This is a genomic window from Moritella viscosa (assembly GCF_900120065.1).
In the GTDB taxonomy this organism is placed as follows: Bacteria; Pseudomonadota; Gammaproteobacteria; order Enterobacterales; family Moritellaceae; genus Moritella; species Moritella viscosa.
The window spans coordinates 173,015-230,685 of the sequence record NZ_FPLG01000114.1 but is presented as its reverse complement, the minus strand read 5'-3'; the positions used below and the strand labels follow the sequence as shown (position 1 = coordinate 230,685).

Annotated in this window: 58 protein-coding genes and 1 other annotated feature (2 of these 59 running past the window's edge); of the genes, 26 read left to right on the top strand and 32 right to left on the bottom strand. The window is 37.9% G+C overall.

Annotation, left to right across the window (positions count from 1 at the left end; translation table 11 throughout):
* The 5 genes from rnd to yoaA form a co-directional block, all read right to left on the bottom strand.
* A protein-coding gene (gene rnd, locus BT797_RS19230) for a ribonuclease D (protein WP_045110467.1) crosses the window boundary here: on the bottom strand, positions 1-189 show its beginning. Its footprint begins 942 nt before the window's first position; only the first 189 of its 1,131 coding nucleotides appear in the window; its start codon is at positions 187-189; its stop codon lies beyond the left edge, outside the window.
* Between the two features lie 108 nt (positions 190-297).
* A complete protein-coding gene (fadD, locus tag BT797_RS19225; protein WP_045110468.1) occupies positions 298-1,956 on the bottom strand; it encodes a long-chain-fatty-acid--CoA ligase FadD in 1,659 nt (552 codons plus the stop codon).
* A 223-nt stretch (positions 1,957-2,179) separates the two neighbouring features.
* Positions 2,180-3,049, bottom strand: coding sequence for an alpha/beta fold hydrolase (locus BT797_RS19220; RefSeq protein ID WP_075473192.1), 870 nt, complete (start codon positions 3,047-3,049; stop codon positions 2,180-2,182).
* Positions 3,050-3,055: 6 nt separating this feature from the next.
* A complete protein-coding gene (gene tsaB, locus BT797_RS19215; protein ID WP_075473191.1) occupies positions 3,056-3,760 on the bottom strand; it encodes a tRNA (adenosine(37)-N6)-threonylcarbamoyltransferase complex dimerization subunit type 1 TsaB in 705 nt (234 codons plus the stop codon).
* A gap of 12 nt (positions 3,761-3,772) precedes the next feature.
* On the bottom strand, positions 3,773-5,683 hold the full coding sequence (gene yoaA, locus BT797_RS19210; RefSeq protein WP_075473190.1) for a DNA repair helicase YoaA: 1,911 nt from the start codon (positions 5,681-5,683) through the stop codon (positions 3,773-3,775).
* A 342-nt stretch (positions 5,684-6,025) separates the two neighbouring features.
* On the opposite strand from yoaA, the gene BT797_RS19205 reads away from it, so the two are divergent.
* The 4 genes from BT797_RS19205 to BT797_RS19190 all read left to right on the top strand — a co-directional run bounded on the left by BT797_RS19205 (position 6,026) and on the right by BT797_RS19190 (position 11,278).
* A complete protein-coding gene (locus BT797_RS19205) occupies positions 6,026-7,129 on the top strand; it encodes a phosphoribosylaminoimidazolesuccinocarboxamide synthase (protein ID WP_075473189.1) in 1,104 nt (367 codons plus the stop codon).
* Positions 7,130-7,460: 331 nt separating this feature from the next.
* Entirely contained in the window at positions 7,461-8,129 is a 669-nt protein-coding gene (hypB, locus tag BT797_RS19200; RefSeq protein ID WP_045110473.1) for a hydrogenase nickel incorporation protein HypB, read from the top strand.
* 30 nt (positions 8,130-8,159) lie between these two features.
* A complete protein-coding gene (locus BT797_RS19195) occupies positions 8,160-10,850 on the top strand; it encodes an FAD-dependent oxidoreductase (RefSeq protein WP_075473188.1) in 2,691 nt (896 codons plus the stop codon).
* A gap of 86 nt (positions 10,851-10,936) precedes the next feature.
* Positions 10,937-11,278, top strand: coding sequence for a hydrogenase maturation nickel metallochaperone HypA/HybF (locus BT797_RS19190; protein ID WP_045110475.1), 342 nt, complete (start codon positions 10,937-10,939; stop codon positions 11,276-11,278).
* A 126-nt stretch (positions 11,279-11,404) separates the two neighbouring features.
* Here BT797_RS19190 and BT797_RS19185 read toward each other — a convergent pair whose 3' ends face one another.
* On the bottom strand, positions 11,405-13,021 hold the full coding sequence (locus tag BT797_RS19185; RefSeq protein WP_045110476.1) for an NAD(P)/FAD-dependent oxidoreductase: 1,617 nt from the start codon (positions 13,019-13,021) through the stop codon (positions 11,405-11,407).
* 223 nt (positions 13,022-13,244) lie between these two features.
* Here BT797_RS19185 and fdxA point away from each other — a divergent pair, with 223 nt between their 5' ends.
* The gene (gene fdxA, locus BT797_RS19180; protein WP_045110477.1) at positions 13,245-13,568 is read left to right on the top strand and encodes a ferredoxin FdxA; all 324 of its coding nucleotides are present in this window, start codon (positions 13,245-13,247) and stop codon (positions 13,566-13,568) included.
* Between the two features lie 214 nt (positions 13,569-13,782).
* A complete protein-coding gene (locus BT797_RS19175; protein WP_075473187.1) occupies positions 13,783-14,226 on the top strand; it encodes a hypothetical protein in 444 nt (147 codons plus the stop codon).
* A 52-nt stretch (positions 14,227-14,278) separates the two neighbouring features.
* Here the strand turns inward: BT797_RS19175 and BT797_RS19170 are convergent, their stop codons facing one another.
* The 10 genes from BT797_RS19170 to BT797_RS19125 form a co-directional block, all read right to left on the bottom strand.
* Positions 14,279-14,692 (bottom strand): GNAT family N-acetyltransferase, encoded by a 414-nt coding sequence (locus BT797_RS19170; protein WP_075473186.1) that lies wholly within the window; start codon positions 14,690-14,692, stop codon positions 14,279-14,281.
* Between the two features lie 96 nt (positions 14,693-14,788).
* On the bottom strand, positions 14,789-15,268 hold the full coding sequence (locus tag BT797_RS24610) for a type II secretion system protein (protein WP_052678319.1): 480 nt from the start codon (positions 15,266-15,268) through the stop codon (positions 14,789-14,791).
* A 48-nt stretch (positions 15,269-15,316) separates the two neighbouring features.
* Positions 15,317-16,087: an alpha/beta fold hydrolase gene (locus tag BT797_RS19160; protein WP_075473185.1), complete on the bottom strand. Its 771-nt coding sequence runs from the start codon at positions 16,085-16,087 to the stop codon at positions 15,317-15,319.
* Positions 16,088-16,380: 293 nt separating this feature from the next.
* On the bottom strand, positions 16,381-16,911 hold the full coding sequence (locus tag BT797_RS19155) for a GNAT family N-acetyltransferase (protein ID WP_075473184.1): 531 nt from the start codon (positions 16,909-16,911) through the stop codon (positions 16,381-16,383).
* Between the two features lie 135 nt (positions 16,912-17,046).
* Entirely contained in the window at positions 17,047-17,994 is a 948-nt protein-coding gene (locus BT797_RS19150) for an alpha/beta fold hydrolase (protein WP_082293737.1), read from the bottom strand.
* Between the two features lie 103 nt (positions 17,995-18,097).
* Complete coding sequence (locus BT797_RS19145; RefSeq protein ID WP_045110483.1) at positions 18,098-18,406, bottom strand: DUF1272 domain-containing protein; 309 nt, start codon at positions 18,404-18,406, stop codon at positions 18,098-18,100.
* A 122-nt stretch (positions 18,407-18,528) separates the two neighbouring features.
* Positions 18,529-18,921 carry a hypothetical protein gene (locus BT797_RS19140; RefSeq protein WP_139291709.1) on the bottom strand — a complete coding sequence of 131 codons (393 nt, stop codon included), beginning with the start codon at positions 18,919-18,921 and terminating at the stop codon, positions 18,529-18,531.
* A gap of 45 nt (positions 18,922-18,966) precedes the next feature.
* Positions 18,967-19,485 carry a ClbS/DfsB family four-helix bundle protein gene (locus BT797_RS19135; RefSeq protein ID WP_045110485.1) on the bottom strand — a complete coding sequence of 173 codons (519 nt, stop codon included), beginning with the start codon at positions 19,483-19,485 and terminating at the stop codon, positions 18,967-18,969.
* An 87-nt stretch (positions 19,486-19,572) separates the two neighbouring features.
* Positions 19,573-19,899: a DUF3781 domain-containing protein gene (locus BT797_RS19130; protein WP_244534246.1), complete on the bottom strand. Its 327-nt coding sequence runs from the start codon at positions 19,897-19,899 to the stop codon at positions 19,573-19,575.
* A 334-nt stretch (positions 19,900-20,233) separates the two neighbouring features.
* Entirely contained in the window at positions 20,234-20,449 is a 216-nt protein-coding gene (locus BT797_RS19125) for a hypothetical protein (RefSeq protein WP_139291708.1), read from the bottom strand.
* Positions 20,450-20,972: 523 nt separating this feature from the next.
* Positions 20,973-21,092, top strand: a sequence feature (His leader region).
* A 37-nt stretch (positions 21,093-21,129) separates the two neighbouring features.
* On the opposite strand from BT797_RS19125, the gene hisG reads away from it, so the two are divergent.
* From hisG to hisIE, 7 genes are read left to right on the top strand one after another with little or no spacing between them, the layout of a single operon-like run.
* Positions 21,130-22,041: an ATP phosphoribosyltransferase gene (hisG, locus tag BT797_RS19120; protein WP_045110487.1), complete on the top strand. Its 912-nt coding sequence runs from the start codon at positions 21,130-21,132 to the stop codon at positions 22,039-22,041.
* A gap of 39 nt (positions 22,042-22,080) precedes the next feature.
* Positions 22,081-23,376 (top strand): histidinol dehydrogenase, encoded by a 1,296-nt coding sequence (gene hisD, locus BT797_RS19115; RefSeq protein WP_045110488.1) that lies wholly within the window; start codon positions 22,081-22,083, stop codon positions 23,374-23,376.
* The gene (hisC, locus tag BT797_RS19110; RefSeq protein ID WP_045110489.1) at positions 23,373-24,440 is read left to right on the top strand and encodes a histidinol-phosphate transaminase; all 1,068 of its coding nucleotides are present in this window, start codon (positions 23,373-23,375) and stop codon (positions 24,438-24,440) included. Before hisD ends, hisC begins: the two co-directional genes overlap by 4 nt.
* Before the next feature lie 40 nt (positions 24,441-24,480).
* The gene (hisB, locus tag BT797_RS19105) at positions 24,481-25,554 is read left to right on the top strand and encodes a bifunctional histidinol-phosphatase/imidazoleglycerol-phosphate dehydratase HisB (protein WP_045110490.1); all 1,074 of its coding nucleotides are present in this window, start codon (positions 24,481-24,483) and stop codon (positions 25,552-25,554) included.
* Positions 25,554-26,174 carry an imidazole glycerol phosphate synthase subunit HisH gene (gene hisH / locus BT797_RS19100; protein WP_045110491.1) on the top strand — a complete coding sequence of 207 codons (621 nt, stop codon included), beginning with the start codon at positions 25,554-25,556 and terminating at the stop codon, positions 26,172-26,174. The genes hisB and hisH overlap by 1 nt, the downstream gene beginning before the upstream one ends.
* Before the next feature lies 1 nt (position 26,175).
* Positions 26,176-26,949 carry an imidazole glycerol phosphate synthase subunit HisF gene (hisF, locus tag BT797_RS19095; protein WP_045110492.1) on the top strand — a complete coding sequence of 258 codons (774 nt, stop codon included), beginning with the start codon at positions 26,176-26,178 and terminating at the stop codon, positions 26,947-26,949.
* Complete coding sequence (gene hisIE, locus BT797_RS19090) at positions 26,946-27,560, top strand: bifunctional phosphoribosyl-AMP cyclohydrolase/phosphoribosyl-ATP diphosphatase HisIE (protein WP_075473182.1); 615 nt, start codon at positions 26,946-26,948, stop codon at positions 27,558-27,560. Before hisF ends, hisIE begins: the two co-directional genes overlap by 4 nt.
* Before the next feature lie 148 nt (positions 27,561-27,708).
* Here hisIE and BT797_RS19085 read toward each other — a convergent pair whose 3' ends face one another.
* Both BT797_RS19085 and BT797_RS19080 read right to left on the bottom strand, forming a co-directional pair.
* The gene (locus BT797_RS19085; RefSeq protein WP_075473181.1) at positions 27,709-28,182 is read right to left on the bottom strand and encodes an Rsd/AlgQ family anti-sigma factor; all 474 of its coding nucleotides are present in this window, start codon (positions 28,180-28,182) and stop codon (positions 27,709-27,711) included.
* A 279-nt stretch (positions 28,183-28,461) separates the two neighbouring features.
* Positions 28,462-29,100 carry a lysophospholipid acyltransferase family protein gene (locus BT797_RS19080; RefSeq protein WP_052678320.1) on the bottom strand — a complete coding sequence of 213 codons (639 nt, stop codon included), beginning with the start codon at positions 29,098-29,100 and terminating at the stop codon, positions 28,462-28,464.
* Between the two features lie 350 nt (positions 29,101-29,450).
* Between BT797_RS19080 and BT797_RS19075 the strand changes: the two genes are divergently transcribed.
* From BT797_RS19075 to cydC, 6 genes are all read left to right on the top strand, one after another.
* Positions 29,451-30,014: a GbsR/MarR family transcriptional regulator gene (locus BT797_RS19075; protein WP_045110495.1), complete on the top strand. Its 564-nt coding sequence runs from the start codon at positions 29,451-29,453 to the stop codon at positions 30,012-30,014.
* A 20-nt stretch (positions 30,015-30,034) separates the two neighbouring features.
* Positions 30,035-31,624, top strand: a complete 1,590-nt coding sequence (locus BT797_RS19070) for a cytochrome ubiquinol oxidase subunit I (RefSeq protein WP_075473180.1) — start codon at positions 30,035-30,037, stop codon at positions 31,622-31,624.
* Between the two features lie 11 nt (positions 31,625-31,635).
* Positions 31,636-32,775 (top strand): cytochrome d ubiquinol oxidase subunit II, encoded by a 1,140-nt coding sequence (cydB, locus tag BT797_RS19065; RefSeq protein ID WP_075473179.1) that lies wholly within the window; start codon positions 31,636-31,638, stop codon positions 32,773-32,775.
* A gap of 10 nt (positions 32,776-32,785) precedes the next feature.
* Positions 32,786-32,914, top strand: coding sequence for a cytochrome bd-I oxidase subunit CydX (gene cydX / locus BT797_RS19060; protein WP_075473178.1), 129 nt, complete (start codon positions 32,786-32,788; stop codon positions 32,912-32,914).
* Positions 32,915-33,022: 108 nt separating this feature from the next.
* Entirely contained in the window at positions 33,023-34,774 is a 1,752-nt protein-coding gene (gene cydD, locus BT797_RS19055; RefSeq protein WP_075473177.1) for a thiol reductant ABC exporter subunit CydD, read from the top strand.
* Positions 34,771-36,534: a thiol reductant ABC exporter subunit CydC gene (gene cydC / locus BT797_RS19050; protein WP_075473176.1), complete on the top strand. Its 1,764-nt coding sequence runs from the start codon at positions 34,771-34,773 to the stop codon at positions 36,532-36,534. The genes cydD and cydC overlap by 4 nt, the downstream gene beginning before the upstream one ends.
* Positions 36,535-36,615: 81 nt before the next feature.
* Here the strand turns inward: cydC and BT797_RS19045 are convergent, their stop codons facing one another.
* The 5 genes from BT797_RS19045 to BT797_RS19025 all read right to left on the bottom strand — a co-directional run bounded on the left by BT797_RS19045 (position 36,616) and on the right by BT797_RS19025 (position 42,691).
* Positions 36,616-37,101, bottom strand: a complete 486-nt coding sequence (locus tag BT797_RS19045) for a DUF1499 domain-containing protein (protein ID WP_075473175.1) — start codon at positions 37,099-37,101, stop codon at positions 36,616-36,618.
* A gap of 119 nt (positions 37,102-37,220) precedes the next feature.
* Positions 37,221-39,518, bottom strand: a complete 2,298-nt coding sequence (locus BT797_RS19040; RefSeq protein ID WP_075473174.1) for a GumC family protein — start codon at positions 39,516-39,518, stop codon at positions 37,221-37,223.
* Entirely contained in the window at positions 39,518-40,033 is a 516-nt protein-coding gene (locus BT797_RS19035) for a polysaccharide biosynthesis/export family protein (protein ID WP_139291707.1), read from the bottom strand. The genes BT797_RS19040 and BT797_RS19035 overlap by 1 nt, the downstream gene beginning before the upstream one ends.
* Before the next feature lie 11 nt (positions 40,034-40,044).
* On the bottom strand, positions 40,045-41,235 hold the full coding sequence (locus BT797_RS19030) for an outer membrane beta-barrel protein (RefSeq protein ID WP_075473173.1): 1,191 nt from the start codon (positions 41,233-41,235) through the stop codon (positions 40,045-40,047).
* Between the two features lie 61 nt (positions 41,236-41,296).
* Positions 41,297-42,691 (bottom strand): undecaprenyl-phosphate glucose phosphotransferase, encoded by a 1,395-nt coding sequence (locus BT797_RS19025; RefSeq protein WP_045110505.1) that lies wholly within the window; start codon positions 42,689-42,691, stop codon positions 41,297-41,299.
* Between the two features lie 346 nt (positions 42,692-43,037).
* Between BT797_RS19025 and BT797_RS19020 the strand changes: the two genes are divergently transcribed.
* Positions 43,038-44,054 carry an acyltransferase family protein gene (locus tag BT797_RS19020; RefSeq protein ID WP_075473172.1) on the top strand — a complete coding sequence of 339 codons (1,017 nt, stop codon included), beginning with the start codon at positions 43,038-43,040 and terminating at the stop codon, positions 44,052-44,054.
* A gap of 20 nt (positions 44,055-44,074) precedes the next feature.
* Here the strand turns inward: BT797_RS19020 and BT797_RS19015 are convergent, their stop codons facing one another.
* On the bottom strand, positions 44,075-45,511 hold the full coding sequence (locus BT797_RS19015) for an oligosaccharide flippase family protein (protein WP_075473171.1): 1,437 nt from the start codon (positions 45,509-45,511) through the stop codon (positions 44,075-44,077).
* A gap of 34 nt (positions 45,512-45,545) precedes the next feature.
* Positions 45,546-46,805: an O-antigen ligase family protein gene (locus BT797_RS19010; protein WP_075473170.1), complete on the bottom strand. Its 1,260-nt coding sequence runs from the start codon at positions 46,803-46,805 to the stop codon at positions 45,546-45,548.
* A gap of 186 nt (positions 46,806-46,991) precedes the next feature.
* Here BT797_RS19010 and BT797_RS19005 point away from each other — a divergent pair, with 186 nt between their 5' ends.
* Positions 46,992-48,089: a right-handed parallel beta-helix repeat-containing protein gene (locus BT797_RS19005; protein ID WP_075473169.1), complete on the top strand. Its 1,098-nt coding sequence runs from the start codon at positions 46,992-46,994 to the stop codon at positions 48,087-48,089.
* 60 nt (positions 48,090-48,149) lie between these two features.
* Here the strand turns inward: BT797_RS19005 and mepK are convergent, their stop codons facing one another.
* Positions 48,150-48,698 (bottom strand): peptidoglycan L,D-endopeptidase MepK, encoded by a 549-nt coding sequence (gene mepK / locus BT797_RS19000; RefSeq protein ID WP_075473168.1) that lies wholly within the window; start codon positions 48,696-48,698, stop codon positions 48,150-48,152.
* 70 nt (positions 48,699-48,768) lie between these two features.
* The gene (locus tag BT797_RS18995; protein ID WP_082293736.1) at positions 48,769-50,082 is read right to left on the bottom strand and encodes a L,D-transpeptidase family protein; all 1,314 of its coding nucleotides are present in this window, start codon (positions 50,080-50,082) and stop codon (positions 48,769-48,771) included.
* A gap of 124 nt (positions 50,083-50,206) precedes the next feature.
* Between BT797_RS18995 and BT797_RS18990 the strand changes: the two genes are divergently transcribed.
* From BT797_RS18990 to BT797_RS18980, 3 genes are all read left to right on the top strand, one after another.
* Positions 50,207-50,662: a YaiI/YqxD family protein gene (locus tag BT797_RS18990; protein WP_170860794.1), complete on the top strand. Its 456-nt coding sequence runs from the start codon at positions 50,207-50,209 to the stop codon at positions 50,660-50,662.
* Positions 50,663-50,694: 32 nt separating this feature from the next.
* On the top strand, positions 50,695-51,168 hold the full coding sequence (locus BT797_RS18985; protein ID WP_075473166.1) for a LabA-like NYN domain-containing protein: 474 nt from the start codon (positions 50,695-50,697) through the stop codon (positions 51,166-51,168).
* Positions 51,169-51,393: 225 nt separating this feature from the next.
* Entirely contained in the window at positions 51,394-52,302 is a 909-nt protein-coding gene (locus BT797_RS18980) for a TIGR01777 family oxidoreductase (RefSeq protein WP_075473165.1), read from the top strand.
* 21 nt (positions 52,303-52,323) lie between these two features.
* Here the strand turns inward: BT797_RS18980 and BT797_RS18975 are convergent, their stop codons facing one another.
* Both BT797_RS18975 and BT797_RS18970 read right to left on the bottom strand, forming a co-directional pair.
* Positions 52,324-52,668 carry a hypothetical protein gene (locus tag BT797_RS18975; RefSeq protein ID WP_075473164.1) on the bottom strand — a complete coding sequence of 115 codons (345 nt, stop codon included), beginning with the start codon at positions 52,666-52,668 and terminating at the stop codon, positions 52,324-52,326.
* A gap of 8 nt (positions 52,669-52,676) precedes the next feature.
* Entirely contained in the window at positions 52,677-54,260 is a 1,584-nt protein-coding gene (locus tag BT797_RS18970; protein ID WP_244534245.1) for a ComEC/Rec2 family competence protein, read from the bottom strand.
* Positions 54,261-54,287: 27 nt separating this feature from the next.
* On the opposite strand from BT797_RS18970, the gene BT797_RS18965 reads away from it, so the two are divergent.
* Positions 54,288-54,806, top strand: coding sequence for a DUF2062 domain-containing protein (locus BT797_RS18965; RefSeq protein WP_045110518.1), 519 nt, complete (start codon positions 54,288-54,290; stop codon positions 54,804-54,806).
* A 385-nt stretch (positions 54,807-55,191) separates the two neighbouring features.
* Entirely contained in the window at positions 55,192-55,371 is a 180-nt protein-coding gene (locus tag BT797_RS18960; RefSeq protein WP_075473162.1) for a hypothetical protein, read from the top strand.
* A gap of 133 nt (positions 55,372-55,504) precedes the next feature.
* Here the strand turns inward: BT797_RS18960 and lolE are convergent, their stop codons facing one another.
* The 3 genes in view from lolE to BT797_RS18945 are tightly spaced (each overlapping or abutting the next) and all read right to left on the bottom strand, a layout consistent with a single transcriptional unit that may run on beyond the window.
* Complete coding sequence (lolE, locus tag BT797_RS18955; protein WP_045110520.1) at positions 55,505-56,752, bottom strand: lipoprotein-releasing ABC transporter permease subunit LolE; 1,248 nt, start codon at positions 56,750-56,752, stop codon at positions 55,505-55,507.
* Positions 56,752-57,471 carry a lipoprotein-releasing ABC transporter ATP-binding protein LolD gene (gene lolD, locus BT797_RS18950; RefSeq protein ID WP_045110521.1) on the bottom strand — a complete coding sequence of 240 codons (720 nt, stop codon included), beginning with the start codon at positions 57,469-57,471 and terminating at the stop codon, positions 56,752-56,754. Before lolD ends, lolE begins: the two co-directional genes overlap by 1 nt.
* On the bottom strand, positions 57,464-57,671 hold the end of the coding sequence (locus tag BT797_RS18945; protein WP_075473161.1) for a lipoprotein-releasing ABC transporter permease subunit. It continues 1,019 nt past the right edge of the window; only the last 208 of its 1,227 coding nucleotides appear in the window; its start codon lies beyond the right edge, outside the window — the gene reads right to left on this strand; its stop codon occupies positions 57,464-57,466. The genes lolD and BT797_RS18945 overlap by 8 nt, the downstream gene beginning before the upstream one ends.

Here is a 57,671-nt window from a genome sequence, read left to right as displayed (position 1 = left end):
TAGATCATCAATCGCGAGTGGATCGACTAAATAGGTTTCAGTACCGTTATATAACTGAAACAATCCTAAAATTGGGTAATAAGTACGCTGTCTGATAAACTCAGTGTCGATAGCTAAAATTTCAACTTCCGCACATTGAGCTATCATCTTCTGCAATGTTATTTGATCTTCAACTAAAATATATTCCACTTATAACCTCAAAAAAAAACCACTTTCTTACAATTTAGAAAGTGGCTTAATTTTAGCGAAATATATTACTAATTATAAGTGTTTTATTACTTTAAATTAGATCTAGTACTAATCGCGTAATTCACGGCGTAAAATCTTACCTACGTTACTCTTAGGTAATTCATCACGGAATTCAATGATACGAGGAATTTTATACGCAGTAAGGTGCTCACGACAATGCGCAATAATCTCTTCTTTCGAAATTTCACCTTTCTTAACAACAAAGATCTTCACAGTTTCGCCTGATGACTCATGAGGAACACCAATAGCGGCGGCTTCAAGGATGTTGTCATTTAGCGTTAGTACGTCTTCGATTTCGTTAGGGAATACGTTAAAGCCTGACACAAGGATCATATCTTTTTTACGGTCAACGATGTAGAAGAAACCATCTTCATCCATACGAGCTATATCACCTGTGTTTAACCAGCCATCAGCAGTCATCACTTCAGCTGTGTCTTGTGGACGCTGCCAATAACCCTGCATAACTTGAGGACCACGAACTTGCATTTCACCAACTGCGCCAGGTTTTGTTAAAACGCCACCATCTTCATCAATGATACGAACATCCGTCGATGATACAGGTAAACCGATTGAACCATTGTATTCATGTAGATCGTAAGGATTTACAGTTACAAGCGGTGAACATTCAGTTAAACCATAACCTTCAAGTAAATGATTACCTGTGATTTTTTTCCACTTTTCTGCTACAGAACGTTGAACAGCCATACCGCCACCAACTGAAAGCTTTAATCCAGAAAAATTAATCTTTGCGAATGTGTCATCATTCACAAGTGCATTGAACAAGGTATTTACACCTGTAATTGCAGTTGGTTTATGCTCGTCAATTTCCTTGATTAACGCAGGAAGATCGCGAGGATTAGTAATAAGAATATTCTTACCACCACTCAAGAAGAACAACAAGCCATTCACTGTTAATGCAAATACATGATACAGCGGTAATGCCGTAATAACGGTTTCAGTACCACGGTCAATAATACTACCGTATGCACCTTCTGCCTGTAATACGTTAGCAAGCATATTTTTGTGTGTTAATACTGCACCTTTAGATACACCAGTAGTACCACCTGTATATTGAAGGAAGGCAATATCATCAAAACCAGTTTCAACTTTAGCAAAATTCATTGAACGACCTTTATTCAACACACGGTTGAATGAGATCGCATTTGGTAAACTAAACTTAGGTACCATTTTCTTCACGTACTTAACAACTAAGTTTGTGATAACAGCTTTAACTGGAGAGAACAGGTCGCCTAACTGCGTCAAAATCACATGTTCAACAGGTGTATCTTTAATCACCTTTTCTAACACACTTGCAAAGTTTGAGATGATGACAATTGCTTTAGCACCGGAATCATTTAACTGATGTTTTAATTCACGCGGTGTATATAAAGGATTTACATTAACAATTACTAAACCCGCACGTAATACACCAAATAAGGCAATTGGGTATTGAAGTAAGTTTGGCATCATTAACGCGACACGGTCGCCTTTATTTAATTTAAGCTCGTTTTGAAGGTAAGCTGCAAAAGCACGAGATTTTTCTTCGATTTCACCATAAGTTAATGAGCAACCCATATTTACATATGCAGGGTTACTACTAAAATTTTGAACTGTTTGATCGAATATATCGTTCAAAGAACGAAATGAACCAAAATCAATTTCTGCGGGAACATTTTCCGGGTATCTATTTAACCAAACCTTTTCCACCTTACCACTCCTTTTTATTTAACTTTTTAATTTAACAAAACGACTAATTTTTATTAATCCATTTATAACCATTAGCCGCTATTGATGAAATTATTATTGTGAATCGATCTTAATTGATTAACACTCAATTAACAAATGAAATATCTATAATACACGTTTATTTAAATCTCCATTATTTAGAATTAGGTAATATAAACTCTATCTTTATCGATTAAATAAACTATTATTTTAATTTATCAACAAATTTAATGATTGTACTTGCAGTTTCAACAGAATTATCCATGTGAACATGATGCCCACCTGCAAGAGTCAAAATATCAAAATGTTCTTTATTGAATATACTTAATTTTAATTTTTCAGTAATTAAAGGATAACCTTTATCACCAACGATAATAAGGCTCCTCGTTGATATAGAAGATAAAATATCTAAAACCTGTAACTCACTGAGCCGGACTAAAGAACGCGCCTTTAATTTAGGATCTGATCGCCAGATTATATCATTGTCCCTAATAATTAAATTTCTTCTACATATCAATACAGCATTTTTCTCCGTCAAATCAGAAACAAAACAACGTGCTTTAACGACCTTTTCCAATGTCAAAGTATTAGAATAATACCTACCACTTTGATGGTAATTACAGCGACTTTCTATCCCTTTACGCAATTGGCTTACTGCTTGTTCAGCTTCTGCTGAAATTGCGCCCAACCCTTCAATTAATATTAAACGATTAACAAGCTCTGGAAATGTCGCTGCAAAAATAGAACTGATCATTGCGCCCATTGAGTGCCCGACTATACTGACTGGTCCCCAATGCTGTGTTTTAATTATTTGATAAAGGTCTTCTACCCATTCAATAAAATTGTAATGGCCTACCTTATGATCAGAATAACCATGACCGGGTAAGTCTATAGCAATGAATTGATATGGTAATGAACCATCATCTAAATTACGTTTTAATTCTTCAACAAGAGGGATAAAGCTTGCAGCATTATCTAACCACCCATGAACAGCCAGTAAAATAGGTTTAGACTTATTACCATAGCGTAAACCCGCAATAGTTTTACCGTTGACCTCTATACTAAAGCTATTCATTAGAATTTACTCTCTACCCGGTAGTTTTTTCCAGGTTACTGTATCGCGAACGTAAACAGGCATAGCATCTTCGACTGCAACCGCGTGACCCAGTTCAAACTCAGCCGCTGCAATAGCCAGCATATCCAATGCACTTGGGAACTGTATACCTTCACATACTGTTAGTTGAGCAACCTTTAAATCAGCAAGTTGTTCAGCATAAGTCGACCAACCCGTACCGAGCGTATGGAATGCAGTTTCTGATTTATTAAAATCAGCTAATAGTTGATCAGGCGTAATTACAATTTCCTTATCAACTAATGTCATTACGCCCACTTCATTGAGCTTGTAATGAGCAAAATATATTTCGCCCATACGTGCATCAATTGCCGGTAATACGTCAGTTACATTGTGTAACCGATGAGCACCTTGCGCCATCGCTGCCAGGGTTGAAATTGGTAGCATTGGTAAATCAGCACCAAATGCTAAACCTTGCGCAATTCCCGTACCAATACGAACACCGGTAAAACTACCTGGGCCACGACCAAATGCCAGTGCATCTAAATCGTTTAATTTAATTCCAGCTTCAGTCAATAAGCTATCGACCATAGGCAATATACGCTTAGTGTGCTCGCGTGGACTTTCTAGCTCTCTCACTAATACCTGACCGTTAATGCTCAATGCGGCAGAACAATTTTCTGTTGATGTATCTAGTGCTAAAATATTACTCATAAAATTCACTTTCTAATTGTTAGTTTTCTTAATAAAAGATAAAACGCTATTTATATCTCTGGTTCGTGGCATATCAGGTAAGCTATTGATAAACGTAGCCCCATATCCACGAGAAACGATACGTGTATCACAAATAATAACACACCCTGTGTCTTTGACATCACGGATTAAACGCCCCACCCCTTGCTTTAAATTAATGACAGCCTTTGGTATTTGCAATGCAGAGAAAGGATCTTCACCTTTACGCTGGCAATCTTCGATACGCGCTTGTAAAAGAGGGTCATCGGGTGATGCAAAAGGCAATTTATCAATGATAACACAGCTTAAAGTTTGCCCACGTACATCGATACCTTCCCAGAACGAGTATGTCCCAATAAGTAACGCATTACCGTGTTCAATAAATTGGTCGAGTAAGACTTGTTTATTATCTTGTCCCTGAACAAAAATCGGCATACTTAGCTGTTGTTGCAATAAACTCGCTACTTGTCTAATCATGTAATGACTTGTACATAAGAAAAAACAGCGACCTTTGTTGGCTATAATAATGGGTGCTAATTTTTCAACCAGTATACGGGCTATATTTGGATCATTTGGCTCAGGTATATTACGCGGTACACACAACATTGCCTGGCTTTGATAATCAAATGGGCTTGCCAGAATTAACTCTTCAGCATCTGCTAATCCCATTTGTTGGCGATAATGTGAGAAACAATTATCGACCGCTAATGTCGCAGAAGTAAAAATCCAAGCTGATTTACTTTTTTCTTGTTCAGCGCTAAACCGTTCTGCAATATTAAGTGGCGTTATATTTAAAGTAAAGTTTCGCTTCGTGCATTCGTACCAATAGCTCTCGCCAGTATTATTAACCGCCATTATTTGTTGAAATATTGCTTTAATTTCCACAACACGATCAAAGCATTGATCGACAAGTTCTGTTCGACCAAGATTAAGCTTGATCACTTCATATATGAAATCAAGTTGATCTTGAAAACGTATGATTGTTTTCATTACCGCTTGTTGAGTGAATAAATGCCGCCAATTGCCACGTCCAGATTCCATCGAAAAACTCAATCTTAAATCTTGCGTAGCATTCGCTAAACCATTCGCGGCTTTAGTTACTTGTATTGAGTCCTTAAGATCTGTTCGCCCCAAATACTGCACGTCTTTACATAGCGCTTGTATCTGCTTACTGGTGATACTTTTACCAAAATATTCTGAAGCAATGTCTGGTACTTGATGAGCTTCATCAAAAACAATCACATCAGCGTCTGGTAATAGTCGACCAAACCCTGAGTCTTTAACATTCAAATCAGCAAAGTATAAATGGTGGTTAACAACCACGACATCCGCTTCAAGCGCCTTACGGCGAGCTTTTACTAAAAAACAATCTTCATAATCAGGACAATCTCGCCCTAAGCAATTATCATTGGTGGATGTGACTAAGGGTAAGATCTCTGCATCGTCTTTAAGACCGGGTACTGAGCTCATATCACCACTAATGGTGATATTGGACCAACCCTTTACTTTGACATAATCACTTAATATCGTTTGATTTTGATATTGAGTTTCTCGCCCTAACCGCGTTAATCGTTCCGTACATAGGTAGTTATTTCGACCTTTAAGTAACGCCGTTTTTGCCTTACTGTTTAATGCATCAATAATAAAGGGTAAATCGCGATTGAATAATTGTTCTTGAAGATTTTTACTACCAGTACTGATAATTGTTGTTTTATCATTAATCAATGCTGGTATTAGGTAGGCAAACGTTTTACCGGTCCCCGTTTCAGCTTCAACAATTAAATTACCCTTGTTTGTGATCACTAAATTAATGGCTTTTGCCATATCTATTTGTGGTTGACGAGCGGTATAGCCATCGATGACCTTGGCTAAAGCGCCACCCGATAAAAAATATTGCTCTATCACAAACAAGTTTCCATATAATTTTATAAGACAGCATTTAATATCATCACTGGTCGTAATAATCAAATTGATGTTTTATAAAACCGAATTTATGGTTGTTTTTCGACCCTATTTGAGAAACTAACCTCTTTATAGTTTGTTCTTTTTAACAAAATTAATCAGTAATAGTGGCATCACTCTCCACATCTGGTAAAATCGCCGTCAAATCGACAGCAACACCTCGAATCTAGCTAAATTAGTCCAAAGTAACTTGGAAGAGCCTTCAGGGATATTGAAAGAAACTCTTCCAAGTTATTTAGGTGTAAGTTTTATTTAAACGATTAAACTCAATAAGGATAGTTAACAATGAGTCTTGCTGATAAAGTATTAGCTGTAAACAATGATTTACCGATCCGTACAGATAAGCCTGTTCATAGCGGTAAAGTGCGTTCTGTTTATTGGTTAACTGAAGCTGACAGTCGTCGCCTAATCGAAGAAAAAGGTTACGATGTAGCGGCGGATGCACCTCTTGCAATTATGGTTATTAGTGACCGTATTTCTGCATTTGAATGCATTTGGCACGGTGAAGGAGGCATGCGCGGTGTACCTGGGAAAGGTGCTGCGTTAAACGCAATTTCAAACCATTGGTTTAAGTCTTTCCGTGAAAACGGTTTAGCTGATAGTCATATTCTTGATATCCCTCACCCATTCATTTGGATCGTTCAAAAAGCAAGACCAGTAATGATTGAAGCAATTTGCCGCCAATACATCACTGGTTCTATGTGGCGCGCTTATAGCCAAGGCGAACGTAATTTCTGTGGTATTGAACTACCTGAAGGTCTAACTAAAGACCAAAAATTACCAGAGCTACTCATTACACCGTCGACTAAAGGTATTTTAGAAGACATACCAGGTGTTCCAGCTGTCGATGATGTTAACATTACTCGCAAAAACATTTCAGATAACTACAAAGCATTTAACTTTAAATCTCCTGATGACATTACTTACTACGAAAAGTTACTAAAAGAAGGCTTTAACGTAATCAGTAATGCATTAGCGGATGTTGATCAAGTATTTGTCGATACTAAATTCGAATTTGGCTATGTGACAGACAGTAAAGGTCAAGACAAGCTTATCTATATGGATGAAGTTGGTACACCAGATTCATCGCGTATTTGGGATGCTGCAGCTTTCCGTGAAGGTGATGTGATTGAAAACTCAAAAGAAGGTTTCCGTCAGTTATTACTTAACCACTTCCCTGAACCGGATATTTTACTCAATAAAAACAGAATGGATGAACGTTTAGCGCTTGCTGAACATAATGTATTACCGACATCAGTATTAATGTCTGTTTCTGAAACGTATCTAAATATTGCAGAAAAGATCACTGGCGAAAAGATTATTTTATCTGATAATCCAAAAGCTGAAATTATTGAAATATTACGTAACGATTATAATCTTATCGACTAATATTATTCATACAAAAATGTATAGTATTAAACGAAAAGCAATAATATAACTCATTCTAGAGCCGTTCACCAAAAGTGCACGGCTTTTTATTTTCGCATTCCAGTGCCATTATCCCCCCGCCCGTTTTAATATCGAAATCTCTGGCATTAACTTTCGAATCCATACTTCATTATTGATTAAATATGATCAACATCTAACATTAGAGTTATTACTCAACATTATACAAGTACCCACTAGTGGGTGCTGGCAAGTGAGCGTAGAATGGCCTCAATTAATTTAATTATTGTTGAGGCACACTTCAATCAGCCCCACTCTACATGCAGGTGAAATTATGGATAGCTTTAAAATTATAGAAATAAAAGAAGGCATTTTTGCCAACAATAGCAAACAAGCAGATTCTTTACGAATTGAATTAAAACAGAAAAATAATTTACTAATAAACTTAATGTCATCTCCGGGATCAGGCAAAACAACAACCTTAGTTGCTACGATTAATAAACTTAAAAGTGAAATTAATATTGGTGTTATGGAAGCAGATATTGATTCAGATGTTGATGCTCAAACGATTGCTAAAACTGGCGTCAAAGTGATCCAGTTACACACTGGTGGAATGTGCCATCTCGATGCAGAAATGACGATGCAAGGGATACAAGAACTCGATGCGGAAGGGCTTGATTTAACGATTCTAGAAAATGTCGGTAATTTAGTTTGCCCTGCCGAATTTGACACTGGCGCGGCCAAAAATGTAATGATTCTAAGTGTCCCGGAAGGTGACGATAAACCACTTAAGTACCCTCTCATGTTCTCTATCTGCGACGTACTCCTTATTAATAAAATAGATGCTATGGGTTTCTTTGATTTTGACTTAGAAGCGGCAATTGAACGTGTGAAAAAATTAAATCCAAATATTAAAGTATTTCCAATTTCAGCTAAAACTGGCGACGGTATTGAAGACTGGACTAGCTGGCTTCGCAATGAAGTAAACGATTGGAAAAAATAAAAATAATATTTTAGCCTTGGAGACAATGTGATGGGAAAAGACAAAGTTTTAGATCTTGCCAACAAGATCAGTCGTGTTAAACGTGGTTCAAGAGCAGGTATTACGTTTGACGATCCAGAATATAAGATTTATAGCCCTTGGATGTCTGAAGATGTAGCTGAAGTTACTCTTTGCTTAAAATTACGTGAAAAAATGAGCGCATCCGACGTTGCAGCCGCTTGTGGTCGACCCGTAGAAGAAGTGGCGATACTACTTTGGGAATCTGCAGTTGGTGGGGCTGCATTTATAAATAATGTCGATGGTGTGGACATGTACTGGGTTGATATCTGGGTACCTGGCCACATGGAAATGGTTGTTAATAATAAGGAACTTATTAAAAAGTATCCAGAACTTGGTGCCGCGTTTGATGCTTTCGGTAAGAAAAAAGGTCCTTTAGCAGCGGGGAATATTCCCGTTGGATCCGGTCCAATGCGCGTAATTCCAATCGAAACCTCGATTGACGGAGAAACAAGAAATGCCTCTTATGAAGAAGTGTCTAAATACTTAAATAATAATGACGTATTTTCACTTTCTGATTGCGCATGCCGTACATCTAGAGAAGCGATGAATGAAGGTTGCGGACACCTTAAAGAAGATATCTGTATCCAAATGGGTCATGCCGCAGAATATTACATCCGTACAGGTCGCGGACGAGAAATTTCACGTGATGATGCCATCGAAGTAATCAAAAAAGCTGAAGACAATGGCTTGATGCACAGCATCCCCAATTTAGATGGTTCAGGTAAGACACACGCGATTTGTAATTGCTGTGGTTGCGGTTGTTTTGCAATGAGACTTGCCGAGCAGTGGCAAAATCCAGATATGGTGAGATCTAACTATACGGTGAAAATTGATAAAGAAAAATGTGTTGCTTGTGGTGAATGCGTTGAAGTATGCCCTACAAATGCGGTCAAACTTGGCCAGAAACTGTGTTCTCTCAACCCGACGTCAGAAAAAGAACGAGAGCTTCCACACAACACAGAATGGGGTGAAGATAAATTTAACCCTGATTATCGAGAAAACAAACAAATGGTTGATGAAGGCGGTACTGCACCTTGTAAGGCAGGCTGTCCGGCACACATTGGTGTACAAGGTTACATCAAACTCGCATCACAGGGCCAATATACTGAAGCCTTAAAATTGATTAAAATGGAAAATCCATTCCCAGCCGTATGCGGCCGTATCTGCCCAAAATTCTGTGAAGATGATTGTACACGGTGTGATATTGATGGCGCTGTTGCGGTCGATGATATTAAAAAATTCATAGCACAACAGGATATGGATGCAGAAAAACGTTATATCCCTGAAAGTAAGAATGATTACGATAAAAAAATTGCGGTTATTGGCGGCGGTCCTGCAGGCCTATCTTGTGCTTATTACCTCACAATCGAAGGCTACAAGGTCACTGTGTTTGAAAAACAACACGCGTTAGGTGGCATGTTAACACTGGGGATCCCGTCTTATCGTTTAGAAAAAGACGTGATCAATGCCGAAATTGATGTGCTAAAAGAAATGGGTGTTGAATTTAAAACAGGTGTAGAGATAGGTAAAGACATCTCACTTGCTGAGTTGAGAAAACAAGATTACAACGCATTCTACATCGCAATTGGAGCTCAAGCAGGTCGTTCACTTGGTCTTGATGGCGAAAATGCAGAAGGTGTAAGTACTGGTGTTGAATTCTTACGCCACGTTAATCTGGGTGAAAGTACCGACGTTAAAGGCAATGTGATTGTCATCGGTGGTGGTAACGTTGCTATCGACGTCGCCAGAACTGCAACGCGCGTTGGCGCAGCTCAAGTGGATATGTTCTGCCTTGAAAGCCGTGAAAACATGCCAGCTCATGCAGAAGAAGTACAAGAAGCCTTGGATGAAGATATTAACGTGAACAACTCTTGGGGTCCAAAGCGTATTGTAACGGAAAACAATTGTGTTGTTGGCGTTGAATTCAGAGAATGTATTTCTGTTTTAGATGAAAACGGTCGATTTAATCCACGTTATGACGAAAATAACACAAAAATTGTTAATGCAGACCACGTACTACTTTCAGTTGGTCAAGCAATGGATTGGGGCAACATTCTTGAAAACAGTAATATTGCATTAAACCCAAATCAAACAATTCCTGCGGATGCAACGACCTATCAAACTGACGAACCCGATGTATTTGCTGGCGGTGACGTGGTGACAGGTCCCCGCTTTGCAATTGATGCTATCGCACATGGTAAAGAAGGTGCTATTTCCATTCACCGTTACGTTCAAAATGGCCAAAGTTTAGTACTCGGTCGAATTAGACGTGATTATCGTGCTTTTGATAAAACAAACCTTAATCTAGACGGATTTGATGCATCACCAAGACAAAGTATTGCCCACGTGGACGGACAGAAGTCAAAAACAACCTTCCATGACCTACGCGAAACATTCACCGAGGATCAGGTCAAGTTAGAAACAGAGCGTTGCCTTGGTTGTGGTTTGGCAGTAGCAGATGAATTTATGTGTGTTGGTTGTGGTGCATGTACCACAAAATGTCGATTTGATGCAATCTCACTTGTTAGAACGAATAATGCCGAAGGTGTTGATCTAAAAGATGCCAAGAAAATTATTATTAAACATGCATTAAAACGTAAGGTACGTGTCGCTGTAAACAAACCGGTTAAAAAAATCAAAGCGTTATTCGCAAAGTATTAAAGGAATATAAACAACCTATACGATAGCTAATGGCGGTGAGCGTGTAACTAATCCGCCATTTAAACAAAACTTAAAAGGAGGTTATTTTGCATGAATTAGGCGTTGTCTTTGAGGTTGTAAAAACAGTAAAAAACGCAGTGAAAATCAATGGGCTAACGAAGGTCGATACAATAGTGCTACAAATTGGCGAGCTTTCGTCAATGATCCCAAAATACGTTGAAGCTTGTTATCCCGCGGCCATCGACGGTACACAGTTTGAAAAAACAAAATTGAAAATAGAAATAATACCAGCTAATGCTATTTGCAATGCTTGTAATCATGTTTTTAATATTATTAAAAACCATTCTGAATGTCCGAAATGTGAAAGCAAAGAATGGGGCCTATTAACCGGTAAAGAGTTTACAATAAAAGAAATTGTTGCTTGCTAAAGATGAATCAAGTGTAAATTTAATACGATAACCAGAACTTATGATGCAGACCCTGTTAAATTTAAAGAACTAAAATCAATAAAAAAAGGCGGTTAGTTCAAACTAACCGCCTATCACTAACAATAATTAAGCATCTTTCTCAAGCATTGATAATGCCATTGCTTCAGCTACTTTGATACCGTCAATCCCAGCAGATAAAATGCCACCAGCATAACCTGCACCTTCACCTGCAGGGTATAAACCTTTCGTGCTAATACTTTGGAAATCACGACCACGTTTAATACTTACAGGCGATGATGTACGTGTTTCAACACCCGTTAGTGTTGCGTCTTTCGCAGAGAAACCTTTAATTTTCTTTTCAAAAGCAGGAATAGCTTCACGAATAGCTGCAACAGCAAACGGAGGAAGTGTTTTGCTTAAGTCTGTAAATTTAAGACCTGGTTTGTATGAAGGAACCACATCACCAAACTCACCTTCGCCACGACCAGTAAGGAAGTCACCTACAGTTTGTCCAGGAGCATCGTAGTTGCTACCACCGATAACGAATGCATTTTTTTCCCACTTACGCTGTAAGTCTATACCAGCCAATGGGTTACCTGGGTAATCTTCTGGTGTGATGCCAACAACGATAGCGCTGTTAGCATTCATTTCATTTCGTGAATATTGGCTCATGCCATTGGTAACAACGTGACCCTCTTCTGACGTTGCAGCAACAACAGTGCCGCCTGGACACATGCAGAAGCTATAAACTGAACGGCCATTCTTACAATGATGAACAAGTTTATAATCAGCTGAACCGAGTAATGGGTTACCGGCATTTTTACCAAAACGTGCGTCATCAATGGCTGATTGTTTGTGTTCAATTCGGAAACCGATTGAGAAAGGCTTCGCTTCGAGGTAAACACCACGGTTTTGTAACATTTCGAATGTATCACGCGCACTGTGGCCAATCGCCAGAGAAACATGGTTTGTTTCAATAATTTCACCACCAGCAAGTTCAACGCCTGTAACTTGATCATTTTCAATTAAAATATCATCCACACGTGCACTAAAACGAATTTCACCGCCTAACGCAATGATATCTTTTCGCATGCGCTCAATCATAGTAACCAGTTTAAAAGTACCAATGTGCGGCTTACTTAAGTACATGATCTCTTCAGGTGCGCCAGCTTTAACAAATTCAGTTAAAATCTTACGCGCATGAAATTTAGGATCTTTAACTTGGCTATACAATTTACCGTCTGAAAATGTGCCCGCCCCGCCTTCACCAAACTGAACATTTGATTCAGGATTTAATTCACGCTTACGCCAAAATCCGAATGTATCCTTCGTTCTTTCACGAACTTCTTTACCTCGTTCAAGTACAATTGGTTTTAATCCCATTTGAGCAAGAATTAATGCAGTAAATAAACCACATGGGCCAAAGCCTATCACAACAGGACGCTGCTCTAGCTCTTCTGTTTTTTCAGCAACAAATTTATACTCCATATCAGGAGTAATACGAACATGTTGATCTTTTTCAAACTTAGCCAGAAGTGTTTGCTCATCTACGCTATCAGCCAACGTAATATCTAATGTGTACATTAAGATAATCACATCACGTTTACGTGCATCATAACCTCGACGAAAAACAGTATATTCAATCAATTGCTCAGGTTGAAGTGACAATCTCTGTAAAATATATTCATTAATAGCTTGATCATCATGATCTAGCGGAAGTTTTACATCGGTTAAACGTAACATAGAAAATTATCCAAATATCAAAGTGCATTGCGCTGTTAGAGCACTAGCCAGAAAACTAAAATCTTAGGGCGGGCATTTTACGTTATTATTAAGAAATATGCATTTTATTATTTGAAACTAGGTTGTTTTTCAAACCTCTTTTACTGTCTTTATAGGATGTTAATTGCTTTTAAGTCGTGCTTACGTATAATGCCAGCACTTTGAAAATTGAGGAACAAGCATCATGGCTTTTGTCGTAACCGAAAACTGTATTAAATGTAAACATGGTGATTGTGTCCCTGTATGTCCTGCCGATGCCTTTCATGAAGGACCAAACTTTTTAGTCATAAATCCAATAGCCTGTATTGATTGTGGACTTTGCGTGCCAGAATGTCCTGTTGATGCAATTTTCCAAGAAGATGAAGTACCTGAAGATCAAGAGGTATTTATCGAATTAAATGAAGAGCTCTCTGAATTATGGCCTGTAATCACGGATAAATGCGAGCCACCAGCAGATGCTGACGACTGGGATGGAGTCGAAAATAAGCTGTCCTTACTCGAGCGTTAATAATTGCTATACCCTATCATGTAACCCAAATCCATCTATTCTAGCCTTATTAAAATAGTGTACCCAGTAAATTAGGTATAAAAGACGAAAAAATCCAGCAAACTGACGTCAAATCACATTTCTCAATCTTAGTCATATAATCAATAGGTTAGGTGTTATTCTTAATGATATATTCAAAAAGTTAGATATTCTCACTAAAATTAAGGATGATTAAATGGCTGATATTTACAAAAGTGATTCAGGTTACTCAAAAATGGTTGGGGTCTTTGAAACTGCACACTCTACTAGTTACAGCGGCAAATGGGGAAAAGTATACAAAGATTCAACCGAAGTTGGACAATGCGAAAGTCAATCAACAACAGGTTACAGTGCTAAATGGGGCAAAGTGTATAAAGATTCAAACGAAGTTGGAAAATGGGAAAATGAATCAACAACAGGTTACAGTGCTAAATGGCACAAAATTTATGATGTTTTTGGAGAAGAAATAGGTCGATACGAATGTGCGAGCTCTACTAGCTATAGTGCTAAATGGGGCAAGGTGTATAAAGGTAATGATCCACATTTTTTACAAGAAGTCGGTGTAATTAAAAACGCCAAAGATGATGATGAAGCTTTACAAACAGCAGCAGCGGCCTTGTTATTAGGTCTTCTAGATTGATACTATAATCCTTTTCCTCTTCATAATTTTATGGAGAGGATTCAACTGCTTGTTAAGTAAACTTTAGACACTTTTTCAAATAAAATCTCTTATGTCCGTTTTTATAACCATCAAGCTTACCAAAAATTTCATATCCTAACTTTTCATAAAACTCTTTAGCCTGAAAATCGAAGGTATCAAGTTGAGCGTATTTACAACCACGGTGAATAGCCTCTTCTTCGGCCTTTAAAAGTAACTCTCGGGCAATACCTTTACCCCTATGCTCGGAGGACACCCACAAATAATCAATATCAAGCCTTTCCCAATATGTCTTTGCAGTTAACCCCGCAATTAATACTCCCTGACTATCTCGTTCAAATACAGCCAACTCAATGAAATCATTTGGCATAAACTCTAGGTTATACTCCCTTACATTCGAACTAATTATACGTATATCTTCTTCTGTTGGATTGTCTGTGATTTTCAATGGTTTCCCCTAAAGATTAACCGGTTTCTATCGTGCCTCTAGATAAAAACATTCCGAATATGGTTTGTAATATAGACACAGAAAGAAGACCTATACTTAGCAACCCGACTCGTCAATCTCAACTATATACTTGGTCATAGTCGTATCTATGTAATAGTAGGCACGGCACGTTCTGCTGTAAGTTCCGTCAGATGCAACCCACATATATTCAGCGTAATCATCCGCCCCACTCCAAGAACTTGAATTATCCGGGTTTTCCAATTCCCATCTGCCACCCGAAGCAAGAACTAAGCCCCGCATGCTTTTAGGAGAGGGGTAGCCATTAATCATGCTTATTGTAGTACCGTCTATCACAATGGAATCATTGGGTTGCTTACCATTTACACGCTGCTTGAGATAGGCCATATCTGCAGCAGCATGTAATGCCCCTGTTAAGCCTTTAAATGAGGCTGTACGTGCTGAATCTGTCAGATTAACGAACTTGGTGAGCGCCACAGATGCCAAAACCCCTAAAATAATAATCACAATAAGCAACTCGACAAGAGTGAAACCTTTAGAGTCTACGGCTTGAGTCATAAATTTACTCCAATATTCATTAGCGGTTTTGTCCTGTGGCTGCGTTTGTTAGCTTGCTGGAATTGCCTGCATTATCGCCGCAGCTAGTCCTTTAGGGTTTTCCCAAGCCATAGAGTGGCCTGCTCGCTCAACAATTCCGATATTAATATTATTACTCTTTAACTCTTGATAATCTGGGTCAGGTAATGTTTCACTACCAAAAATATAAGTTTTAGTCGTGTTCAATGAATAGAAAGTTTGACGCCAACTTGGATTTTGCCCCTCGATTAACGATACAGCCTCTCGATGTACAGCATGGGGTGAACTCATTCGTAAGCATGTTGCCCACTCTGTATTGGATGTAGCTAAACTCTCGTTAATTATGTCGTTATGACCAAAAGCTCTGTAGTCATCTTCACTATATGTTGCAATTTTTTGACTAAAGAACCCGCCCCCAGAGTCAAGGTTTCCCTCACTTAGGATTAAAGCTTTTAATTTTGACTCTAAACGACTCGCTAAGGCAATAGACACAGCCCCACCCATGCTATGACCAAATATTACTAATTCATTTAACCCTAAGCTGTTGATGAGATCTTCAATGTAGCTTGCATGGCTGGCTATCGTGTAATCAAAATCATCTGGTTTATCACTAAAGCCTGAGCCTAATAAGTTTAAGATTATTCGCCTGTGTTGTGATACCCCACCCATAGACGCGACTTGAGGATAATCAAATGACGAGGTACAACCAATTCCATGTATAAACACTATCGGGATACCGGTACCAGGTAGGTCATGATATCGAAGTGTTGCGTTACAACTTTTAACCGTAAATTCCTTCATGGGTTCCCTTGAACTAGTCGCTCACTAAATACAACCTAACAGTGTATTATACCGACGTCTTCATAAGTCTTTTTAAAACAACGGCGAAAACTATAAATACGACTTTAAACTAATTTTAAAATCAATGCATTACATACTTTTACTTAGTAAGAGCTTGACCACTTAATTTCGTATAATTGAAACTTAGATTACAAAGCCAATATCCATCACTAAAGTTCGTTGTATTGGATGCAATTAAGTGTGTTTATATTGATCATAGCCTGCTGGCCTATTGGAAATGTTAGATGCCCTTGTTATAAACCTGTTTTCGTATAAATAACCGTATTGTCCAATGAGCCTGATGGTAAACGACGCGCGTTCATCAAACTAGCTTCAAGTTGATAGCCGCAACGTTCAGCCACAGCTCTACTTTTTAAGTTCGAGCTAGCCATTTTTATTTCGAGCCTTTGCGCGTTATTACGAATGAATGCAAAACGTTCTACAAGTTTAATGGCTTCTGTTACATAGCCTTTTCCTACCATAGAAGTTCTCAGCCAATAACCAATTTCAAAATAAGGAACATTTAGGTCTCGAATCATAAAACCCACGACACCTATAAACGAACCAGTTTTCTTTTCAATAATATTGAACCAAAACTCATCGGTGAAGTTCTCAAAATTATTGACAGCATTTTTGATATTACACTCGAGTTCATTCTTACTTAAGGATTCAGAAACCCATGGCAGAAATTCAGATAATTCAATTTCGCTTTCACGAATAACGGCCAGCATTGAATCTGCATATACCAATGAGGGTGGAACAAGTTCTATTCTCTTACTTTCCATACATTCCATAACTCCAAGAAGGCTTCTTAGATACATCAACGTTTTGTTAAGGTGTAACCAATGTAATACAGATACTACCACTAAACGCATAGTAAAATGCATTGCTAACCACTCTTGAACAATTTTTTATGCGATTTAAGACACTCCTGCAAACGATAGAAACGATTCTGCGATAGCCGAAGGGGCTTCCACCATTGGCAAATGACCAACATTTTTTATTATCTCAATTTTTGCATGGGGTATGATTTGCTTTAAAGCCGATGCTCCTGAAACATGTAAAACTCGATCTTTTTCGCCCCATGATATTAAGACAGAACCATTATAGCTTTTTAAAACACTATCAAGTGAAGAGTCTGGTTGTGGTTCTCCATTATTCATTCTATGTATTTGGTCAAAAATTTTTGTGTTTAGTTTGACCCTTTCTTTAGCTTTTAATGCTAAATGTTGTATAACAGGAGAAGGAATAAAGGGTGGTTTAACAAATAAAAAATCGAACAATTCCAAAAAATCAGCCTCTGTTCTTGGTAAAACAACGGGGTTTTGACCTTTTTGGGTGGCTGCAAACATTTCACTTGTTTCTGAATTCACAACACCAAATGGACTAATAAGCCATAAGTTTTCAACTTTACGAGGGTATTGAGCTGCAAAATTCCCCGCAATATATCCGCCCATAGAACTGCCAGCTAAATTAAATTCAACGAGATTAAGAGCATCAGTTATCTGTTTAAACCTCGCGACTTGTGAGAAAACGTCATAATCTAGTTCAATATCTCTTGTACTGTTCCCAAAACCCGGCAGGTCAATCGCAATAACATCAAAGTGCTCGACAAGGTATCCTGAGATCCTATTCCAATTATCCTTGTCAGCGCCAAAGCCATGGAGTAAAACTAAGGGCGGACCACTTCCACCACGAAGATATTCAATTTCTAACTCATCAACTGTTATACGTTCTAGTTCAAGACCAGCAAAGCTCCGTTCAGAACTAATCATATACCGAAATAGTGTTGAGGTCGGCGTAATTATATATATAAAAATTAGTAGTAATATGAGTACTGAAAACGAAATAGTTAGCGTTTTTTTCACGAATAAGTCTCCTTTTTACTTATCATAAAATACGAACCACAGTCTAATCGCATAACACCACATAAAGGTACGCCAACTGTTACTTTTTATGTAAATATATTAATCACCGTTCTTCCGGTTTTATATATTTAGCTTTTGCTGAGAACTCTCTAAGTTCTTCAACGCTATATTTGGTATGCACTCTTTCAGCTGAAGGGGGCTGATGGTTGATACTTAAACCTGAACGTCTTGCAACTTTTGGTCGAATAGGTCTAGGTACAAAACCTCCACCACAATTTGGACATACATTTTCTAATATATCGTTTACACATGCCTCGCAAAAAGTGCATTCATATGTGCAAATCATTGCTTCAGTAGTATCTGGAGCTAAGCCTTTATCACAGCACTCACAATTAGGTCTAATTTCTAGCATATATTCAAACTCCATTTTGATTCACATAGACATGATGACCCCCAATTAAGTCTAAGCGGCTAAAAAGTTTAGCTCAAATTAAAAGCCAAACTTTTGTGTCCACCTTGAGCCCTTGCTATGCTTTAAATAAGGTGAGGCTCTTTATTCGTTTCAATAACCCTTTTCACTGTTGAACCGCCTATATCCTGACAAGTTTTACCGTTGTCAAGGTACAGCTTAACCGCTTCACCTCTTACTATAGGGCGAATAAAACGCCAAGGCCAAAAACCAAAACGTTGTGAGCCTATATAATTAACTACAGCATTAGCCCCCAAGGAATTAGCCTTATCAGCGAAGGCTGGTAATATATCAGTGACACTACCATAAGTGCCTTTACCAATTTTAATCCTCTGAATTTTTTCATACTTTATGTCTGTTGGTGGTGTACCCGTTACTAGACATATATCGAGTGATTCACCTGCACTTGCAGAAACTGAAATCAGCATTAAAACTGCGCCTATACCTACGTTTTTCATTATCACCTCCTGATATTTTTAACTCATTTAAATTTGTAGCAACACTCAATTAATGCCGTTGTTCTTTTTGAACCTTCTTACTTTAGTGCGCATGTTTTTCATTGGCGATGAAGTGTTAAACTGAATCATTTTTCCTAATGTATATTTATCGTACCAACTTACACCGTAGAGTTCATCATTACTCAAAGACTCAATTAACGACAACAGTTCGGTAGTTGTCGATTTAAATTCTGCTACAAGATCGCTGTAAGTCCATTTTTGGTACTGAGCGTGGAAGTCTTGGGCCAATTTCCCTAGCTCATTCCACTTATACCCAGTTTCAGGAAAATCGACTTCTTTACAAGCAGACTTTCGACCATGCCATTTTAAAACCAACTTGCCCCAGCCAATTAAATAAGCGAGGGTATCACTGACACTAATTTCAGTACTCTTAACATTTCCTTCAACTCCAACATAACGAGAATACTCTTCAGGTATTGACAAGTAATCAGCAAGAATTTTTTCATATGCCACAGTGATGGCCTGATGCAACTCTTTCTTATTTTTTGGCACCGATGATGTCATTGACTACTCCATTCAAATAATGCCCAATTAACAGGCAAAAATTATTGGTTAAGATTAGCGATAAAGGAGCAAAAACCAACTAACTTGTTATGCGTTTATAAGCTGGCTCTTGTTAACTGTCTTTGCTGTTATGATAGTAAAACTATGAGAATTAACCGTTAAAATTGCATTTCTCTCTACGCATTTGAAATAATGATTTTTTCCCTTAGTTTCTATATTATCAAGAGGAGTTGAAGCCAGAATTTCTTTTAAATACTCCTCTGTTTCAATGTCTGATAAATGAGTGATATCTAAGTTTTTTCTTATTCTAACAAATCCTAAAGGAGTGTTTTTAAAACCTTCAGTTATTGATACTTTCAAAGCTTCATTCATACGTAAACTTATATCCCACTTAAATAATTGGTTAAAATGCATCGTCATGCTCCGCATAACTTTCAATAACTATTGCTCCTTCATCACATGTAACGCCCAAAAGTATTAGCTTTAATTTACTTTATTTGAGTGCTTGGTACACTTAGGTGGCCTGTTTTTATTTAATAGCCCTATAGTCTCTTTTTGCACCCAACTTGTAACTAATTTATTTGCTAAATCTATCTCTGAGCATCTTCTACAACTTTGTTTTCCATGTGCAGACCAAGCAATATATAAATCTAAAGGGTTAATTTTATTTTCGTGTGCCCACCAATAAATTGATTGGCCACCCGTGTGATGACCAGTTCCACCATCAAAAAAGCCTAAATATCAGCTATTAAATCTCCAACCCGTGTACAAAATCTATTTCCGTTCCCTGTTGTACCACCAAAATATAGTGGCTTTGCTTTGCTTTACTTGTTGGTTGGTTTTCCCAGTGATTGAAAGTCACGATATACACCCCATCATCTTCTGGTGGCCACTCTAGCTCCGTTCCCGCTATACGATCTATAACCGTCCGTATTTGTTGCACTGACGACCACTCGAATATCATGGGTATCTCCGTATTAGAATAAATAAAGCTAACGTTTATCATACGTAATTCCGTATAACGTGAATTTCATAATGATAAACAGTACCAAATATACTATTAATTACAAATAGATAATGATAAATAGCGGTTATAAATCAAATAAAACTGAGGGAAAAACAAGAATTTTTTAAATTTCAATTAACTATATTTTAAATATGTAAAACAAAGAATATTTGGCAGTATAAATCCACAATTTTTCTCTAACAAGACTAGATTCTATATGGAAAATTAATATGAATATATTGTAAATGAGTTACGGATCTAAATTGAACATCCACACAAGTCTCTATTACTGCCTAATTAAGATAATGCAATAAATAAGTACTTTTAATACTAAATAGTAGTAATGGAGGATAATTTATAAATAATTCGCCAAAAAGCATTGCAATTTTATCCTAGATTGTTATTGTGAACTCAACCACACTTATTAGTAACAATATACTAACTGGAAAAACATTATGAATAACAACCTGAAAGTAAACGTGCATCACCATCATCATATTTGATTAGCTTTCAGGCTGTTGACTGGAGGTGTATGCATGCAAACTTCCGGAACTCATTTAGAAAAACCCTCGGAAGATTGAACTTCCGGGGGTTTTTTCGTTTATAGACAATTATTTTGACAAGGTTAAAGGATTACTATGTTAGAAATCAAAAATGAACAACCAAGACTAAGAATCGCAATTCAAAAATCAGGCCGTCTTAGCACTGAATCCCAAAACCTACTTAAAGCAATGGGCCTTAAAATTAACATGCGCGAACAACGTCTGATCGCACACTGTGAAAACATGCCAATTGACCTACTACGTGTACGTGATGACGATATTCCCGGTTTAATCATGGACGGCGTTGCTGACCTTGGTTTCATTGGTGAAAACGAACTAGAAGAAAAAGAACTAGAACGTAAACGTCTTGGCGAACCCGCTGAGTACAAACTGCTTAAACGCATGACATTTGGTGGTTGCCGCTTATCTATTGCTGCAACAGAAGAGTTTGACTACCAAGGCCCACACTCACTAGAAGGCTTACGTATTGCAACATCATACCCTGAACTGCTAAAACGCTACTTAGATAAAGAAGGTGTTAATTTTAAATCGGTCATGCTGAATGGTTCAGTTGAAGTTGCCCCTCGTGCTGGTATTGCAGATGCGATTTGTGACCTAGTATCAACCGGTGCAACACTTGAAGCTAACGGTCTGAAAGAAGTGCAAGACATCTTCCACTCTAAAGCCGTGCTAATCCAAGCAAAAGCAGCTTTATCTGAAGAGAAACAAGCATTAGTTGATCGTTTGATGGTACGTGCTCAAGGTGTAATGCAAGCGAAAGAAAGTAAATACATCATGCTACACGCACCAAAATCACAACTAGATGCGGTAATAGCCCTACTTCCAGGTGCAGAAAACCCAACAGTATTACCACTTGCATCGACTGACGATACAGTTGCAGTACACTTGGTAAGTACCGAGAAGTTATTCTGGGAAACAATGGAAGAACTTAAACAGTTAGGCGCAAGTTCGATTTTAGTATTACCAATTGAGAAAATGCTCGGTTAGTAGCAAACATGCATAAGCAATGTTAAGGGAGGATCAAGCATGAAAACAGTAGTATGGGATCAACTTAGTCAAGCAGAACAATCCGCATTATTAATGCGTCCTGCAATATCAAACTCGGCAAAAATAGGTGACATTGTTACCGATATTATTGCCCAAGTGAGAAATGAAGGTGATAACGCATTAAAAGCATTAACCGCAAAATTTGATAAAGTTGAAACAGATTGTTTACGTGTGACTGAAGCTGAGATCGAAGCCGCAAGTCAACGCGTAGATAATGAAACGAAACAAGCTATCGAGCAAGCACAGCAACACATTCATCTTTTTCATGAAGCACAAGTACAAGATACTATTCGTGTAGAAACGATGCCAGGTGTTGTATGCGAAATGCATACGGTTGCGCTTGATGCTGTTGGTTTATATATCCCAGGCGGCACAGCCCCACTACCATCGACTGTACTAATGCTTGCTACACCAGCTAACATTGCAAATTGTGAACGTATTGTATTAACAACACCACCACCAATTGCCGATGAAATTTTATTTGCCGCCCAATTATGCGGTGTCACCGAAATTTATACGCTTGGTGGTGCACAAGCAATCGCAGCCCTTGCCTATGGATCTGAATCTATACTAAAAGTAGATAAGATCTTCGGCCCAGGTAATGCCTTTGTTACGGAAGCTAAACGCCAGGTAAGCATGGATATTAAAGGGGCAGCTATTGATATGCCCGCAGGCCCATCAGAGGTTTTGGTGATTGCCGATGCTGACGCTGACGCTGGTTTTATCGCAGCTGACTTACTTTCACAAGCTGAGCACGGTCCCGACTCACAATCCATACTCGTTGTATCATCGAATAAGCTAGCGGCAGAAGTTTCTCAAGAAGTTCAACAACAATTAGCGTGTTTGTCTCGACAGGAGATAGCTGTACAGTCTATTGCATCAAGTTTAATTATTGTGACCAATGATATAGACACATCAATTGCAATTAGTAACCTCTATGCACCAGAGCATTTAATTGTTCAAACTGAGAATGCACGTAGTCTGTTGCCGAAACTGAAACATGCGGGTTCAATTTTCTTAGGTGCTTGGTCACCAGAGTCTGTCGGTGATTATGCAAGTGGTACTAACCATGTATTACCAACCTATGGTTACACCAAAACCTATTCAAGTTTAGGCCTTGCAGATTTTACTAAACGCTTCACTGTTCAGGAGTTAACCCAAGATGGTCTCAAGAGCTTGGCGAAGACGGTCACTTGTCTGGCTGATGCAGAAGGACTCGACGCACACAAACGTGCCGTCACAATCAGAATTGATCGTTTGGGAGCAACACTATGAGCAACAAATTAGCACAACTCGCAAGAAAAAATGTCCAAGAACTAACCCCGTACCTATCAGCGCGTAGAATTGGTGGTACAGGTAATATTTGGTTAAATGCCAATGAAGCCCCTGATTCAGGGCACTATTCATTAGACTGCAGTCGCTTAAACCGCTACCCAGAGTTTCAACCTGAATCAGTGATTAAGGGTTATGCCGACTATGCAGGTGTGAAACCAGAACAAGTTATCACCACTCGTGGTGCTGATGAAGCGATTGAACTGCTGATTCGTACTTTCTGTGAGCCAGGAAAAGATAGTATTCTCATTAATCCACCCACTTACGGTATGTATGAAATCAGTGCTGAAACGTGTGGCGTGAATATCATAAGACAGGATCTAGATGCGAACTTCGACCCTGATTATAATGCGATTAAAGCACAGCTAGACACGGTAAATGTTGTGTTTTTGTGTGCACCAAATAATCCAACGGGTAATCTACTTAATACAGATCGCTTAACTGATTTATTAAACGCGGCAAAAGACAAAGCCATTATCGTATGTGATGAAGCTTATATCGAATTCTGCCCCGAAGCATCACAAGTATCATTGCTGCAAGACTTCGATAACCTTGTCATTTTAAGAACACTATCAAAAGCATTCGCGTTAGCATCATTACGCTGCGGTTTTGCATTAGCCAGTAAAACTGTTATTGGTCTATTGTCAAAAGTCATTGCACCTTATCCAGTGCCTGAGCCTGTGGCGCAAATTGCAACTCAAGCGTTAACAGAATCAGGTATTAGCACGATGCAAGCCCGCGTAGCGCAGTTGAATGGTATGCGTAATGCATTTATCGACGAGTTAAATCAGTTGCAGGGTATAGAAAAAGTATTCCCAGCCACAGGTAACTATGTATTAGTACAATTTAACGATAGCCAAAAAGTGTTTAGCTTACTTGGCGAACAAGGTATTGTATTAAGAGATTTTAATTCCAAAGTAAGATTAGAAAATTGTATTCGAATCACCTTAGGCAGCGCGGCTGAAATGAACAATACATTAGTCGCTTTAAAGTCCGTACTCTCTTAATTAATATAAGAGAATTAAAAAATACAAGCAGGAGCCCGATGTGAGCAAGGAAAAATTCTTATTTATTGATCGCGATGGTACATTGATTGATGAACCAATTAGCGATAAACAAGTCGACAGCTTAGAAAAGCTAAAATTTGAACCATTAGTGATACCAGCGTTACTCAAATTACAAAGTGCAGGTTACACGCTCGTTATTGTGTCTAATCAAGATGGTCTTGGCAGCGATAGCTACCCACAACGGGATTTTGATATTCCACAAAATGCCATGATGGAGTTGTTTGCTTCACAAGGGGTTAAATTCGAGTCCGTATTACTTTGCCCTCATTTCACTGAAGATAACTGTAGTTGCCGCAAGCCGCACTTAGGCATGGTAAAAGAATACCTACAGTCAGGCCGTATCGATTTTGCTAACTCGTATGTTATTGGCGATCGTATTACTGATATTCAACTTGCCGAAAACATGGGTATTGAAGGGATCTTCTACAATAGAGATAACTTGAATTGGCCTATGATTGAACAGCAAATACTGAATAAAGGTAATCGTGTGGCGAGTGTAACCCGAACCACGAAAGAAACGAATATCCAAGTTGATGTTGACCTCGACAGCCAAGGTGGTAATAGTATTGATACCGGTATGGGGTTCTTTGACCATATGTTAGATCAAATTGCCACACACGGCGGCTTTCGACTAAAACTGAGTGTATCAGGCGATCTACACATTGATGATCACCATACAGTTGAAGATACGGCACTGGCGTTAGGTAATGCGATCAATCAAGCATTAGGCGACAAACGTGGTATTGGCCGCTTTGGTTTTGTACTGCCAATGGACGAATGTGAAGCATCTTGTTCTTTGGATCTATCAGGCCGTGCTTACTTGCAGTTCAGTGGTGATTTCCCTCGCGATCATATTGGCGAATTTGCAACCGAAATGGTACCGCACTTCTTCCGCTCTTTAAGTGATGGCATGGCGGCAACCCTGCACCTTAAGGTCGAAGGTAAAAATACCCATCACCTTGTTGAAAGTTTATTTAAGGTATTTGGCCGGACATTGCGTCAATGTATAAAAGTAGAAGGCGATGTACTGCCGAGCTCGAAAGGAGTGCTTTAATGGACCAAGCAAGTAGTAATGATAAATTAAATAGCAAGGTTGTTATTATCGATACGGGTTGTGCTAACCTCTCGTCGGTAAGATTTGCCGTTGAACGTCTTGGTTATACAGTAACGATAAGTCGTGAACCCGACGTATTACGCAACGCAGATAAATTATTCTTACCTGGTGTTGGTACTGCGCAAGAAGCGATGAAAAACTTAGCTGACCGCGAACTCATTGAATTAGTAAAAAGCCTCACTCAACCTGTGTTAGGTATTTGCCTTGGTATGCAGTTACTGGCTGAGTTCTCGGCTGAAGATGATGTTGTAACGCTTGGCTTAATTAGTGGCACTATCGACTCAATGCCAAATAAAGGTGTTCGACTGCCTCATATGGGCTGGAATCAAATAATACCGCAACAAGGTCATCCGTTATTCAAGGATATTCCAAGTGGCAGTTATTTCTATTTTGTACACAGTTATGCGCTTGCCGTTGGCAGTGACACGATTGCCACCTGTACGCACGGCGCACCGTTTACTGCTGCCGTGCATAGAGATAATTTCTACGGAGTGCAATTCCACCCAGAGCGTTCGAGTAAAGCGGGTGCACAATTAATCAAGAATTTCCTGGAGATGTAATATGTTAGCAAAACGCATAATACCGTGTTTAGATGTTAAAGATGGTAAGGTCGTCAAAGGGGTTAAATTCCGTAACCATGAATTGATTGGCGACATAGTTCCACTTGCTAAACGTTACGCTGAAGAAGGCGCTGATGAATTAGTATTTTATGATATTACAGCCAGTGCTGACGAACGAGTTGTCGATAAAAGTTGGGTTAGCCGCGTTGCAGAAGTAATTGATATTCCTTTCTGTGTTGCTGGTGGAATAAAAAGTGAAGAAGATGCAGCACGTATTTTAGAGTTTGGTGCTGACAAAGTATCAATCAACTCCCCTGCACTTGCAGATCCAAGCTTAATTAACCGCCTTGCTGCAAAATTTGGTGTGCAGTGCATTGTGATTGGTATCGACAGTTATTTCGATGACGACACCCAAGAGTACAAGGTATACCAATTCACAGGCGATGAAACACGCACACAAGTGACCAAGTGGACCACCTTTGAATGGATCAAAGAAGTTCAGAAACGTGGTGCTGGTGAGATTGTGCTTAATGTAATGAACCAAGACGGTGTTCGTGGCGGTTATGACACAGTCCAGTTATCAAAGGCACGAAAGATTTGTAACGTGCCATTAATTGCATCTGGCGGAGCCGGTGAAATGGCTCATTTTAACAGCGTATTTAAAGATTCCGACGTTGATGGTGCATTAGCCGCAAGTGTATTTCATAAGCAAGTCATCAATATTGGTGAATTAAAAGAATATCTACGAGATCAAGATGTGGAGATCAGAACATGATAACAAACGAACAAATTAACCAACTTGATTGGAAAAAAGTAGATGGTTTAATGCCTGCAATCATTCAAGACTCAGTATCAGGTGAAGTCTTGATGCTAGGCTATATGAATCAAGAGGCTTTAACGGCGACGCGTGAATTAGGTAAAGTGACATTTTTTAGCCGAACTAAACAACGTTTATGGACAAAAGGTGAATCTTCAGAGAACTATCTATTAGTGCAAGAGATCACCAAAGATTGTGATAACGATGCATTACTTATTACCGCTAAACCTTGTGGTCCTACTTGCCACCTTGGCACTGAGAGCTGCTTTGTAACAGAAAACAAACCTGCACTTACTTTTATCGCACAGCTGGATAAAGTATTAGAACAGCGAAAAACAGCGGATCCAGAAGAAAGCTATACGGCAAGTTTATTTGCCCGTGGCACGAAACGCTGCGCACAGAAAGTCGGTGAAGAAGGTGTTGAAGTTGCTTTGGCTGCCGTTGCAAAAGATCGTGACGAATTAGTTAATGAAAGCTCAGATCTCCTATATCACCTACTCGTACTGCTACAAAAAGAAGATGTGCCACTGACTGAAGTGGTTCAGTGTCTAGAAAATCGTCATAAATAACGTTTAAACCGACACTAAATAGGTATTTAGTCGACCTAAATCAGTTAAAACTCAGGATTTTATGAGCCTTGAGTTTTAACTGTATATTTAAACAGTGTTTTGTACTGTGATCAAACTTAGCTTAAAGTGCCAGAACATTTATTTTTTATTAAGCTGTTTGTGTCACTTGCTCAGATAAAGCTGCAATCAATTTATTCTCTAACTCAAAACGTTGATCAAGACCTCCCATAAGTATCGATAAATCACTATCAAATTCATTCAATAGTAAATCAGATAGCTCTGAATATTTATCAGTAAAATATAAGAGAATAGAGGAAGTCTCGCTAATCTGAGGTATAATGAGTTCAAACTCTCCAGGACATAATTTACCGTTCATTTCATATCGTACAATCAGAGCGTCATAAATTTCAAAGTGCCCCATCGAAATATAATCAACTAATGTATTGCAAAACTCTTCAATTGCAAAACTAGTCGGTAAAGTTCGCTTATCTTGACTAAATGGCGGTAACCCTGCAATTTTATAATAACTAACGATCAAATTATGGCGCCTAGATAGTAAAAAATCTATAAGTTCGTTCTTCCCTTCCCATTGCTGAACTGTATTTTTATTTCTAGTTAACATTTAAACATCCCTTTATAAGTAGCTGATTGGTAAACCTATTACATAAATAACGATCAATCAACTAGTAGTATTTAGAAGTATGATTTAAATCCTGTAATTCAGGTTAAAGCTAAATATACCGAGGAGGAGGATTACAACGAATCTAACATCATTAGAGTCATGATTATTACAGTGGAATCTGTCATAATGGCCACTAATATTGTAGTGGCCATTCTTTTATAACGCGTTAGCTGTTAATGATTATGCGTAAATGGAAGAAAAAATATCAGTAGTCAATATTCATTTAAATTTAGCTAAGCAATACTTCTCTTTAAATTTAGGTGTAACACCTTTAAATACCATATCAATTGCCGCCAGATCTTTCTCAATATCCCCAGTGACCTTTATTACATCACCTATGGTTACGCGCTTATTCTTATAATCTAAACGGTACAAAATAATTGGCACATTTGCTTCTAGCGCAATGTAATAAAACCCAGAACGCCAAAAATCTTGATATTTTCGAGTCCCTTCTGGCGACATCGCATAGAGAAACTGCTCTTGAGTATTAAAAATATCAACAACACTCTGCACCATATTGGTCGACTTTGAACGCTCAATCGGCACACCGCCTAAAAAAGTCAGTATATTTTTAAATGGCCAACAAAACATTTCAGATTTTCCCGCCCACTGCACATTCACTTTATTAGCAAATCGCGCGCCCATCAATAATGGAAAATCCCAATTAGACGTATGTGGTGCATAGGCAATCACTGCTTTTTTATATTCGTGTGGGATCGGCTCGCAATACCAGCCCGTCAAATCAAGTATTTTTCTTGCACACGCACTAAAAAACGAATTCTGAGAGCTATCCTTTCTTGTGCCTTTACAATTTTGGTTAGGTTCTACTGAGGATGTACTTTCATTCTTCATTGGCATTATTTAATCCTTATACGCACAATTTATAAACAGTTGATTGATTCACATAAGAACAGTTAAATATCTGGCTAAACAACATAGATATTAACCTTATGTAAATTAACTTAATTTAAAATACTTTATAGCTGCATTAAGTTAGTCTAAATCACAATCACTTACAGAAAGACTACAGGGTGTCATTAAACACTGTTTATAACAAGCATTTGATTAATCTAACCCGCCATATATCATTTTGATATAAATCAACAAAACTTTACACTTATAAATGTATTTCCACAGAATTTGACCTTGATCAAATACTATTAGTGATCTAAACTTTCAGAAATTTCTGAAAGTTCGTTAGGAAGCATGTGAATATCTCCGCACAAAATCAATCTTTTGTTTATCACTTTGGTGAAATGGGCAGTCGTTGGGGCTTTAACCGTACCGTTGGCCAAATGTATGCGCTTCTTGTTATTACAGAAGAACCACTCAGCGCAAATGATCTGGCCAGTGGCTTAAACATCTCTCGTGGGAATGTAAGCATGGGCATTAAAGAATTGCAGTCATGGCAGTTGATTCAAGTTAGCCACATTCCAGGTGATCGTAAAGAATACTACAGTGCTATTGGCAGCATTTGGGATATGGCTAATACTGTATTCAAAGAACGCCGCAAGCGTGAAATTGATCCAACACTCTCTTTGCTTCGCACTTCTTTACTAGAAAAACCTACCGATAGCAGTGATGAGTACTCTCAAAGTAAAATGCAAGAGATCCACGACCTACTGGAAATGGTCACTGAATGGGCGGCAGAATTACAGCGCCTTAACCCCGAACAACTCAGTAGATTAATGAAGTTGGGTGCTGGTGTATCCAAAATGTTATCTGTAAAAGAGCAATTGTTTCCAAATAAAAAAAATAATGATTCTAATTAATCTAGAGGGGTATTATAAAAATGATTAATGAAACCTTAGTAGAGTTATCTCGCTGGCAATTCGCCATCACAGCTCTATTTCACTTCCTTTTTGTGCCATTAACAATCGGTATGACTTGGATCCTGTTTATCATGGAAGCGGTTTACGTGATGACAGGACGTATTATCTACCGTGATATGACTAAATTCTGGGGTAAACTCTTTGCTATTAACTTTGCGATTGGGGTCGCGACGGGTTTAACAATGGAGTTTGAATTCGGTACCAACTGGTCATATTACTCTCACTATGTAGGTGATGTCTTTGGTGCACCGCTAGCAATTGAAGGTTTGATGGCATTCTTCCTCGAATCTACCTTTGTTGGCATGTTCTTACTTGGGTGGGATAGATTAAGTAAACGACAGCATTTAACTGCCACTTTCTTAATGGCAATCGGTACTAATCTATCAGCAATGTGGATCCTTGTTGCGAACGGTTGGATGCAAAACCCTATAGGAAGCGAATTTAACTACGAAACAATGCGTATGGAAATGGTCAGTTTTTCTGAACTTGTTTTCAACCCTGTAGCACAAGTTAAATTTATTCATACTGTCGCGGCTGGTTATGTTGCTGGCGCTATGTTTGTAATGAGTATCAGTAGTTACTACTTGCTTAAAGGCCGCGACGTTGCATTTGCAAAACGTTCATTCTCAGTAGCCTGTGGTTTTGGCGTTGCAGCCATCTGTTCAGTGTTGTTATTGGGTGACGAATCTGGCTATGAAGTTGGCGAAGTTCAACGCGTTAAGCTTGCAGCCATTGAAGCAGAGTTCCATACCGAACCCGCACCTGCCGCGTTTACGTTAGTTGGTTTACCTAATGAAGAAACGATGGAAACAGATTATGCGATAAAAATTCCCTATGCGCTCGGTATTATCGCAACGCGTTCTTTAGACGGTCAAGTGACAGGTATCAGTGATCTTAAAAAAGAACATGAAGCACGTATCCGTGAAGGTATGTTCGCTTATGACTACTTACAGAAATTGCGTAATGGTGAAGAAACACCAGAAAACATCGCCCGTTTCAACGAGCTAAAAGGCGACTTAGGCTATGGTCTATTGTTAAAACGTTATTCTGAGAATGTCATTGATGCAACTGAAGAACAAATTCAGATGGCTGTTGAAGATTCTATCCCACCTGTTGCACCAATTTTTTGGGCATTCCGCATAATGGTTGGCTGTGGCATTGTTATGTTTGGCCTATTCATCTTAGCCTTCTACTTTAACGCGCGTCGTCAAATTGAACAGAAACGCTGGTTATTAAAAGCAATTCTATTCGCCCTACCATTACCTTGGGTTGCTATTGAAACAGGCTGGTTCGTTGCTGAAGTAGGTCGTCAACCTTGGGCTATCAGTGAAATTTTACCAACTTTCATGGCTACATCAAGCCACGAAGCAAGCTCAGTACTCTTCACTATGATTGCATTCATTGCCGTTTATAGCATTTTGTTCGTTATTGAAATGTGGTTAATGATTAAGTTTGCGAAAATCGGTCCAAGCTCGCTACACACTGGCCGTTACCATTTTGAGCAAGAAGAACAACAAGCATCACCACAATTACGTCAAGACAAATACTAAGGGCTTAGATTATGTTTGATTATGAAAGCTTAAAACTTATCTGGTGGTTAATCATCGGTATTTTACTTATCGGTTTTGCAGTGACCGATGGGATGGATATGGGCGTAGGTAGTTTACTCCCCTTCGTTGCAAAAGATGATACTGAACGCCGCGTTGTAATCAATACGATTGCCGCTCACTGGGACGGTAACCAAGTATGGTTAATTACAGCCGGGGCATCATTATTTGCTGCATGGCCAATGGTATATGCAACCGCATTTAGTGGTTTCTATTTTGCCATGATGCTGACACTTTTTTGCTTATTCTTACGCCCACTTGGCTTTGATTATCGCAGTAAGATTGATTCACCAAAATGGCGCTACAACTGGGATAAAGCCCTATTCGTTGGCAGCATGGTTCCGACATTAGTGTTCGGTATTGCATTTGGTAATTTACTGCAAGGTGTACCATTCAACTTTGATGAATTTATGCGTGTAACTTATACAGGCTCATTCTTTGCTTTATTCAACCCATTTGCGCTACTTAGTGGTGTAGTCAGTGTTTCTATGGTGTTGATGCACGGCGGGACCTGGTTATCAATGCGTACAGATGAACAAATTGCTGCTCGATCAGCAAAAGCAGCGCAGATATTTGCAGCTGTACTTGTTGTTAGCTTTAGTCTGGCAGGCCTAATGATTGCCACTTCAATTGATGGTTTTATCATTCAAAGCACGATAGACCCATTTGCCCTTGCGCAGCCAACAACAAAAGTTGTAACAACAACAACCGGCGCTTGGTTAAATAACTTTAATGCACATCCTGTACTTTGGTTATTACCAACAACTGGTATTGTTATGGCTATTCTCGCGGGCTTACTTGCACGTTTCAAACCGGGTGGTCTAGCGTTTACTGCAAGTGCATTATCAATTGCCGGGGTGATTTTCACGATGGGCGTGTCTATGTTCCCATTTATTATGCCGTCAAGTAGTATGCCAAATCACAGTTTAACCTTATGGGATGCGGTATCTAGTGAGAAGACATTAAACATAATGCTGATTGTGGTCTCGGTATTCTTACCAATCATCCTTTGTTATACCACTTGGTGTTATAGCAAGATGTGGAGAACGGTAACACGTACAGAAATTGAAAATAATAATCATTCATCATATTAAGGAGTAAAACATGTGGTATTTCAGTTGGATTCTAGGTGTTTTACTGGCTGTTTCTCTCGGTATCATTAATGTAATGTGGTACGAAATGGAGCAGCACACGGACAACGTGGCAAAAGATCAAGATGACCAAGATGATTAAAAGAATGAAAAATAAGGATTAAGCTCTGCGCCCAAGGATGGGCGTCTGTTTCTAAACCTCCAATTTCAGGGTCTATTCATTAAATATTCCCCAATTTCAGGCTACCCAATGACAGAATCAGTAAAAACAGATTACACCCAAAAAGAACTTCTAACTTGGCTAAAGAGCCAGCGAACCCACGCCCAAGGCCGTTTAAGCAGAGCGATTGCATTAGGCTCCTTCAATGGCATATTGATGATTGTTCAAATGGCTATTTTAGCTGGTATCATCAACGAAATTATATTTTCAAACAAAGCACTCGCAGAAATAACGCCATTATTATTTGGCTTAGTTGCCATCATTATTACTCGTACTACATTCGGTTATATCAGTGAGCGATACAGTCGTCATGCCGCAATGCTCATTAAAGTGTCAATTAGACAACAATTGTTGCAGCACTTATTCGCAATGGGACCAGCAAAAACACAAACTATCGGTAGCGCTAAAATAGCCCAACTACTGCATCAAGGTGTTGACTCCCTCGAAGATTACTTCTCAGGTTACTTACCTATTGTCGCTTATTGTTCTGTGATCCCAAGCGCCATTTTATTTGCCGTATTCCCAATGGATTTGCGTTCTGGTTTAGTCTTAATGTTAACAGCACCAATGGTGCCAATGTTTATGATCATCATTGGCCATAAAGCACATGATTTAAACCAAAAACATTGGACCAAACTACTGCGTATGAGCAGCCATTTTCTTGATATTATTCAAGGGCTGACTCAGCTTAAAATATTCAATGCATCGCGCCAAGAAATGGCCGCAGTAAAAACCATTAGTGAAGACTATGGTAACCAAACTATGGGGATCTTAAAGATCGCCTTTCTTTCTTCATTCATGTTAGAGTTTTTGGCCTCTATTGCCATTGCGCTTGTTGCTGTTATCTTAGGTTTTAGACTTTATTATGGTGGTGTTGATTATTTATTAGCACTGTGGATATTGTTACTGGCTCCAGAATTCTATTTACCATTTAGACAATTAGGTACTCAGTATCACGCCAAAATGGCGGGAGTTACCGCAGCCCAAGATATGCTACAAATTCTCAGTACACCAATTAAAGAAAACCAAACTGAAACACGGTTTAAATCACCTTTCGATATCGCTTTAACAGATGTTAACTTCACCTACTCAGGTCGTAAAAGCACGCTTAAAAATATTAACTTAACGCTATCTAATCACGGTTTATATGCTGTTATTGGTGAAAGTGGCGCGGGTAAGTCAACGCTGATCGATACCATCTTAGGTTTTAATCCCCCTGATAGTGGTTCAATGACGATCAACGGTACTAAACACACACCAGCAGAGCGTGATACTTGGTTAAATCATTGTGGCTGGATCGCACAGCAAGGCCACGTTTTCTACGGAAGTCTTGGTTTCAATATCGCCTTAACAGAAAATTATGACGACACTAAGATACAACAAGTATTAACTAGTGTCGGTCTTGCTGATTTCGTATCGCAATTAAAAGATGGGTTAAATACCCACGTTGGTGAAGGTGGTGTTGGTATTTCTGGTGGTCAATCTCAACGATTAGCATTAGCACGCGCATTTTACCACCAGCCAGATGTACTCATTCTTGATGAGCCAAGCAGCCATTTAGATAAAGACACCGAACAAATTGTCAGTGATAGCATCGCTGAATATGCAAAACAGCATTTGGTTATTGTTATTGCCCATCGTTTACATACCGTGATTGACGCGAAACAGATCATTGTATTAGAACAAGGTCAAATAATCGAACAAGGTACCCACACTGAATTACTTGAGTTAAATGGCAGCTATGCAAATTCCGTTAACATAAATATGGAGATGAACGCATGAATCCATTAGTTAGATTAATGAAGCTTCTTAAACCACAACTTCCTTTAATGTTACTCGGTACCTTGTTATCTATTATTACCGTGATGGCAAATATTGGATTACTCGCGATTTCGGGTTGGTTCATTACCATCATGGCCATTGCGGGACTATCTGGTGTAACAGCTAACTATTTCACGCCTGCCGCAATTATCCGCTTCTTAGCAATCGTGCGAACAGCTGGTCGGTATGCTGAACGTTTGTTAACTCACCGCGCAACATTTAACACCCTTGCTGCTTTACGCTACTATTTTTATACTCGCTTAGAGCCATTATTGCCCTACTACCGTGTTAACTTTAAGTCAGCAGATATTCTTGCTCGTTTACAGCAAGATATCGATGAACTTGATAACTTTTACTTAAGAGTATTGCTACCAGCATTACTTGCTATTTGTAGTATCCCACTTGTTGGCTGGGCGGTGAGTTTTATTTCATCTGATCTCGCGTTTGTTATTGTCGGTGCATTAATTCTTGTCGGTTTTGTTTTACCAATATTCATTTTATTGTTAAGTAAAAAGCGCGCACAGCAACAAGCGAAACTCTCAAGTGAACTAAAAATTGAATTAGTCGACGGCATGGCATCAATGCGTGAATTACTGGTTTATCAAATATCACAGCAATATCAAAAGTCGATTAATCGTGTGTCTGAAAACTATCATCGTGCTGAATTACAGTTACACCGCCTGCATGCATTAGCCACTGCTTTAACATTTTTAGCCATTAATGCAACCGTGTTGGCAAGCTTATATCTACTCGTACCTCTGGTACAAACTGGCGATTTAAAACCGGAATTTGTTGCCAGTGCTGCATTACTCATTTTAGTTTGTTTCGAAACCGTCATTAATATGCCCCTCGCCTGTCAGATTTTACCTAAAGTACATGACAGTGCCGCTCGCTTGTTCGAGATTATTGATAAACCTATCCCCGATTTAGGTGGTAATAGATTAGTAACAACAGGTCCAATTAAGTTTAATGATTTGAGTTTCACTTATCCTGATGGTCATGATTGTGTATTAAAAGATATTGACCTTACTATTCAACAAGGTGAAAAAGTTGCGATTATCGGTGCCAGTGGTGCGGGTAAATCAACCTTAGTAAATCTATTAATGGGATTCTGGCCTATTCCACCATCTAACAATATACCAAGTTCGGATATGGTCGGTAAGTTACAGCCAGGTATCACCATTGATGACATTGACTTAAATGAGTTGAATACAGAATCATTACGTGAACACGTTGCATTAATGAGCCAAAACAGCCATCTTTTTCATGCAACGATTGGTGATAATCTTCGCTTAGCAAACCCGAAAGTAACAGAATCACAAATGCGTGATGTATGTCAGATTGTAGGGTTAATCGATTTTATTGATGAACTAGAAAATGGGTTTAGCACTTGGTTAGGAGAAACAGGCTCTGGCTTATCCGGTGGTCAAAAACAACGTTTATGTTTAGCACAAGTATTATTGCGAAATGCAAAGGTGCTCGTTCTCGATGAGCCAACCAAAGGACTTGATCGTCACAGTGAAAGAACAATCATTACAAACCTATTTGAACAACTTGAGCAATCACGACAAAGTTTACTCCTGATCACACACAAACCATTAATGTTACAAAAAATGGATAAAATCATCGTCATGGATGAAGGGACTATCGTTGTACAAGGGGATCATAAAACCTTAATGGAAACTAATTATTATTACCGAAAACTGCTAAATTACTTCTAAGCACAGTTCATTAATACGTTATAACAGCAACCTAGTAATCAAACAAAAATGGGTAATACAATTAAATGTATTACCCATTAATCAAATTGGCTTAGGCGCCTCACTCACTAACCCTTTATCGTTCAATGCTTCATATAAATCATCAACCCGCTTCTTATTTACACCAAAGTCTGACTTACCCAGTCTTGATGCTGACCGAACAGCAATGATGCCATCTTTTAGACGAAGGTGAAGTTCAAAGTCATCGACAAACCGCATTAAAGAACTCGTACTTTCGACATATATATAATCTGTCGTTTCTATCATAATTTCCATATTGCGTTGCGCTTGTAAATAGGCTTTAATTTCAGACCAAGCCAATTCCGCACTCGCTTCTAGTTTGAAGGCTGGCACATAATGACTTTCGTCTAGACTGTCACTTGATACGCAATTCGGTGATTCAGGGCAAGCGGCCAACTTTGAGTTAACAACACCAAGGTTATCAGGCGGAGTGCCTGTACAGGCGGCCAGTAATACACTCCAAGTCAGTACGAATGTAGAACGAGTGAACATGCGAGAGCTAAACATTTTAATCCTTGTAGACTAATTTATAATTTACATCATTTAACCATAAATTGAATAAACAGCAAACACGTCATAATTATCCAAGAACTTGCTGTAAATATTAATTCACTGATTAGGATGAACTATGACTTAGTCGATTTTTCGGCATAATCATCATCACTGTAATAACCGTAATAATATTCAGAATCAGCAACACCATCGGTATTAACGTGGTTCATCACGATCCCGACTAAATTGGCGTCTACTTTAGCAAGACGACGAATGCCATTTTGCACTAATCTTACTCGTGTCGCTTCGCTTTTAATGACATAAATAATCGCGTCTGTGTGTAAAGATATAATTAATGAATCACTGACAGCTTGAATAGGTGGTGTATCAATAACTACCCGATCATAAGATTGTCTGAGGCTCTCTAATAATTGTTTAAAACGTTTTGAGGAGAGTAATTCTTGCGCATTCTTCGGTGTTGGGCCGCACGCCATAACATGAACACCCGAGGCTGGGTCCACAGTAATACAATCAGATAAATTGGCATCACCCGTTATCACTTGTGCAAGCCCAGGTTTATCTTTTGGTATATTAAAGTTCTTTGCCAAACTTGGTTTACGCATATCAGCATCTATCAGTACCGTTTTTTCGATCTGGGCTAACGAGAACGCAATATTTGTTGCGGTTGTTGATTTACCTTCATTAGGTTGAGATGAGATGATTCCAATAACTTGATTCACCCGTTGACCCTGTGCTAATAGAAAGCTCGTGCGTAATGTCCGCACAGATTCAGAAAACTGGCAGCCATCTTCGTCAAAAAAATAGTGTAAGTCTAAATCTTGATTTCGTTTTCTAGCAACCTTGGGTAATACACCTAATACAGGTAGTCCAAGCTTATTTTCTATATCTCCAACAGAGTTAAAATTATCGGTGAAATACTCTTTAACGAGTAAATATGCGATATGTAGCAACATCGTTAATATAAATACAATAATAATCACTATTTTAGTACTTAACGTAATCGGTTTATTTGGCGCTTTCGCTCTGTCAGTAAAACGTGCGACCGCAGCATTAAAGTCACTCGTCAACGCAGTTTCTTTAGATCGCTCTAGAAATGTATTATATAGTTTTCGGTTACTTTCTACGTCTCTTACTAATTTTTGGTATTCATTATCTTTACCGATAACATCTTGAAATTGATTCTGAATTTTACTGTATTGTCTTTCTAAAGCTGCAACATTACTTTTCTTGGTTTTTAGCTCTCTGTCCAAACCTGATACCAATTTGGAAATTTGTATTGTCAGATGCTTGTTCACCGTATAGAGCTCTGATTTAGCCGCAATAAGATCTGGATGCTTACGGCCATAAATTTGTGATAATTCAGATACTTTTAATTTTGCTCTTACTTTTAACTTTTTGATATTTTGAATAATCGGATGTGACGTTATTTCTGGTATTGACTCTAAGTTCTCTAGGTTTTTAACCCCATACTCATTAATCGCACGAACAATACTCCGTAACTGATTCACTTCATTCTTGGCTTCAACTAATTGATAAGACGTTTGTTCAAGTTCGTTACTCACTAAACCCGTTAACCCTCGCCCGCCTCGATCTTGTAGATCAATGATATTTTCCTCTTTACGATATGCTTGTAATAGCGTTTCAGATTCATCAAGACTCCTGCGTAAGCCTTCAAGTCTTTTTGTTAACCAGTGAGCGGCATTTTTATTAATCGATGATTTGACTTCAAGATCTTGTGCTATATATGCCTCGCCAACGGCATTGGCAATCATTGCAGCAAGTGCGGGGTCTTCACTCTCAAATGAAAGTTTAACAAGCTGTGTTTTTCTAATTGGCGTAACCATTAAGCGTTTTGAAAACTGTCTTAAACGCGAAATTTTCACCTGTTGACTTTCAAGCGCTTGATTGCTTATATCCGTCGCTGATTGTGGTACGCCACTGATATAACCCGCACCAATATTCTCTGCAAACTCACTATCAATATTCATAATAAATGATTTAAGCAGAGGTGAAACATCAAGAATATACGCGACGGCCTTATCACGCCAACTCTCCCGTTTTTGAAATGATGGTTGCTGTTGTAAATTTAAGCGGTCAAATACAGTCTCTGCAATTGATTTTGATTTAAGAATTTCAAATTGAGTTAAATAATATTCTTTTCTATTTGAATCAAGACCTTGCACTGAATCAAACGAAACAGCTTGCGCTTGATTTGCTTCAATTAATAACGTAGCAGAAGCACGGTATAACGGCTGTTCTTTTGATAAATACAGTGCAGCAGAAAGAGAGACAAAGGCAGACAGTAAAAAAATTCGCCATTTATAACGCTGGACAACATGCCAATGCGGTGAAGGTAACACAATGTCTTTATTGACCGACGATTTATTGAGACTCTGTTCAAGTTTATCCATTAGAAAAACCTTTGCTTAATCAAAATGGTGTCACCAGCATTAACTTTATACGTTAAGCTTGCGTTAATTTGTGTGTTTTTGTTCTTTTCTTTAAATAAATATATTTTTTCTTTTGATGCGCGTTCCGTTAACCCACCAGCCAGCGCGATAGCTTGGTTTACAGTTAAACCTGGCTGATATGAATACCCCCCAGGTTTCTTAACTTCACCGTGTATATAAAAAGGTCGGTATTCAACGACATGAACATAAACATTTGGATTAACGAGGTAATCACCTTTCAAACCATTATAAATCAACTTTTCAACTTGCTTAACCGTTAGACCCGTTACCTTTATTTCTCCAAAAAATGGATAATTAATTTGGCCACTATTACTCAGCAACGTGTCTACCGTCAGATTTTTTTGTCCGAAAACTTTAATTTCTACCTTATCCCCAGGCCCTAAAATATAAGAGCCCTTGGCTAATACCGGTGTTTGTATTAAGAGCAATAATATACAAAAAAAGATACTTTTCATTATACTGTCCTTTAAAGCGTCAATGTTAAACTAGCGCCGACAACATTTTTATCATATTCAAATATCGTGTTTGTTGAAGTATTTCTATCCCAAAGTCCAAATAGGGTAATTGCAATATTATCGGTAAAATCATAGTTAAATTTAAGCTTGTAACCATTCGTATCATCAACTCGGTATATACCACTGTAATCATCCGTGAATTTATAAATCGCGAAAGATGAATAAAAATACGATGTCCAATTATGCTTCCAATCAAGCTTGTATTTAGTTTCAAGCACATAGTCGCCATCAACATCTGGGTCTTTCGTTGTTTGAGACGTTGATAACGTAATTTTTGAGTAAGTCAGCGGACGCCAAGCACCACCTATATTCCAGCTAAACCCCGTAAAGTCTTCTCGACCTTCATCATCAAATTCTTTTGCTTGTCCTCCCAATTTAATGAATCCATGGAGGATAGGAGATGCTTTCCATTGCATGCCTAACAATGCAGTATATACATCAGAATCGCGACTTAGATCCCCCGATATATTATAATCGTAACCAATGGTCTCTGCATTTATTTCAATAAAGGCATCGGTATGAGCCCTTGTGGAATAGAAAAATGCTGAGCCCAATAACAATGAGTCGTAATTACTTCTTCGGGTTAGGGTTTTAAAATTAGTGTATGCTTTTTCGTAAAATTTAGCGTTAAAAGCAAGGCGACCTTTTGTTTGTAATGCGCCATATTCATATTTTGCAGACAGCATATTTTTACTGTACGTAATTGGTTTATCTGTTGATTCATAATTCAGCTCTGTCAAACCACCGCCGCGCCGTTCCGCTAGCCATTGAGCTTTAACGTTTATGTCTACACGGTGCGAATCACTGGGTTCTAAGTGCACATTAAAACCGAGCAATCCGTCCATATAATTATCAGCAGAACTTGCTTCATAGATGCCTTTTTCGACTCTAGCATCAAGACTAAAGTAATTAATGCCATCATCGATTTTTAAATTTATCATCGGAATAACAGTGATTATAGCGCTACGAGTGCCGTTTTCTTGTTGCTTATAGATATTATCATCATCTACAATACTCACTTCCAACGATGGTTTTACGAATAGTCCCCCATCGGTGATGTATGTATCTTGGGTGTATGCAACAGCCCCTCCACTCAACAAAACTAGACCTAAGCAATAGTAGTGACCTTTGAATGCTTTCATTTTGGCTCGCCTCGTCGGTTGATATATCCGAGTGTTGTTCATACCTTACCTCTCTAAATAGCTAATATGTGTTCTCGCTTTTTAAGCAGGTCAGTACGGTTAACAGCATAATTTTGAAATCAAACCAGATTGACCATTGCAAAATATAATAAAGGTCAAACTCAATACGTTTCTGCATTTTATCTAAAGTATCCGTTTCCCCTCGCCAACCACTGACTTGGGCCCAACCGGTAATACCAGGTTTAACATGATGTCTTAGCATGTAAAATTGGATGAGTTTACGATACTCCTCATTATGTGATACAGCATGAGGTCGAGGCCCGACAACAGACATGTCGCCCATCAGTACATTAAAGAATTGCGGGAGTTCATCAAGGGAACTACGACGTAAAAAACCACCAAAAGGAGTAACACGTTTATCGCCTCTTATTGCCTGTGTTACATTCCCGTCAGATTCCATCACCGACATACTTCTGAATTTGTAAACAGTAATTTTGTCACCGTGTAGTCCATACCGGCTTTGCTTGAACAATACTGGACCAGGGGATGTGAACTTTAGCGTGATTGCGATAGCAAGATAGACAGGGGAAAGCAGTATTATGGCGATTAAACTTACTATAATATCTTCAAATCGTTTTAGCCAAACTTTGGCACCTAAATAAGGGGATTCAAAAATGCTTAGCGCATCAATTTTGCCAACATGAGTAACACGGCCATGCATAACATCAGAGAGCATAAATGCAGGTAAAACATAAACATCGACAGTTGTATCTGATAATAAATTGATAATTTCTGCGATACGTTTCTCAGCTGAAATAGGTAAAGCAATAAACAAAACGTCAATTGAACCATTTTTAGCTTCAAAAATACCCGCAGATATATTACTCACAACTGTCATGCCTTTAGGTAAACGTTCTGCATTTCTATCATCAAAGAAACCCACAAAATCAAACCCGAATTCATCACAATGACTGATCTCATGATATAAGTTAGCCCCTGTTGACGTTGCGCCTAAGATAGCCATTTTTCGTAGGTTGATGCCTAATTTACAACGTACAACAGACCATTGATATTTCAATACTCGCCACGTAAAACAACACAAAAATGCCACAAAATACCAGACATTTAAGACATAACTCGGAAACTCAAAGGATGCTTCCAGCCATGTACCAATACCAGATAATATTAAAAATGAAGATATAAACACAGCAACGACAGTCATCAGGACTGCAATAAATCGGCCTACACGCCATGATTGATATAAATTAAGAGCCTCTGCGATATATAAAAAAACGACGGCAGCCGTTAACGCTACAATTATATATTCTTGTGTCATCCTAAGGTTATAGCTATGAATTACAATAACAAAAGAAAATGTAACACAACTTAAATCTAAGAAGCGATAAACAAAAGAGTAATTAGCAGAACTTACCTTAAATGTATTAGTAGGTTTCAAAATACGATTCCTTAACAAATTTAAAGTAGTCACATTTTGAAAATGAACTACCGAGCTAAATAAACGATTCGCTCATCCAATGAATATGTCATTGATAATCCATTAATTATCTTCTTCAATGAAGATAGTGGTATTAATTTAAAAATACTAATTAAACATCTCACTAAATATAGCAGTGATTTTTTTTATGGCCGCAACATGTGTTACTTTTCAGAAGAGTATATATTCAACAAGACCACAAAAATCAACATAAACAATTAAAATCACACGAAATAACAGTGTAAAACTTTATATAGTCAGTGATTAAGCTATAATCTTAAATCTTGCATTAAGACGAAGAGTTAATATGTTTATAACTTCTTTTCACTATTTTCGAGGCTTTGCAATATTAATTATCATCGCAGGACATGTCCACGTAGGTAATAGTGAAGTGGACTTCCCAATATTCACCAACTTGGTTTCGGGGTCAACTGCTTTATTCGTATTCATTAGTGGTTATTTATTTCAACATCTACAAAAAGGTGTATTTAATTATCCTTTGTATTTAAATAAGAAGTTAAAGTATGTAATTCTACCCTATTTAATCTGCTCAACCCCTGCAATTATTAATATAGCAATGACTGGTAATTTTCACCCACTCTTGGGAAATGTAACGACTATCGAAGGCAGTGTGATCAATATTTTTACAGGTCGGCATGTGACGGCATATTGGTATGTTCCCTTTGCTGCATTACTATTCATAAGCGCTCCAATTATAGTGAAATTCTCATTATTAAAACATAATATGCAATTGTTGATACTCTTTACATTTTCGATTATCGCGATCTATGCCCACCGACCGATAGGCGGACTTAATCCGTTTCATTCTTTCATTTATTATATTCCATTTTATTTATTTGGTATTTATGCTGTTGTTAATCGAGATTCAATAGAAAAAATAAAGAAATACAACGTTATTTTTTTAATAATAACGTTACTACTCGCTTATATTCAAATTAGATTAATGGGTATTATTGGTAGTAGCCATAAAGACTTGTTTACATTTTCAGGTATTGATATTATGTACCTACAAAAGGTATCTTTATTGCTATTTGTGATGACTTCGTTGGATTTAATTGAAAGCAAAAATGTTAAACCACTTTCTTTTTTTGCGAATATATCTTTCTCACTCTATTTCATTCATGGTTATGTATTAATATTATTGGCACGATTATCTATCAACGATACATTATTAAATTATGGTTTCAATGAATCTGGTGCGATGCTTATTAAATTCACCCTTGTAGTTGCGATAAGTTCATTACTATCTATTAGTATCATTAAATTATTAGGTAAACGAAGTCGATATTTCATCGGAAGTTAATATATGTCATAAATGATTATTTAAAACGAGCCCACTTTCTTTCTTATAATAAATCCAAATATAAATATTAAAATCAAAGGAACTACTATATTTGCTAGGCTATAAAAACTGTTCGCATAACTAAAACTGCCATTCGGGATACTTTCCTTCTGACCAAAAAATAAATTTAGCAAACTAATTAACACAAAGAAAGATAAAATTATGAAAGACTTCAATCTTTTAACCTTAAATACAAAACGATGTAATACATAAAAACATTGTATGTAGTTGATGATAAAAGCAGTCACTAAACTGATACACAATACGATCATATCCCCCATATAAACACCAAAAATAATAGCGGACACATTAACAACCGATGAAAATATACCACAATAAAACATCTGCTTTGTAGCACCCATCGCTTGATATAACCCTCCTGTAGAACTTAAAACCATCTGCACAGGGATTGATAATGCTAATATTTTCAATAATTCACTCACGGCGAACCACTGCGAACCAAAGAGAATGAAGATAATATCGTCTGCATACCAAAACATAATTGTAGCCGTCAAGATCCCCAGTACAGCCAATTTATAGGCCAATCGATAGTAAGCAGTAAAAACTATATCAGGCTGACTTTTATACTTAGTCAATACGGGTTGCAGTGCAGGTGTGATAGCAAAAGTAAACAATTGGAGTGGATACCGCATAACTTGATATGTTTTTTCATAGAAACCAACGGTCGTGACACCAAAAAATTTCGCCACTAATAAGGTATCTAAATTGCGCGAGAAAAAATTAAGTATATTAAACCCAAGTTGAAATTTAGCTATCGCGAACAAGGGGATAATACTTGATATTTTGATACCTATTTTGGCTTTACCTATTTCAGTATTCTTTGAAAAACGATGATAAAAAATGAAACGTCCTACTGGCGTAACTAATATTTTTATTGCCAAGGCCACAACACCTAGCCCCATAAAATAAAGTAGAATACAAACCATTAGTGCAATGAACTCTGCAAATATTTCAGCTTTCCCAATAATAATAAATTGGGTATCCTTTTGTAACGATGCCAATGGCAACATTGAAATTGCAGAAAAAAAGACACTCAAGGCTAAAACATATGTGAGTAAGTTGACATTAATTAACTCAAGCCAACTCGCCAGTACAGGCGTAATATAAACAAATAATAACGACAACATAAGCCCAATAATTAATGTCGCACTAAAGATACCATCACGCTCTTCATCACTAATCGAATCTCTGTGTATAATTGCAGGCCCAAGACCTGATGTGGCTAACAGTTGAAAGAATAAAATAAGAACTTGTAATGCAGCTAACGTACCAAAGTCGTTGGGAGTGAACAATCTTGCTAAAATAGCCAGTGATGTAATTTGTAGGACATAAAGTGAATACTTTCCTATCAGGCTATGAAGAATCCCTCTGTTTAATTCGTTATTTATTTTGCTCATAATGAGATAATCCTATCATTAAGTAAATAGTAGATCACTCAGCACCGCGAATTACTTCATGCTCATTGATAACTTCATCCCTAATCATATAAACACCAGATGAAATAACAATCATAACCATCAAAAACCACGCCATATTAGCATCCCTAAATATGCTGGACTCTGTAACATTTTGTAAAATGGGAATAATTAATGCCGCATGGATAAAAACACTATTCGATTTCAGCATTGAGAGAACAAAAAATATAAAGATAAGTGATGAACCAACAATGCCAAACTGTAAAAGTAATTGCAAATAGCCATTATGAGCCGATGATATATATTGTAAAAAGCTATATTTATCATCTAGTACAAAGGGGATTACGCCTACTTCAAAATAACTACCGTAACCATAACCAAGTGCTATTTTGTCAAAAAATTCAAGATCATAATACAATGAATCCCAAATACCCCCCCGACCAGTAAAGAAATCTGCATCAACATATAATGCGATATGCTGATAATCATTCATGTAATAACTTACTCCAGGTATAAAAATAAATATAGAAAAAAATATACTCGCGAGTATAAACATTAATACTTTCATTTTAAAAATACTGAGTTGGATTAATAGAAAATATGTAATACATAATAAAATACTCGTCTTACTCTGGGTTATTAATAGAAACGCAAATAAAATAATGAGTAAAATGTTAAGTGAATGGCTATTTACATCAAACGATTTAATCCACATATAGCTAATAACAATCAGCACAGCTAAATTGACCCCCATGGTATTCTTGGACTTAAAGTATCCGGCCAAATTTAAACTCTCATTAAAACCTGCACCTTGAACAATAGAAAAAATGATCATGGAAATACAAACGATGATCGCTAGTTTCAGATTAACCTCAATACTCTTGTGATAAAATGAAAAGCAAAATGCAATTGATACAGACGCACAAAATACCATTTGAAATATGGCACGCTTCATTGTTATTAACGGATAATTTGACCAACTCGCACTCAGTAAAGCAATGAGGCAGATAACGAGTAAAATAAAAAGTTTATTGACCAAGACTAACTTAAGATTGTTAAACTCTTTATTTATAAAAAATCGAAACGAAAAAAACAAGAACAGAGAAATCCAAAAGAGTTGTTTAAATATATTACTCTCTGCAAGACTACCAGTAACCACATCTAATTCATGATCCATCATACTGATCTTACTTGTAAAGTCAGGTGTAAAAACGCCAAGACAATACAATAACATAAGTAATAAACCATATTTTTCAAGCCAAACAAGCACATTCATACAGAACCAACTAGGACGTTATATCTAAAGCATCAGTAGATAAATACATTTGGAGACAAATATCAATTATTTCAGCATAAATATGATATTAGACGTAAGGCATGGTTTTGGCATAAAACTAAATGCCAATGTGCGGCTAATACACTATTATTAACACAGTTACATTACCCATAAACAAGGTTCTGTATGTCATATAACATTATAAATAGACAGCGTAACATCGTCATTGTTTTTATATTTATAATGGCTTTATTCATAAATACTGCTAAATCGGAATCGAATACCTCGACACCTAAATGCACAAAAATAATCTCACATAATAAAGAAAAATTAGCTGCGCTTATCCCTACCTATAAAAGTATCAATCATGCCTTAGAAAAGTATATAGATGGTGATGTCATATGCCTTGCTGATGGCAATCATCCCGCGATAACCATTAAAGATTTTAATAGTGGAAGCAAGCCGTTAATAATACGCCCATGGCATTATTTAAGAACAAGAATAAAAAATAGGCATTACACTGGCACCGGAATAACAATAAAGAACTCACAAGGGATTATTATTGAAGGGTTAATCATAACAGGAGGCTTAACTGCAATTTTGGTACAAGATTCATCAAACATCTCACTGCTATCAAACAAAGTGTTTAACACGGGTAACCAAGCAATATCGATAAAACCACGTCATCACGGTGGTAGCCATTATTTGGTTGAAGATAATGTTATTTTCAACACAGGATTGCTAAACCCACGCTATGGCGAAGGATTATATATTGGCGATGGTTCGTATACTGAAGATAAGAGTAGATTGAAAATACGATATACTGTCGATGACGTTATTATAAAAAACAACATAATTCATCATACTAGAAACGAGGCCATTGATGTAAAAGCAAATGCCTATAATGTTAAGATAATCAGTAATAGCATCAACGATATAAATTTAAAATTCAACGCTGCTATCACCATAGCAACAGAGTCATCCTTTGCCGAACTAGGAGGCTATGAGGTAATCGATAATGTCATTACAAATATCGTTAACCGCTCTGGTTACCGCCCTATTGGTATTGCGGTCGGGCACGGTGATACGCTGATTAAAGACAACCTCATTATCGATGAGAATGAAAATTTTATTGCGACGTGTCTGTTCACTACATTTCTAAATCCGAAATTAAATAAAGTCACATTAGAAAATAATCAATTAATTGGTGCCGGTATTCCGTTCTCGGCAGGGTGCACAGGTGGAACAAATGATAACGCGAAGGCCGTAGCCATATTCAAATAAAAACTGCCATATAGGCAGTCCTTTTTACACTTAATGATGTTACACATATCTAAAGCACATTTACCAAGTTCTAACTGGACCGGTATCAACATGTACAAAGCCCGACTTAGGGTAATAACCGACCCCGCCTAATTTTAATGAGATAGCGGCTTCACGTAAATGAGCTAATTTAACGTCTGGAATAGCAATATCAATAGCCATGCCTCGCATATGATAACTTTTGGTTGCAACGGCATTACTCTTACTTGCTAACATCTGATTAGTTTTAGGTGAACGATAACCAGAAATAACATGAAACTCTTCAGAAACGTTCAGCGTTCTATTTAGTTTATAGAGTAATTCATAAAGCCGGTTGTCCATCGGTACAGACAAATTTTGTCTATGATCACGCAATAAATGGCTGAAGCTTTGAAGTGTATCTTCTTGGTACAACCCATCGATCCAATAATTTCCTTGACCCCGTTCTCTCGTGTGTATGTTATAAAAGCAAAGCTCTCTCATGCCTAATACACTTTGGCTTGCTTTAACTTTAACTGGCGCAACGGAATACGCAGCTAATCCGCCAAGACTTAATAACACTTTTCTACGTGTTGGACATACTATTGACACCATCCCACCACTGATCACTTTTCATACAAAGGTAGTGGAATGTATATTCAATACAGTATTAAATCAAGTTTTATCTCTGTAATGCATATATATCATCACGAAATTGGCTTAATCCACTATCGTCAATCCATGCAGTCCAATATACCAAGTGAACAGGTAACGTATCATTTAAAGGAAACCATTTCGTTATATCTCGACTGAACTTTAGTTCTGACCACAACGACTTATTATCGACTAAACTATTTGCAATCCAATTTGCCAATTCATCAACTTTTTCGATACGAATACAGCCGGAAGAAAGCGCCCGATTCGAATAACTAAACAATTTAGGATTGGTTGTATCATGTAAATAAACACTGAAGTTATTAGGAAAATAGAATTTATAGCGGCCGAGTGTATTCTTTACGCCTGGCATTTGTTCGAGTCGATATGGAAACTGGCCATTTGCGAGTATTACCCATTCTTCAGGTGACTTTTCAACTCGTTGATCTTGATAATTATAAACACTAAAATCGCGCTGGTTAAAGAAATCACCATTGAGTTTTACTTTTGGCAATAAATCATCTTCTAAAATACTACGGGGTACACGCCAGCTTGGGTTAATGACCATGCTTTTAATTTCACTGGTCAGTATTGGGGTTGGTTTTTTAGGTTTTCCAACAATAACACGTGAGCGTAGTGCAATTTCACCATTATCACTTAATAATAATTCGTAAGCCGGTATATTAACAAGGAGATAACGAGCGCCAAGATTAGCCATAAAGTTAATCTTTCGTTGCATATTATGAGTGAGTAATTCAGCTCTGCGATGAGGATTTAGATTTAACCACTTTAATGTATCTGGACCAATGATAGCATCTGGGTTAAGGCCGTGTCGACGCTGAAAGCTTCGAACAGCACTGGCTAATTTATCTGTATAAAGATCTGATAATGCTATCGATGCATCACTATCACCAAGTAGTATTAATCGCGAATGTATGTCATAAATCACCGCGTCACGATCACCTACACGTAATAACCCTGATATTTTGATTTCATTCCACGAATATTGTGATGAGAGCCTGTTAAGATAGCTTGCACGACTAGAAAATTGTAGTTCTGTTTTAGACATAGGCACAAAGGTATTACCACTCATAAAAGGCAGTACACTGTGCGGTTGTAAATTGCGGTGATTTACAACCGCATACCGATCATTTATGATTTCATTTGTACTTTTTGACTCATTAAAATTAGGACCAACAATCGAGATTTGATGTAAGGGTAAAGCAGATAAGGTATTGCAACGGACTAATAACATTACGAGTAGCAATGATGGTGTTATTTTATTTTCAAGCCCACTTCGAAGTACATATTTTAATCCCCTAAAGGGATACCTTGTAAACATGGTAATCCCTCCAATGAATATAAATTAAGTATGGTAAATAAATACCAACTGACCAACAATTTTGGCTATTAATACGCTAAAATGAAGTTTATTAAACTAACGTGAAGGTTATATGCAAAATAATATTACAATTTGGGTTGACGCAGATGCTTGTCCGATCCCAATGAAAGAAATACTTTTTCGTGCAGCAGTTCGCGTTAAAGTGCCACTAGTATTAGTTGCAAACCATTGGATACGCGTCCCTGCCTCTCCCTATATTTCAATGACACAAGTACCTTCAGGTTTTGATGTTGCCGATGATCATATCGTGTTGAAAGTGGCAAAAGATGATCTTGTTATTACATCCGATATACCACTTGCAGCAGAAGTCATCGAAAAAGGTGCACATGTGATCACCTCTCGTGGTGAAAAATATACATTAAGCAATATTCGTCAACGTCTTAATATAAGAGACTTTATGGATACCATGCGAGCGAGTGGTGAAATGACGGGTGGCCCAGCCGCTTTGGGGTCAAAAGATAAACAGGCGTTTGGTAATGCACTTGACCAATACCTTGCTAAGTATGCGAATAAATCTTAATTTTCATTAATATCGAACCCTAGGAATCATTTGTGCAAAAAATTGCTGTGTTTGTTGACGTTCAAAATATTTATTACACTACTCGCCAAACTTATGCCCGCCAGTTTAATTACCGAAAACTCTGGCAACACTTATTATTACAAGGAGACGTAGTAACAGCGTATGCCTATGCCATTGATAAGGGTGATGATCAACAACGTAAATTCCAAGATGCACTCAAACATATCGGTTTTGATGTGAAGCTAAAACCCTTTATCCAACGCAGTGATGGTTCAGCGAAAGGTGACTGGGATGTTGGGATCACAATCGATGTACTACAAGTCGCAGAATCGGTCGATACTGTTGTACTGCTCTCTGGAGATGGTGACTTTTCTATCTTGCTTGATACGATAAAGGCCCGTCATCAAGTCAGAGCTGAAGTTTATGGTGTGCCAGCCTTAACCGCGAATGCTTTAATCAATAGCGCGACCGTATTCACTCCTATTTATGAAGATTTTTTATTGTAATAATCTGAATAAATTTTGAACGTCTATTAACGTATACAGGTGTTTTATAACGCAACCTCATAATCATAACTACGCTCTAGTAAAAAACACCGTATAACGCAGTCGTAAAAAGCAAGTTAGGTTTATGGCCTGACTTACTTTTTGTTAAGTCCGACATAAAACAATATTATAAAAAAGGCCAAAATGACCTACACTGAAAGTAGCATAACTAACTGAGTAACAAGCATGCATATATTGATAACGGGTGGCACTGGCTTTATCGGCCAAGCATTTATTAATACCTTTCAAGCTGATTATCAATTTACCGTATTGACCCGCGATGTTAATAATGCAAAAGCTATCTTTTCACATATTTCGACGCACAACATCAAGTTCATCTCGCAGTTACATGAGTTACCGAGTGCAATTCATATTGATGCAGTGATCAATTTGGCTGGTGCTCCTATTATGGACAAAATGTGGAGTGCAAAACACAAACATGTTTTAGAATCGAGTCGCTGGGAAACAACACAATATTTGGTGAATTTAATTTCAACAAAAACGATCACCCCCGACGTCTTTATCAGTGGTTCAGCCGTTGGCGTTTATGGTCGACAAGGTGGCCGCTGCATTGATGAGAAACACCTAGAGCATTATCCCGAATATGCGAGCAAGCTATGTGAACATTGGGAAGAAATAGCTCGTACATGTTGCCCGTCAACCCGTACTGTTATATTACGCACAGGTATTGTATTAGATAAAGATAAAGGCGCATTGCAAAAAATGGCATTCCCTTTTAAGTTAGGACTTGGCGGCCCTATAGGGAAAGGCCATCAATACATGTCATGGATACATATTGACGACATGGTTGCTGCCATCAGTTATTTGTTACAGCATAAGTCAGCCAGTGGCACCTTTAACCTGACATCACCAAACCCAGTGACTAATAATGATTTCTCCCAAAAATTAGCCGCTTGCTTTGGTAAAAAAGCACGCTTAGCAACACCTGTACTTCTTTTAAGGTTAATACTGGGCGAACGTGCCGACCTCCTTGTATATGGTCAACGCGTATTACCAACTCGATTACTGGATGCTGGTTTTACGTTTCACTATGATTCATTAGAGCAAGCATTTTCAGCCATCTATGATGCATAATTGTCTAAATCTTGATAAAGCTTATTCAGGCCCAAATTTTCTTGCTAATCTAATTGCATCCAATATATTAACAATCCATACGCAGAGCAACACAATGGTTGCAAGGTGCATATTTTGTGTGTCTATAGATGCAACCTGCTGTGTCACTAATTGGTTAATATTTAGCAAATCGATATTACCACCAGATAACATCACTTGATCTACAATTAATTGTGTCTGCGTTATAGTGACATCTATAATGTAATACAGTGGTAGTGCAGCAATAACTGCAAAGACAACCGCCGCGATATACTTCTTTAACCACCAATGTCCAGCACCTGGAAATAAGAACGCGGATAATAGGCTCGCTTTAAGGGGTTTATTCATAACATCTCCTAACTCAATATATGGCTATAACAAACTAAAGGTAATAATAACAAGGATAAAGAATGTAGTGTCACTTGTAACGGTTTAAATATTAAACCAGCCATAAATAATACAAACATAAGCAACAAACAGTTATAAAAGACTGTGTTTAATTCCGTTCCAACATCAATCCAAATAACATCATTCGAGGTCAATGTCTCCCATATCTCCAGGATGATATCCAAGAGTGTATTAACGTTACTCATGAATATACGACTAAACATCGGTAGAACAGGCAATAGAATTACCGCAAACAACAAGACTGGTAATATTAACACGCTAAATATGGGAATGAAGATCAGGTTGATTATGGCGGATAACCAACTAAAGCCTGAAAAAATCGTCATTTGGATGGGTAATAAAAGTAATGTAAACAGCACTTGGTTACAGCATACATGCGTTAATTTCCGATAAGTATTTTTTATGGTCTGTTTTATTGGACTTTTATCCCTGACTGGGGTTCCTGTTCGACTTAACCAAACTAATATAAATACAGACGCCATTGCTGAAAATGACAGCCAAAAACTAATCGAAAATACAGTTAAAGGATCCAACAGCAAAGTCACCAACAACATTGTCGCGAACAATTGAAATAATGTAACTTTGTAATATTGAACACGATATAAACAATGAATACACAGTAAAACAATAGCACGTAGCGCAGGTAATGAAAAACCCGCAATCCACGCATAAAAGATGGCTCCGACAAGGCTTATCGATAAACTAATAACAAGATTATAGGGGCCCCCAAATAACCTTAATAATCGTCGCGAGCAAACATAAAAAAAACCAAAAATAAGTCCAATATGCAAACCTGATATTGCAACCAAGTGACCAATACCGAGTAATTTGAACTGTGCCCAAAGTTCATTATTAATATAACTGCGATCACCAAATGTTAACGCGTACAACATAGGGTTTGCATTAATCGGTAATACAGATTTAAACATCTGATACAAGTCACCGCGTAAATTCAACTGAGGTTGAATCACCTCCCCCTTTTCAATTAACCCTATATATTGAATATGCCGTGATAACAATCTAGATTTAAAGGAAGGGAAGACATTATCATCCACACTAATCTTTGGCTTAATTAATCGTACTTTGAACCGCCATACTTGGCCGATACCCAGATCCCCTGGATAGTGGTACTCTGGATTTGACCATTTCAAGGCCAGTTTAGGTTGTACAAAAGACAACGCTGTATTATTGATCTCGATAACCTTTACATCGAACGAAAGTAGGTTTTTTTTATTTACTAATGTTATTACCTCAGCTGTTATGATATTGTCTTCTGAAGCTTCCACTTGTGGTTTTTTGTATTGCGATGTCGTATTATTGAATAACGTATTCGCTTCATTTATTACGCTATTTTTATACAAAATAGACCAGCTTAATGCAACAAACAGAAGTACTAATATAGATGGTACTTTCACATAAAAAAGGATAAAGACCACGATCGTCATTATCGTTAAAAATTGAATACGTTCGATATCAACAAAGAACATACTTATTAATATGGTAATGGAAAGTAGTATGGCCTTAACGGTCATTCATTACCCCTGAGAATGATTAGAATTATGCCTAAGAATTTAATTAAGAAATATCTCCCAAATCCAGAATCAATCAAAGAACATAAGCACCTTAAAATTTTTGGTGATCTGTTACACAACGCAAACCTCTGGCATTTAAATCGCCGCTCTGCAGCTGGTGCTTTCGCAGTTGGTATTTTTATGGCGTTTGTTCCCGTACCTTTTCAGATGTTATTAGCAGCTGGCTTTGCCATTTTATTCCGTGTAAATTTGCCATTATCAGTAGCGCTCGTGTGGTTATCAAACCCCATTACCATGCCACCAATGTTTTTTGCCACTTATGAGTTAGGTGCATGGATATTGCAAGAACCAGTCCATCCATTCTCGTTCGAGCTAACAATAGATTGGTTAATGCAGGCTATAACTTTATATGGTCCGGCATTTCTACTTGGCTGTTTTGTATCCGGCACATTCTTTTCTATTGCTGGTTATTTTAGTATCCGTTGGTTATGGCGTTGGAAAATTATTAACGCTTGGAAGAAACGTAAAGCATCACGCACAAAATAAGTGTTAAAAATGAGAAGGCCACATCACTTAACCAGTTATGTGGCCTTTTTTATTCTTATCAACTTTAATTCATTATTACACACGACAAGATAGAGCTACTGAACTGTAATATAGGTTAGAACATATTAAGATGTTAGCCCCCATAATTAAGTGGCAATATTACATAATTACACCCTCACTATTTCCCCCAATACTTAAGCTTCTTTTGCTATATATTTATTTTCAATCAGATGAATGTACTATTATTTAATGCTAATTTCATGTCTTTAGATGATTGTTTGTTTACGTATCTGATAGCTAAAATAGTGACCATTATTAGGCATTCGATTTATACAAAATGTATATATTGATTGTGCTAGCAACATAAATTGAAAGGGACTTTATTTTGAAAAGCTCAGCTTCATTTTTAATGGTTTTATTATCGACTTCAGCAATAGCAGCTGAAGCGCCAAAGACATATAACAGTATTGGCGCAGACTTTAACGCTCAAGTACTTGTGCGCCATCTCAAAAAACTGGATATTATTTATTACAATTTAATGGTTTTGAGCATGATGACGTCCTAATTACAAGCTAGGGTCACTATACAACGCGTAAAGCAAGTGATTTTGTGACACAAATTAAAGCCGTATATTAGTCGTCACATTTGAAAATGATTATATTCAGCAATAAGACATTATGCTGAATATAATCATGCCATTATTTATTGCCTAATTCACGCGCAGGCTGTATCGAACATGCTTTGTTTGCCGGGTATATAGTGGCTATTACACTCATAAGAATGGCAACACCACCAACCACCAGTACATCGTTTAATGCCAATTGTGACGGTAAAAAGTCAATAAAGTAAATATCACCAGATAAGAACTCATGACCTATTAAACCTTCAATAAATTTGATAATCACAGTTAAATTCTCTGAGATTAAAATCCCCAGTATTGTCCCTGACACGACACCAAGAATACCGTTAATACCGCCGTGTACAATGAAGATCAAACGTAATAACGTATTTGACGCCCCCATCGTTTTTAAAATAGCAATATCTGCTCGCTTATCATTAACAGCCATAACTAAGGTTGTGACAATATTAAAACAAGCCACAGCAATAACTAAAATCAAGATCACGTACATCAAACTTTTAACCATCTGAATGTCTTGATATAAGAAACCCTGACTTGTCATCCAGCTGCGAATGTACAAGTAATGATCTAACTGATTACCCGCTTCACGCACAATACGGTTAGCCGCAAAAATGTCAGTCACTTTAATACTCAAGCCATCGGCTTTAAACGCTTTACCTTGAATATCTTGGGCTGCACTCAGAGGCACATAAGCGAGATTGTTGTCTAATTGACCACTTAGATGAATGATGCCTGATACAGTAAAGCTAAAACGGCGTGGCGCTTTAAAAGATTGCCCTGATTGCTGGGATAATAATACCGTGACAGTATCTCCAAGCGCTAAACTAAGCTCTTTTGCAATGCCTCGACCGAGCACAACTTGTCTATTATTTGTCTGGTCATTAAGACTATCCCACGTCCCCTGTGCAACATAGCGGTATACCTCAGAGACTTGCTTTTCAGCCTCACTGTCAACAGCTCGAAGTTGAACAGCCTTTAATTCATTACCCTTTTGTAATAAGCCATTAAGTTTAATAAACGGTGCTGCACCGACAACTTCCGGGTGTGTGAGTAATTTTGCCTTTGCACTCTGCCAGTCATCAAAGGGTTCACTCACCCCTTCAAGTTCGCCATTAGGCACAACCGCTAAGATCCGATTTTTAAGCTCATACTCAAAACCGTTCATTGCAGATAAACCAATGATCAGTACCATCACACCTAATGCGATACCAACGGTCGAAGACGCCGAGATAAACGCAATAAAGCCATTTCGACGCTTAGATGATGTATACCTCAGTCCGATATAAGCCGCTAACGGACGAAACATTATACTTCCTCCGTAATAGCATTTGTCTGTACCGCTTCATTCTCGTTTGTTAATACACCATCGGCCATATGTAAAGTACGTCCTAATCGGTTTGCTAGCTCTTCATCATGGGTAACGATAATAAAGGCCGTATCACAAGTCTCATTTAATTCTTTGATCAAATTGAAAATCGTTTCGGCACTGCTTTGGTCTAAATTACCCGTTGGTTCATCCGCAAACACAATATTAGGTTCATTAATCAAGGCACGTGCAATCGCAACACGTTGACGTTCACCACCAGAAAGTTCGCTGGGTTTATGTTCAACACGATGTGATAACCCGACTCGATCTAATATTGCCAATGCTTTTTGTTTCGCTAAAGACACTTTCATACCGGCAATCAACAACGGCATACACACATTTTCTAATGCCGTAAACTCATTTAGCAGGTGATGAAATTGATATACAAAACCCATGTTCTGATTACGCATCGCCGCTTGTTGTTTTTCTGACATACTGTGAATATCAACACCGTTGAGATATACAGAGCCAGAAGTAGGCGTATCTAACGCCCCCATCAAATGTAACAATGTACTTTTACCTGAACCTGAACGGCCAACGATCGCAACAAGTTCACCTTTTTCGACCGTTAATGACACTTGCTTTAATACGTGAGTATCAAGGTTACCTTCTTGGTAAATTTTTTCGAGGTTATTGCAAACTAATAAAGAATTATTCATAACGTAATGCCTCGGCAGGTTTAACATTTGCCGCTCTAAATGCAGGATAAAGTGTTGCGAGTAGACTTAATGCAATCGCACCGAAAATAATGGACGCGATCTGCGACCAATCAAATAAAACAGGTAATAAACGCGCACCACCTGATGCTTGCGCTAAAAGGTTAAGCCCGATGAGCGACATAAATTCATTGAGGTTAGCT

Bases quoted from the DNA above. Each gene is read 5' to 3' on its own strand.
- BT797_RS19070 (WP_075473180.1), top strand. From the start codon at position 30,035: ATGATTAATGAAACCTTAGTAGAGTTATCTCGCTGGCAATTCGCCATC.
- cydC (WP_075473176.1), top strand. From the start codon at position 34,771: ATGAATCCATTAGTTAGATTAATGAAGCTTCTTAAACCACAACTTCCT.
- hisD (WP_045110488.1), top strand. From the start codon at position 22,081: ATGAAAACAGTAGTATGGGATCAACTTAGTCAAGCAGAACAATCCGCA.
- BT797_RS19220 (WP_075473192.1), bottom strand. From the start codon at position 3,049: ATGAATAGCTTTAGTATAGAGGTCAACGGTAAAACTATTGCGGGTTTA.
- hisC (WP_045110489.1), top strand. From the start codon at position 23,373: ATGAGCAACAAATTAGCACAACTCGCAAGAAAAAATGTCCAAGAACTA.
- tsaB (WP_075473191.1), bottom strand. From the start codon at position 3,760: ATGAGTAATATTTTAGCACTAGATACATCAACAGAAAATTGTTCTGCC.
- BT797_RS19080 (WP_052678320.1), bottom strand. From the start codon at position 29,100: ATGCCAATGAAGAATGAAAGTACATCCTCAGTAGAACCTAACCAAAAT.
- BT797_RS18970 (WP_244534245.1), bottom strand. From the start codon at position 54,260: ATGACCGTTAAGGCCATACTACTTTCCATTACCATATTAATAAGTATG.
- BT797_RS18965 (WP_045110518.1), top strand. From the start codon at position 54,288: ATGCCTAAGAATTTAATTAAGAAATATCTCCCAAATCCAGAATCAATC.
- BT797_RS19035 (WP_139291707.1), bottom strand. From the start codon at position 40,033: ATGAAAAGTATCTTTTTTTGTATATTATTGCTCTTAATACAAACACCG.
- BT797_RS19020 (WP_075473172.1), top strand. From the start codon at position 43,038: ATGTTTATAACTTCTTTTCACTATTTTCGAGGCTTTGCAATATTAATT.
- BT797_RS19015 (WP_075473171.1), bottom strand. From the start codon at position 45,511: ATGAGCAAAATAAATAACGAATTAAACAGAGGGATTCTTCATAGCCTG.
- BT797_RS19125 (WP_139291708.1), bottom strand. From the start codon at position 20,449: ATGATATTCGAGTGGTCGTCAGTGCAACAAATACGGACGGTTATAGAT.
- cydD (WP_075473177.1), top strand. From the start codon at position 33,023: ATGACAGAATCAGTAAAAACAGATTACACCCAAAAAGAACTTCTAACT.
- BT797_RS19040 (WP_075473174.1), bottom strand. From the start codon at position 39,518: ATGGATAAACTTGAACAGAGTCTCAATAAATCGTCGGTCAATAAAGAC.
- lolE (WP_045110520.1), bottom strand. From the start codon at position 56,752: ATGTTTCGTCCGTTAGCGGCTTATATCGGACTGAGGTATACATCATCT.
- BT797_RS19155 (WP_075473184.1), bottom strand. From the start codon at position 16,911: ATGGAAAGTAAGAGAATAGAACTTGTTCCACCCTCATTGGTATATGCA.
- fdxA (WP_045110477.1), top strand. From the start codon at position 13,245: ATGGCTTTTGTCGTAACCGAAAACTGTATTAAATGTAAACATGGTGAT.
- hypB (WP_045110473.1), top strand. From the start codon at position 7,461: ATGGATAGCTTTAAAATTATAGAAATAAAAGAAGGCATTTTTGCCAAC.
- hisH (WP_045110491.1), top strand. From the start codon at position 25,554: ATGGACCAAGCAAGTAGTAATGATAAATTAAATAGCAAGGTTGTTATT.
- BT797_RS19130 (WP_244534246.1), bottom strand. From the start codon at position 19,899: ATGCATTTTAACCAATTATTTAAGTGGGATATAAGTTTACGTATGAAT.
- hisIE (WP_075473182.1), top strand. From the start codon at position 26,946: ATGATAACAAACGAACAAATTAACCAACTTGATTGGAAAAAAGTAGAT.
- BT797_RS19185 (WP_045110476.1), bottom strand. From the start codon at position 13,021: ATGTTACGTTTAACCGATGTAAAACTTCCGCTAGATCATGATGATCAA.
- cydB (WP_075473179.1), top strand. From the start codon at position 31,636: ATGTTTGATTATGAAAGCTTAAAACTTATCTGGTGGTTAATCATCGGT.
- BT797_RS19145 (WP_045110483.1), bottom strand. From the start codon at position 18,406: ATGCTAGAAATTAGACCTAATTGTGAGTGCTGTGATAAAGGCTTAGCT.
- BT797_RS19160 (WP_075473185.1), bottom strand. From the start codon at position 16,087: ATGAAGGAATTTACGGTTAAAAGTTGTAACGCAACACTTCGATATCAT.
- cydX (WP_075473178.1), top strand. From the start codon at position 32,786: ATGTGGTATTTCAGTTGGATTCTAGGTGTTTTACTGGCTGTTTCTCTC.
- lolD (WP_045110521.1), bottom strand. From the start codon at position 57,471: ATGAATAATTCTTTATTAGTTTGCAATAACCTCGAAAAAATTTACCAA.
- BT797_RS24610 (WP_052678319.1), bottom strand. From the start codon at position 15,268: ATGACTCAAGCCGTAGACTCTAAAGGTTTCACTCTTGTCGAGTTGCTT.
- BT797_RS18995 (WP_082293736.1), bottom strand. From the start codon at position 50,082: ATGTTTACAAGGTATCCCTTTAGGGGATTAAAATATGTACTTCGAAGT.
- BT797_RS19140 (WP_139291709.1), bottom strand. From the start codon at position 18,921: ATGAAAAACGTAGGTATAGGCGCAGTTTTAATGCTGATTTCAGTTTCT.
- BT797_RS18980 (WP_075473165.1), top strand. From the start codon at position 51,394: ATGCATATATTGATAACGGGTGGCACTGGCTTTATCGGCCAAGCATTT.
- BT797_RS19135 (WP_045110485.1), bottom strand. From the start codon at position 19,485: ATGACATCATCGGTGCCAAAAAATAAGAAAGAGTTGCATCAGGCCATC.
- BT797_RS19010 (WP_075473170.1), bottom strand. From the start codon at position 46,805: ATGAATGTGCTTGTTTGGCTTGAAAAATATGGTTTATTACTTATGTTA.
- BT797_RS19175 (WP_075473187.1), top strand. From the start codon at position 13,783: ATGGCTGATATTTACAAAAGTGATTCAGGTTACTCAAAAATGGTTGGG.
- BT797_RS19005 (WP_075473169.1), top strand. From the start codon at position 46,992: ATGTCATATAACATTATAAATAGACAGCGTAACATCGTCATTGTTTTT.
- hisG (WP_045110487.1), top strand. From the start codon at position 21,130: ATGTTAGAAATCAAAAATGAACAACCAAGACTAAGAATCGCAATTCAA.
- BT797_RS19195 (WP_075473188.1), top strand. From the start codon at position 8,160: ATGGGAAAAGACAAAGTTTTAGATCTTGCCAACAAGATCAGTCGTGTT.
- BT797_RS19045 (WP_075473175.1), bottom strand. From the start codon at position 37,101: ATGTTTAGCTCTCGCATGTTCACTCGTTCTACATTCGTACTGACTTGG.
- BT797_RS18975 (WP_075473164.1), bottom strand. From the start codon at position 52,668: ATGAATAAACCCCTTAAAGCGAGCCTATTATCCGCGTTCTTATTTCCA.
- BT797_RS19085 (WP_075473181.1), bottom strand. From the start codon at position 28,182: ATGTTAACTAGAAATAAAAATACAGTTCAGCAATGGGAAGGGAAGAAC.
- BT797_RS19205 (WP_075473189.1), top strand. From the start codon at position 6,026: ATGAGTCTTGCTGATAAAGTATTAGCTGTAAACAATGATTTACCGATC.
- hisF (WP_045110492.1), top strand. From the start codon at position 26,176: ATGTTAGCAAAACGCATAATACCGTGTTTAGATGTTAAAGATGGTAAG.
- BT797_RS19030 (WP_075473173.1), bottom strand. From the start codon at position 41,235: ATGAAAGCATTCAAAGGTCACTACTATTGCTTAGGTCTAGTTTTGTTG.